The sequence below is a fragment of the Pseudoalteromonas sp. genome (assembly GCF_018402495.1).
Lineage (GTDB): Bacteria > Pseudomonadota > Gammaproteobacteria > Enterobacterales > Alteromonadaceae > Pseudoalteromonas.
On sequence record NZ_JAGYIU010000001.1, the window covers coordinates 230,687 to 288,357 of the forward strand.

At 39.0% G+C, this 57,671-nt stretch carries 41 protein-coding genes, 1 other RNA gene and 3 pseudogenes (2 of these 45 running past the window's edge); 25 read left to right on the top strand and 20 right to left on the bottom strand.

The features are described 5' to 3' along the window. A protein-coding gene (locus KG708_RS01050; RefSeq protein WP_213607728.1) for a diguanylate cyclase crosses the window boundary here: on the bottom strand, nt 1-390 show its 5' end (the start). 507 nt of this gene lie to the left of the window's left edge; 390 of the gene's 897 nt are visible here — the first part of the coding sequence; it begins with the start codon at nt 388-390; its stop codon lies beyond the left edge, outside the window. 122 nt (nt 391-512) lie between these two features. Between KG708_RS01050 and KG708_RS01055 the strand changes: the two are divergent. Beyond that, a pseudogene (locus KG708_RS01055) lies at nt 513-2,405 on the top strand (cation:proton antiporter). A gap of 10 nt (nt 2,406-2,415) precedes the next feature. Here KG708_RS01055 and KG708_RS01060 read toward each other — a convergent pair. Beyond that, entirely contained in the window at nt 2,416-3,561 is a 1,146-nt protein-coding gene (locus KG708_RS01060) for a patatin-like phospholipase family protein (RefSeq protein ID WP_213607729.1), read from the bottom strand. Between the two features lie 347 nt (nt 3,562-3,908). Between KG708_RS01060 and KG708_RS01065 the strand changes: the two genes are divergently transcribed. The 13 genes and pseudogenes from KG708_RS01065 (at nt 3,909) to KG708_RS01125 (ending at nt 19,891) form a co-directional block, all read left to right on the top strand. Further along, nucleotides 3,909-4,784, top strand: a complete 876-nt coding sequence (locus tag KG708_RS01065; RefSeq protein ID WP_213607730.1) for a DUF3014 domain-containing protein — start codon at nt 3,909-3,911, stop codon at nt 4,782-4,784. 139 nt (nt 4,785-4,923) lie between these two features. After that, an RNA gene (ffs, locus tag KG708_RS01070) (signal recognition particle sRNA small type) lies at nt 4,924-5,020 on the top strand. Between the two features lie 413 nt (nt 5,021-5,433). Further along, a complete protein-coding gene (locus KG708_RS01075) occupies nt 5,434-6,021 on the top strand; it encodes a hypothetical protein (protein ID WP_138585164.1) in 588 nt (195 codons plus the stop codon). A 218-nt stretch (nt 6,022-6,239) separates the two neighbouring features. Next, complete coding sequence (locus KG708_RS01080; RefSeq protein ID WP_213607731.1) at nt 6,240-7,118, top strand: IS30 family transposase; 879 nt, start codon at nt 6,240-6,242, stop codon at nt 7,116-7,118. 27 nt (nt 7,119-7,145) lie between these two features. Then, a pseudogene (locus tag KG708_RS01085) lies at nt 7,146-8,303 on the top strand (IS3 family transposase). 32 nt (nt 8,304-8,335) lie between these two features. Further along, nucleotides 8,336-8,680, top strand: a pseudogene (gene tnpA, locus KG708_RS01090) (IS200/IS605 family transposase); the annotation flags it as partial. Nucleotides 8,681-8,963: 283 nt separating this feature from the next. Beyond that, nucleotides 8,964-9,575 carry a hypothetical protein gene (locus tag KG708_RS01095; RefSeq protein ID WP_213607732.1) on the top strand — a complete coding sequence of 204 codons (612 nt, stop codon included), beginning with the start codon at nt 8,964-8,966 and terminating at the stop codon, nt 9,573-9,575. 27 nt (nt 9,576-9,602) lie between these two features. Further along, a protein-coding gene (locus KG708_RS01100; RefSeq protein WP_213607733.1) for an IS3 family transposase occupies nt 9,603-10,762 on the top strand; the annotation gives its coding sequence in 2 pieces (ribosomal slippage) (nt 9,603-9,876 and nt 9,876-10,762; 1,161 coding nt in all). A 17-nt stretch (nt 10,763-10,779) separates the two neighbouring features. Next, nucleotides 10,780-14,208, top strand: coding sequence for an AAA domain-containing protein (locus KG708_RS01105; protein ID WP_213607734.1), 3,429 nt, complete (start codon nt 10,780-10,782; stop codon nt 14,206-14,208). Then, nucleotides 14,205-16,328, top strand: a complete 2,124-nt coding sequence (locus tag KG708_RS01110) for a PIN domain-containing protein (RefSeq protein ID WP_213607735.1) — start codon at nt 14,205-14,207, stop codon at nt 16,326-16,328. Before KG708_RS01105 ends, KG708_RS01110 begins: the two co-directional genes overlap by 4 nt. Then, nucleotides 16,325-17,461 (top strand): hypothetical protein, encoded by a 1,137-nt coding sequence (locus KG708_RS01115; RefSeq protein WP_213607736.1) that lies wholly within the window; start codon nt 16,325-16,327, stop codon nt 17,459-17,461. Before KG708_RS01110 ends, KG708_RS01115 begins: the two co-directional genes overlap by 4 nt. A gap of 4 nt (nt 17,462-17,465) precedes the next feature. After that, complete coding sequence (locus KG708_RS01120) at nt 17,466-19,310, top strand: AAA family ATPase (RefSeq protein WP_213607737.1); 1,845 nt, start codon at nt 17,466-17,468, stop codon at nt 19,308-19,310. Further along, complete coding sequence (locus KG708_RS01125; protein ID WP_213607738.1) at nt 19,310-19,891, top strand: 4Fe-4S single cluster domain-containing protein; 582 nt, start codon at nt 19,310-19,312, stop codon at nt 19,889-19,891. The genes KG708_RS01120 and KG708_RS01125 overlap by 1 nt, the downstream gene beginning before the upstream one ends. Before the next feature lie 135 nt (nt 19,892-20,026). Here the strand turns inward: KG708_RS01125 and KG708_RS01130 are convergent, their stop codons facing one another. From KG708_RS01130 to KG708_RS01150, 5 genes are all read right to left on the bottom strand, one after another. Beyond that, nucleotides 20,027-21,106: a hypothetical protein gene (locus KG708_RS01130; protein ID WP_213607739.1), complete on the bottom strand. Its 1,080-nt coding sequence runs from the start codon at nt 21,104-21,106 to the stop codon at nt 20,027-20,029. After that, nucleotides 21,099-21,806 carry a hypothetical protein gene (locus tag KG708_RS01135; protein ID WP_213607740.1) on the bottom strand — a complete coding sequence of 236 codons (708 nt, stop codon included), beginning with the start codon at nt 21,804-21,806 and terminating at the stop codon, nt 21,099-21,101. Before KG708_RS01135 ends, KG708_RS01130 begins: the two co-directional genes overlap by 8 nt. Beyond that, nucleotides 21,799-22,638 (bottom strand): cupin domain-containing protein, encoded by an 840-nt coding sequence (locus KG708_RS01140; protein ID WP_213607741.1) that lies wholly within the window; start codon nt 22,636-22,638, stop codon nt 21,799-21,801. The genes KG708_RS01135 and KG708_RS01140 overlap by 8 nt, the downstream gene beginning before the upstream one ends. Next, a complete protein-coding gene (locus tag KG708_RS01145; RefSeq protein ID WP_213607742.1) occupies nt 22,628-23,659 on the bottom strand; it encodes a radical SAM protein in 1,032 nt (343 codons plus the stop codon). The genes KG708_RS01140 and KG708_RS01145 overlap by 11 nt, the downstream gene beginning before the upstream one ends. A 114-nt stretch (nt 23,660-23,773) precedes the next feature. Further along, nucleotides 23,774-23,944, bottom strand: a complete 171-nt coding sequence (locus tag KG708_RS01150; RefSeq protein WP_213607743.1) for a hypothetical protein — start codon at nt 23,942-23,944, stop codon at nt 23,774-23,776. A gap of 352 nt (nt 23,945-24,296) precedes the next feature. Here KG708_RS01150 and KG708_RS01155 point away from each other — a divergent pair. The 3 genes from KG708_RS01155 (at nt 24,297) to KG708_RS01165 (ending at nt 29,385) form a co-directional block, all read left to right on the top strand. Further along, a protein-coding gene (locus KG708_RS01155; RefSeq protein ID WP_213607688.1) for an IS3 family transposase occupies nt 24,297-25,477 on the top strand; the annotation gives its coding sequence in 2 pieces (ribosomal slippage) (nt 24,297-24,555 and nt 24,555-25,477; 1,182 coding nt in all). 29 nt (nt 25,478-25,506) lie between these two features. Beyond that, nucleotides 25,507-26,109 (top strand): hypothetical protein, encoded by a 603-nt coding sequence (locus KG708_RS01160; protein ID WP_213607744.1) that lies wholly within the window; start codon nt 25,507-25,509, stop codon nt 26,107-26,109. Nucleotides 26,110-26,628: 519 nt separating this feature from the next. Then, nucleotides 26,629-29,385 (top strand): hybrid sensor histidine kinase/response regulator, encoded by a 2,757-nt coding sequence (locus KG708_RS01165; protein WP_213607745.1) that lies wholly within the window; start codon nt 26,629-26,631, stop codon nt 29,383-29,385. Nucleotides 29,386-29,459: 74 nt separating this feature from the next. Here the strand turns inward: KG708_RS01165 and KG708_RS01170 are convergent, their stop codons facing one another. From KG708_RS01170 to KG708_RS01185, 4 genes are all read right to left on the bottom strand, one after another. Continuing rightward, a complete protein-coding gene (locus tag KG708_RS01170) occupies nt 29,460-29,861 on the bottom strand; it encodes a DUF6691 family protein (protein WP_013465390.1) in 402 nt (133 codons plus the stop codon). Between the two features lie 3 nt (nt 29,862-29,864). Next, a complete protein-coding gene (locus KG708_RS01175) occupies nt 29,865-30,278 on the bottom strand; it encodes a YeeE/YedE thiosulfate transporter family protein (protein ID WP_213607746.1) in 414 nt (137 codons plus the stop codon). 3 nt (nt 30,279-30,281) lie between these two features. Continuing rightward, nucleotides 30,282-31,541: an outer membrane protein transport protein gene (locus tag KG708_RS01180; RefSeq protein WP_213607747.1), complete on the bottom strand. Its 1,260-nt coding sequence runs from the start codon at nt 31,539-31,541 to the stop codon at nt 30,282-30,284. A gap of 201 nt (nt 31,542-31,742) precedes the next feature. Then, nucleotides 31,743-33,167 carry a sugar porter family MFS transporter gene (locus KG708_RS01185; RefSeq protein ID WP_213607748.1) on the bottom strand — a complete coding sequence of 475 codons (1,425 nt, stop codon included), beginning with the start codon at nt 33,165-33,167 and terminating at the stop codon, nt 31,743-31,745. Nucleotides 33,168-33,653: 486 nt separating this feature from the next. Between KG708_RS01185 and KG708_RS01190 the strand changes: the two genes are divergently transcribed. Together KG708_RS01190 and KG708_RS01195 are read left to right on the top strand one after the other, a co-directional pair. Next, on the top strand, nt 33,654-35,810 hold the full coding sequence (locus KG708_RS01190) for an exonuclease domain-containing protein (RefSeq protein WP_213607749.1): 2,157 nt from the start codon (nt 33,654-33,656) through the stop codon (nt 35,808-35,810). A 244-nt stretch (nt 35,811-36,054) separates the two neighbouring features. Beyond that, complete coding sequence (locus KG708_RS01195) at nt 36,055-36,582, top strand: sel1 repeat family protein (protein WP_213607750.1); 528 nt, start codon at nt 36,055-36,057, stop codon at nt 36,580-36,582. A gap of 2 nt (nt 36,583-36,584) precedes the next feature. Here KG708_RS01195 and KG708_RS01200 read toward each other — a convergent pair whose 3' ends face one another. Genes KG708_RS01200 through dinG form a run of 6 tightly spaced genes read right to left on the bottom strand, consistent with a single transcriptional unit; the run spans nt 36,585 to nt 41,401 of the window. Beyond that, nucleotides 36,585-36,737, bottom strand: a complete 153-nt coding sequence (locus KG708_RS01200; RefSeq protein WP_081762898.1) for a YbaM family protein — start codon at nt 36,735-36,737, stop codon at nt 36,585-36,587. Next, nucleotides 36,730-37,002, bottom strand: a complete 273-nt coding sequence (locus KG708_RS01205; RefSeq protein ID WP_213607751.1) for a late competence development ComFB family protein — start codon at nt 37,000-37,002, stop codon at nt 36,730-36,732. The genes KG708_RS01200 and KG708_RS01205 overlap by 8 nt, the downstream gene beginning before the upstream one ends. 50 nt (nt 37,003-37,052) lie before the next feature. Beyond that, the gene (locus tag KG708_RS01210) at nt 37,053-37,940 is read right to left on the bottom strand and encodes a histone deacetylase (RefSeq protein ID WP_213607752.1); all 888 of its coding nucleotides are present in this window, start codon (nt 37,938-37,940) and stop codon (nt 37,053-37,055) included. Continuing rightward, on the bottom strand, nt 37,940-38,548 hold the full coding sequence (locus KG708_RS01215) for a primosomal replication protein (RefSeq protein WP_213607753.1): 609 nt from the start codon (nt 38,546-38,548) through the stop codon (nt 37,940-37,942). Before KG708_RS01215 ends, KG708_RS01210 begins: the two co-directional genes overlap by 1 nt. A 1-nt stretch (nt 38,549) precedes the next feature. Further along, on the bottom strand, nt 38,550-39,326 hold the full coding sequence (locus KG708_RS01220; protein ID WP_213607754.1) for a TSUP family transporter: 777 nt from the start codon (nt 39,324-39,326) through the stop codon (nt 38,550-38,552). Further along, complete coding sequence (gene dinG / locus KG708_RS01225; RefSeq protein WP_213607755.1) at nt 39,326-41,401, bottom strand: ATP-dependent DNA helicase DinG; 2,076 nt, start codon at nt 41,399-41,401, stop codon at nt 39,326-39,328. The genes KG708_RS01220 and dinG overlap by 1 nt, the downstream gene beginning before the upstream one ends. Nucleotides 41,402-41,461: 60 nt before the next feature. On the opposite strand from dinG, the gene KG708_RS01230 reads away from it, so the two are divergent. The 3 genes from KG708_RS01230 (at nt 41,462) to KG708_RS01240 (ending at nt 48,307) form a co-directional block, all read left to right on the top strand. After that, complete coding sequence (locus KG708_RS01230; RefSeq protein ID WP_213607756.1) at nt 41,462-43,807, top strand: DNA polymerase II; 2,346 nt, start codon at nt 41,462-41,464, stop codon at nt 43,805-43,807. 416 nt (nt 43,808-44,223) lie between these two features. Continuing rightward, the gene (locus KG708_RS01235; protein WP_213607757.1) at nt 44,224-46,824 is read left to right on the top strand and encodes a TonB-dependent receptor; all 2,601 of its coding nucleotides are present in this window, start codon (nt 44,224-44,226) and stop codon (nt 46,822-46,824) included. A 559-nt stretch (nt 46,825-47,383) separates the two neighbouring features. Beyond that, entirely contained in the window at nt 47,384-48,307 is a 924-nt protein-coding gene (locus KG708_RS01240) for a class I SAM-dependent methyltransferase (protein WP_213607758.1), read from the top strand. Between the two features lie 614 nt (nt 48,308-48,921). Here the strand turns inward: KG708_RS01240 and KG708_RS01245 are convergent. After that, the gene (locus KG708_RS01245) at nt 48,922-50,829 is read right to left on the bottom strand and encodes an alpha/beta fold hydrolase (RefSeq protein ID WP_213607759.1); all 1,908 of its coding nucleotides are present in this window, start codon (nt 50,827-50,829) and stop codon (nt 48,922-48,924) included. Between the two features lie 360 nt (nt 50,830-51,189). Continuing rightward, nucleotides 51,190-52,740 carry an AbgT family transporter gene (locus KG708_RS01250; protein ID WP_213607760.1) on the bottom strand — a complete coding sequence of 517 codons (1,551 nt, stop codon included), beginning with the start codon at nt 52,738-52,740 and terminating at the stop codon, nt 51,190-51,192. A 257-nt stretch (nt 52,741-52,997) separates the two neighbouring features. Between KG708_RS01250 and KG708_RS01255 the strand changes: the two genes are divergently transcribed. Further along, entirely contained in the window at nt 52,998-54,749 is a 1,752-nt protein-coding gene (locus KG708_RS01255; protein WP_213607761.1) for a DEAD/DEAH box helicase, read from the top strand. A gap of 25 nt (nt 54,750-54,774) precedes the next feature. On the opposite strand, the gene KG708_RS01260 is transcribed toward KG708_RS01255, so the two are convergent. Next, nucleotides 54,775-55,101 (bottom strand): ribonuclease E inhibitor RraB, encoded by a 327-nt coding sequence (locus tag KG708_RS01260; RefSeq protein ID WP_213608460.1) that lies wholly within the window; start codon nt 55,099-55,101, stop codon nt 54,775-54,777. A gap of 192 nt (nt 55,102-55,293) precedes the next feature. Between KG708_RS01260 and KG708_RS01265 the strand changes: the two genes are divergently transcribed. Together KG708_RS01265 and KG708_RS01270 are read left to right on the top strand one after the other, a co-directional pair. Beyond that, the gene (locus KG708_RS01265; protein WP_213607762.1) at nt 55,294-57,021 is read left to right on the top strand and encodes an autotransporter assembly complex family protein; all 1,728 of its coding nucleotides are present in this window, start codon (nt 55,294-55,296) and stop codon (nt 57,019-57,021) included. After that, a protein-coding gene (locus KG708_RS01270) for a translocation/assembly module TamB domain-containing protein (RefSeq protein WP_213607763.1) crosses the window boundary here: on the top strand, nt 57,021-57,671 show its 5' portion. 3,036 nt of this gene lie beyond the right edge of the window; 651 of the gene's 3,687 nt are visible here — the first part of the coding sequence; the start codon lies at nt 57,021-57,023; its stop codon lies off the right edge, out of view. The genes KG708_RS01265 and KG708_RS01270 overlap by 1 nt, the downstream gene beginning before the upstream one ends.

Below are 57,671 nucleotides of genomic sequence, written 5' to 3' on the forward strand. Positions count from 1 at the left end.
ATTTCGCAGTGGATATATTAATACGCTGTGAAAATGCTGCAGCTTTTTTTCAATAGCCGCACTAAGCGGATATTTGGTGTAATAAGTGAGCGTGCCTAGATGCTCATTTTCAACTTTTAAGTCAAACGAATACGCTGGATTTTCAACATCACTATTGGGTGTTTTTACATCAATATGAGCTGTTTGAAAGTGCACCCCAGAAAAATTAAGCAGCTGTTTTGCAAAGCTTGCAAATGTGCCTAAAATATCTTCTAAAACTAAGCTCGTTTGTAGTTTAGCCGCCAGCTCATGCAGGGCTGTCGGTGCATTGCTATTATATTGCTCTGCTGAGAACGGCAAAAATTCGCCGCGGCCAGAGATGCGTTGTGTCAAAATATGAACGTTTTCCACTATTTATTCCCCCTATAGTATTACTTTTTATAACTAAGCAGGTTGTATGCCATATTTATATTCAGGCTGAAATTTATGCGGTTGCTATAGTTAAGTCACATTCCATTGATTGCTTATAAGGATTGCAAAATATTAATGCTCAGGTTTTTAGATTTTTAGTTGCTGCGGTTCTATTTGTATGGCTATTTAAGCGAATAGGGTTCCCCCCTGTGTTAGCTTATTTAGCGGTAGGCGTTTTAGCTGGTGGATATAGCGTTGGCTGGATGGCACAAAGCCATGAAATGGACTTTATTGCTGAGCTGGGTATTGTGTTTTTGTTATTTAGTTTAGGGCTGGAGTTTTCTGTATCGCGCTTAATGGCAATGCGCAATATTGTATTTGGTTTAGGGTCGTTACAAGTATTCGTTAGTAGCCTTTTACTAATTATTATGCTGTTTTTATTAAATTTTAATTTATTAACCAGCTTTACTCTAGGCATTATTATTATGCTTTCCTCTACAGCGGTAGTTGCTAAGTTATTGAAAGAAAATGGTGATTTAAATAAACGTAGAGGGCAGTTAGCAATCGGTGTTTTATTATTTCAAGATATTGCGGTCGTACCATTGCTCATTGTTTTACCACTATTCGCTACAAGTGATCCCAGTAATATTGGGTGGACATTATTTTTTGCCCTTACCAAAGGTGCGTTTGTATGTGTACTGCTGTGGGCTATAGGTAAGTGGATTTTACCTAAAATATTTAAAGAAGTTGCGCTAGTGCGAAGTGATGAACTGTTTGTGTTAACCACATTACTAGTGTCTTTGTTTGCAGGGTTACTTACGTATTCTTTTGGCTTATCGATGGCATTAGGGGCTTTTTTAGCAGGCATGATGCTAGGTGAGAGTCACTATCGCCATCAACTAGAGGCTGATATTCGCCCGTTTCGCGATATTCTAATGGGATTATTTTTTGTAACAGTGGGCATAGAGTTAGACATTGCTTTTGTTTTTAATCATGCGGGTATGGTTGTTGCAGCCTTAATAGCCATTTTAATTCTAAAAATTGCCGTTGTGGCTCTATCTGCTTTATGCATGGGGGAGCGAAAACAAGATGCTTTAGCGTGCGCTATTATGGTGTGGCAAATGGGCGAATTTGGTCTTGTGTTAATTGCACTTGCCGCACAACATAATTTATTAACCAGTGAGCAAGTGTCCTTTTTAATTGCCATGGCCGTAATATCTATGGCACTAACTCCCTATTTAATTGATAAAATCCCTTTTATTTTAAAGCGATTGGGGATGTTAGAACGCGCTAAATTTGCATTCGAAAATGAGTCACAAAGTAGTACGCTTTATCATAACCATGTGGTGATATGTGGCTTTTCTCGAGTGGGGCAAACTATTGCCCGCTTTTTATCTCCAGAGGCAATTGATTATGTGGCAATAGAGAGCGACCCTATTTTAGTAAAAGAGGGAAAAGCGGCAGGCGAGCCCTTAATATTTTGTCATGTTGAACAAAAAGATATTTTAAAGTGTGCTGGGTAGAGCGAGCACGGCTAGTGATTATTACTTTTACCGAATTTCAACAAACTCAACGAGTCATCAATGCCATCAAACAGGGTGTGCCTGAGGCGCTTGAAGCAAGCTTAATGTTGGTGTCGCACGTGTTGTCTATGTCTGGGGTGCCAATGAGTCGTATAATCCGCCGTGTTAGTAGTGAGCGACGAAACCGTTATAAACTATTGTACAGCTTTTTTTGCAGGCGAAAATATTGACAGCGATATTAACTTGCCAGAGCGTTTAGAGTATTTACATGTAATAGTCTTACCAAATAAAGCATTTGCAGTTAATAAAGCAATTAGCGAACTCAACCTAGCCAACAGAAAAGTGTTAATTAAGGCACTTCGCCGCGAGGGCGAAGAAATAGATATGGCACAAGGTGATACCATATTACACGCAAACGATATTTTAGTGCTGCAAGGCAAACCTAGGCGAGCAGAGTATGTTGAACACTACTTACTCGATGGCATTGAGTAAGAGTGGCTTCTTAGTCTAGCTCTAAAAATTTTCTTATCTCAGGCAGTTGAGCCATTGCGTCGTCATAACCAATTTGAATTAAATGTTGGGTGTAACGCTTTTCAAATAACAAATAGCTGGTCAAACTCGACTGAGAGCGCTTTTTTACCCCGATCATACGTAATAAAACTTTTATCGCCCAAGGCATATCATCGTAATACTGCGCGGCAATGGCATTGAAGTTTTGCGAAGGATTAATAATAAAGCTATCTATTTGTTTCAATTCTTGATGCTTATGCTTATTGGGCAATAAACCGAGTGTGCGGTTTATTCTGTCTAAGCGCTCTAGATCAGATTGCATGGTGTCGGTAAATACACTGTCGAGTAAATGCCCTGCCACTGCTGAAAGCCCCGGGAAATGTGCAGAGTATCCTGGAGGATGTGGCTCTTTGGGTTGATCAACCCCAATAATAAATATTTTATTTGCCCCTAAGTGAATAGAGGGACTCAAAGGTGAAAGCTGATGTATTGAGCCATCGCCAAAGTAATGGTTATAAATATTCACACTTGGAAACACCATAGGAATGGCACTTGAGGCCATTAGGTGTTCAACATTAATACGAGTAGCGCGCCCTTCGCGCTTTGCTCGTTGCCAAGAATGCTGCGTATTTGACTGAAAAAAAGCAACAGAATCGCCAGTAGTATAACTGGATGCAGTAATAGACAGTGCCTCTAAATAGTCACGGTGTAAATTACGCTCAATACGATGTAAATCCAGTATATCGTTTAACAATTTTCTAAGTGGTCGGTTATTTAACAAGCTTGCTGGTGGATGGTTAATATGTTCTGACTGGAAACTGGTTAAAATATTACGGGTAATATGACCAAACACACTTAAAAAGTCGCTTTTATATACCATCGAAGTTGAAAAGTTTTTCCAAACTGTTTCTAGTTTTCTTACCGCTAAATGCATACATGAGGCGTAACATGCTAAGGCCGCAGAATTAATTGCACCGGCAGAGGTGCCATTTATCACTCTAAAGGGCAGCGGGGCGGTTCTGGGCATACTTTGCGCTAACGCTTTCAAAACACCCACTTGATAAGCCGCTCGGGCACCACCACCTGTTAGTAATAGGGCAATTTTAGGTTTACTAGGATCGACTTGCTTAATTTTCATGTTAGGTATTTAAACTGTTCGCTGTCTTTACTTTATTTATTCACTGTAAGTCTTTAAGCTAGAAGAATCAAAGGATATGTTAGAGTCTATTTATCTTTCGAGGTTGAATTTTTAGTAGTGTGTTTGTTTTTTTAGGCAAGGCTGAGCCTATGTATTGTGGTTACTTCCCATAAATAGGCGATAGCGTAGCTTAAAAACTAAACATCCTCTGCCCAAGGGGTCTGAACAAATTTTAATCCTGAAAGGTCAACAGACCCTACTTATTAATGAATATTAGTGTAAGTTAGGAATTAAATCTGTTTAGAGTACTCTAGACAGTATCGCATTTTTATATTTATGGAGTTCGTATGTCAGATAAACCATCAGAATCAGATGTTCAAAAACGTCCACCGAATAACAACCTTATCTTCGCCGGGGTTATTTTATTAATCATTATCATTGCCGCCGCGTTTGTATTATTAAAACCAAGCGAAGCCCCAGAAACAGTTATGCAGGTTGAAGAACCCATAAAAGAGCAACCCGTTATGGAGCTAAAACCTGAAAATGATCCTGTAGTGGGAGCGCCATCGGTTGAGCCAGAGAGACCTGAGGTAGCAGTACCAGCAAAGCGCCAAGACGTTGAGCCAGAACCTGAGATTGTACCTTTACCAACGCTAAACGACAGTGATCCCGTGGTCATCGCCAAATTAGATGAGTACTTAGGTGATGCAGCAATGAGTCTAGTATTAAACGATGATGTGATTCGTCGTGGCGTGGTGTTTATCGATAACTTAGCAAAAGGTAAGGTAGCTAACAAACATACCCCAGTTGCAAAGTTAGAAGAAGGTTTTAGCGTAAACGAAGGCGATATTTTAACCATTGACCCTAATAGCTATGAACGCTACACCCCATATGTAAAAGTATTAACAAGTATGAGTGCCGCACAAGCCGTGCGTTTATACGAAGAATATAAACCGCTAATCAACAGTGCATACACTGAAATTGGCTATGGCGATGATGAGTTTACACAAACACTTGAAGATGCCATTGACTTGCTACTTGATACTCCAGAGCCAAAAGGCAGCTTACCTTTATTGCGTGACTCGGTTACTTATCAGTATGCATTTTCTGAGTGGGAGCAATTACCCGCTGCGCAAAAACAACTTTTACGCATGGGCCCAGAGAACATGAAAAAGATAAAAGCAGCGCTACGTAATATAAAAGCGCAGTTAGAGAGTAATTAATAACCGCTTTAATAACTAAATACCCTGCGATTGTATATGAAGTATGCAATCGCACTTTCTTTTTTGATTATCCCTTGAATAACAGAGTAAAAGTAGAGATAATCTTAATCGCGCCAACCAAGGCCCTCAATGGTAGTCTTATTGGTCCTCTCGCAACACTAGCAGGCGAACCTGGTCAGGCCCGGAAGGGAGCAGCCACAGTTTGTGACGTGTGTGCCGAGATGTGGCTGGTAAGACTGCCACCCAAATTCCTCATTTGGGTGTTTATATCCTTTCAAATATTAATTCATGTGTTTTCAGTAATTTTTACTTAAATTTTATAGCAGAATTACTCTTTTTCATTCAATTTGCTTATGAAGCAAAACTAACCGACAACGTTTTGTTTTTTATAAAATACTGAAAGTGTAAATGTCATAGAAGATCAATTTAATAATTATGGTTTTGCTACAAAGCAAACATTTCAAGGTACGGTTTCTTCTTTAAATATTCTTCAAAAATTGCATAACAGAATGGTGCCTACTAATTTAAAAACCAAAGTAAATAAGCTCGATTTCATAAATGCATTACGTGGCGTGAAAATAAAAATTAAAAATCATATGATGCCAGCCAGCGTAATGATGCGTAAAAATGCTAATTGGGATGGTAAATCATGAAGTTGTTCTCGTTAAAGCCTGTTACTAATTCTTACGACATGGTTGAGTGGGACATACTTTCATTCGCTGAAAAAATACAACCAATGTTGCCATCTAATCAAGATGCTTGCATGTTTCTACTTGATATCCATATGAATAATGACTCTTTATTAGAGTATTGGCCTGAAGGTTATGAGTTGTCTTTTTTACCTGGTTATCTAAAAGATAACTACGATATAAGTATCATGGATGGGTTTATCGCTCTTCGGATGAATGCTTATGAGGCTTTAAAAGATTTATTAGCGCCTCTAGGTGAGTTTATTGAAACAAAAGCTGATGGTGAACCTATTGTAATCTTTAACTTGCGTACATTTGGACAAGAAGATGAAGCAAAATGTGAACGCGAATATTTAGACGGTTATCCTTTAGATTGTATCAAGATTGCTTTCATAAATGATGATGTAAAAAATAAGCCTGTTTTTAAGAGTAAATTGACAGGTGGTTCTCGTTTGTATTGTACAGATAAGTTTAAATCTGCTGTAGAAGATAATGGATTAACGGGTGTTTATATTGACGAAGATCTGGATAATATTTTTTCTAATTAAGTTAATTTAGATAAAGAAAACATTATTTAGGCAGTGTTATATAAAACGAAAATCAAAACTACCTTTTAAAAACCACCTATTATATTTTAGTAATTTCAATACCCACATGGATGTGGATATTTTAATGCCTCCTAAATTCGGATAATAAGTGCAATTTCTCAGATTATATGGCCAGCTGTTATAATTCGGCCATTTTCTCGCCAAAGGAAATTGCTTTAATGAAATATAAACAGCTGACACAAGAAGAAAGATACCAGATTTACGCGTTAATAAAAGCAGGAAATAACCAAAAACAAATTGCTGATGAACTAACTCGTTCACCGTCATCTATTTCCAGAGAGTTAAAACGCAATAAAGGGCTTAAAGGCTATCGGCCTAACCAAGCCAATAATTTTGCAGAGCAAAGACGCAAATCATCTTTCAAAGCAAGTAAGTTAACAGATGAAGTTACTGAATGGATTAATAAATTGTTGCTTAACGGACTTTCTCCAGAGCAGGTGGCAGGTCGCTTAGCTTTAGAGAAAAAGGTCGTTTTACATCATGAAACGATTTATCAATATATTTACAGGGACAAGGCGCGTGGTGGTGAACTACATAAGACACTCACTCGTGCATGTAAAAAGTATAAAAAACGCTATGGAAGCTACGATAAACGTGGGCAGATAGTTAATCGAGTCAGTATTGATGAACGCCCAAGTATTGTGGATGCAAAGTCTAGGATTGGTGATTGGGAGGGTGACACAGTGATAGGCAAAGGGCGTAAAAATGCCTTTGTCACAATGGTTGAACGTAAAACGTTATATACAATCGTTCACAGAATTGAAAGCAAACATGCGCAAATAACAGCCGATGCGCTGATAAAGTGTATGACACCATATAAAGATAAGGTTATTACCGTGACTTTAGATAATGGAAAAGAGTTTGCTTACCATGAGCATATTGCACAAAAATTAGAAGCGGATGTGTATTTCGCTCACCCATATTCATCATGGGAAAGGGGCATAAATGAGAATACCAACGGCTTACTCAGGCGCTTCTTCCCCAAGGGAACTGACTTTTGTAATGGTCTAATGAAATTGGAGAGGTTTATAGCGTAAAATAAGCTAAACCGAAAAGGTATCAACATGACCAGAAAATCAAAAGTTACACTCAGTGCACAGCAAAAACTTGAATATGCCAAATTAATGGTAGAAGAAGGCTATACCAATAAGCAAATTGAAGAAATCTCTGGCGCAGGAAAGTCAGCAGTATCACGTTGGAAGCAACAATATTTATCTGAGCTAGATGGTAAAAGCCCGGAGAATGTTCAAGCACTCACACCTGAGCAGCAACGTATCCAGTCGCTAGAGAAGCAGCTACAGCGGGCTTTAAGGGATAATGAAATATTAAAAAAAGCCACCGCTTTCTTCATTCGCGACAATCAAAACTTATAGTAATAAAAGAATTGAAGAAAGCAAACGTAGATTACACTATCACTGAATTGTGTCGTATTTTAGAGGTCAGTATGAGTAGTTATTACTATGAGCCTGTCAAACCTGATGAGCAAGAGCAGGTGCTTTTAGATGTAATTGAATCGATAGTTGAGGACTCTGGTAATACGTATGGCAGGCGTAGAATGCACGCTGAACTGAATGCGCGTGACCACACAATAGGGGTATATAAAACGGCCGCACTGATGAAGAAGCTGAATATACAAGCCATTGTGCCGAAGAAAAACATTATTACCCCAATTCAGGTGATGAGCATCACTATGCACAAAACCTTTTAAAACGACAATTCAACCCCGATACACATAACACACATTGGGTCGGTGATATTACTTACATAAGGAACCAGCAAGGATGGAGTTATTTGGCTTGCGTATTAGATTTATCAACGAAGGAAATAGTAGGTTATGCTTTATCAAAAAGCCCTAATGCTGAACTGGCTAAGACAGCATTAAATAATGCAATTAAGCGCCAACAGCCGGTTCTTAGTCAACTGATGTTTCATTCAGATCAAGGCTGTCAGTATTCAGCGGCCTCGTTTAGAGAGCGGTTATCACAACTGACTATAACGCAAAGTATGAGTCGCCGAGGTAATTGTTGGGATAATGCTGTTATGGAACGTTTTTTAGAAGTTTAAAAACAGAGCGTTTAAATGGTCTTTCATTTATAAATCATAATTCAGTGATAAGTGAAGTAGATAATTACATTCAGTTTTATAATTACAAACGTAGGCATTCAGCGCTTGATTATATGACACCGCATCAGAAATATAATGAATTAAAAAATGCCGCTTAGAATCTCTCCTAAATTAGTTGACCATTACAATTTACGGAGCGATTAGGAAGCACTTAGGTGAGATGTTTCATGAATTAGCTAAAAGAAAAGGGGTAATAATCGAAGAAGGGCACTTAATGAAAGATCACGTTCATATGTGTTTGAGTATACCTCCAAAATTTGCAGTTTTTAATGTTGTCGGTTATTTGAAAGGAAAAAGCGCAATTTCGAGAGCAAAAAACTTCCGAGGGCGACAACGAAATTTCAATGGGGAAAACTTTTGGGCTCGAGGTTATTTTGTATCGACAGTTGGTTTAGATGAAAATATGGTTATAGATTATATTCGAAACCAAGAAAAGAATGATGAACACCGAGATCAATTAAAGTTTCAAGTGTAGTACGCCTTGGGCGTTTTCTTTAGCCCTTTGAGGGCGTAATCAAATAAGCCTCCGGCTTTGCCGGAGGTCAGTTAACTGTTATAAAAATTGATTAAGCTTGTTGTTTTATTTTTTAAGTCAGTATTTCGAAGAAACGAATCTTCAGGCCTTTTTAGTTAGTAGCTATTTTAAGAGAACCCCTGATTAGGTGCTTAACTCAATTATAAGTTTAAGTTATTATGTAAAGTTATAAAACTACAGATCTCAGAATATTATATTTTGGTAAAAGGAAATAAGGATTGTTATGGAAAGCCACTTTGATGATGCATTATCTGAAGGTGAACACTATAAGGCTCAAGGTTCGTCTAACTCATTTGCTAAAAAAGTAGTGCCAGAGACAAATAAAAAGTTGGAAGGGGTGCTTTATTGGAGCAACGAATCTAACCGGAGTGAAAAACGTTTAAAAGATTCATTAAAGCGCTTATTTTTTAAGTATCCAGCATTAAAAGAAAAATATCAAAAGCAAAGTGAAGGTTTAGAAGAGCAACTAGATAAGTTCTTAAATGATTTTTTTATAGAAAATATCCCGCTGCCGTACTTTGTAGCAAACTTATCGATTAAAGATGCCGCCAATGAACGCATTAACCTCGCAATTCGTATACCTAATCATGGCGAGTTTTTAGGGTACCTGCCGCCTACCAGTACTATTTGTATTCGAGGGTTTTGGGGTGTTAACCAAAGAAATCCAGTGTTTATCCCGGAAGATATTTTTACGAGTTTTAATGATGAGAATGCGACCAATTATGAGGTGGAAACGCTTACATCTGCTAGCTCTATTCGCCCTGAACATCGCTGCACTAATAATATATTAACGAGGTGTAATGGTCTAATGAAATTGGAGAGGTTTATAGCGTAAAATAAGCTAAACCGAAAAGGTATCAACATGACCAGAAAATCAAAAGTTACACTCAGTGCACAGCAAAAACTTGAATATGCCAAATTAATGGTAGAAGAAGGCTATACCAATAAGCAAATTGAAGAAATCTCTGGCGCAGGAAAGTCAGCAGTATCACGTTGGAAGCAACAATATTTATCTGAGCTAGATGGTAAAAGCCCGGAGAATGTTCAAGCACTCACACCTGAGCAGCAACGTATCCAGTCGCTAGAGAAGCAGCTACAGCGGGCTTTAAGGGATAATGAAATATTAAAAAAAGCCACCGCTTTCTTCATTCGCGACAATCAAAACTTAAAGTAATAAAAGAATTGAAGAAAGCAAACGTAGATTACACTATCACTGAATTGTGTCGTATTTTAGAGGTCAGTATGAGTAGTTATTACTATGAGCCTGTCAAACCTGATGAGCAAGAGCAGGTGCTTTTAGATGTAATTGAATCGATAGTTGAGGACTCTGGTAATACGTATGGCAGGCGTAGAATGCACGCTGAACTGAATGCGCGTGACCACACAATAGGGGTATATAAAACGGCCGCACTGATGAAGAAGCTGAATATACAAGCCATTGTGCCGAAGAAAAAACATTATTACCCCAATTCAGGTGATGAGCATCACTATGCACAAAACCTTTTAAAACGACAATTCAACCCCGATACACATAACACACATTGGGTCGGTGATATTACTTACATAAGGAACCAGCAAGGATGGAGTTATTTGGCTTGCGTATTAGATTTATCAACGAAGGAAATAGTAGGTTATGCTTTATCAAAAAGCCCTAATGCTGAACTGGCTAAAACAGCATTAAATAATGCAATTAAGCGCCAACAGCCGGTTCTTAGTCAACTGATGTTTCATTCAGATCAAGGCTGTCAGTATTCAGCGGCCTCGTTTAGAGAGCGGTTATCACAACTGACTATAACGCAAAGTATGAGTCGCCGAGGTAATTGTTGGGATAATGCTGTTATGGAACGTTTTTTTAGAAGTTTAAAAACAGAGCGTTTAAATGGTCTTTCATTTATAAATCATAATTCAGTGATAAGTGAAGTAGATAATTACATTCAGTTTTATAATTACAAACGTAGGCATTCAGCGCTTGATTATATGACACCGCATCAGAAATATAATGAATTAAAAAATGCCGCTTAGAATCTCTCCTAAATTAGTTGACCATTACAAGGGAGCTTGCAGCAGCTCTCCCTGCTATTTCAGTAAAGGCCGCAGAGAGGTTAGAAGCTTGGCAGGAGTTCTTAACCTTTAAAAAGCAATTAGTTGATCGAAAAACAATTGGCTTAAGGTATCTGGAGTGTACAGTTACGCCTGAGAATAACTTAGCATTCCTTGTTGTTAGTGAGGATGCTCAGTTAATTAACCAAGCAGGGCATTTATTTAAAAGAAAAAGCCTAGAGGCGTTCGAGTTAGGGATCTCCCAAAACAAATGGGACTTTACACTCGATGCTAATAAAAAGTCTACTCGTATCCCCCGAGGTGAGGAGCTTGGTCAACTTAAAGGTAAGATAAATAAATTAGATTCCAAGACACTCAAAGAAAATACTAGCCATATTAACTATTTGAATGAGAGTGGTATTAAAGATCCTACTTTAGCATATTTAGTGGTTGAACCATCTGAAGATTGGAAGAATAAACTTGATAATGCGCAAAGGCACTTTGAATTAATTGAACATGACGGTGAAGCTGAAGAGACACTGAAAAGTTCTGATAACGAGACTGAATTTGACCGCGTTATAAACGCACTACTTAATGCTATCCCTAAACAAGGTTTTATCTCTTTCCCCTCTGTAGGTGATCTGGCTCTCATCAAACGCCATGAACAAACTGTAAAAAACCTACGTCAAAATGAAAGTTGTTATTCTCCCTATTTATCGAGTTACCTATTTGATATCACGCAAGCTAATCAGTCAACAAATGATGCTCATATTGCGTCGTGGTTTAACGAGCAGTTAAACGATTCTCAGAAACTTGCCGTTAATAAGATGATGTCTGCACCAGATTTGTGTTTAGTGCAAGGCCCACCAGGGACAGGGAAAACAACTGTAATCGCAGAAGCTATTCTTCAATTAGCACGCAGGGGGGAAACCATTCTACTCGCGAGCCAGTCACACGATGCCATCGATAATGCTTTAAGTTGTATTAAAAACCGCCCTGAATTAAGGGCCATTCGACTTGCGCGCGGACAGGGGAAAATCACCGAAGAGGGAAAAGGATTTGCTGAAGATAAAGCCTTAGAGCGCTATTATTCCAGTTTGAGCACATATGTATCGCAGCAGTGGCTTGAGCCTAAAAAGCAACGCGATAAAGAGTTTACACAATTGCGGCTATGGATTGATGAAGCTGATTATGTAAGCGCTGATTTAGAGTATGTTCAAACCGAGTGCAACGACCTGCGACAGCAAAAAAGTATAGCTAAAGCGCGCTTGAGCACAGAGCAGCAAGCTTATAGAGCAGCGGTAACACATTATGAAGCATTGGCTAAACAAAAAACAGCAACAAAGAGCTCTTTACTAAGCATTGAAAGTCAAAAGTGGGAATTGGCACATGATTCATTTCTGCCAAAAGTTAGTCAAAACCTGCTTCAAGCATTGCAAAGTATGTCAATACACAATATTAGTGTAGATCCGACTTTTTTAGAGTTTAATCAATTTGATAATCAAAACTCCTGCTTATTGGTATTTAACGCGTTACTCGATACGTGGGCTAATGTTAAACGTATACTCCCAACTATCGGCACTGACTTATTACGCCTTCGTGATGCTGGGGGTGGTGCATTACAAGACAATGCTATTAGAGAAGAGTTAGCGTTACTTAAAATACGAGAAACTGAACTCGCTAATCGTATGGATGAAGATGATACCGAGGAGCTGGCTCAGCAGTGGCGTGAAGTCAGAAGGCACATCAAAAAGCTAAAAAAACAAGCCACAGGATTAGATGCTTCAACGTATAATTGTTTTGTTGATTGTACAAATATCATTAAGGTCAACGACGCTTCGAAAACGTATGCATTGTTGGCAACTCGCCTCCATGATTTAGAAGAGCTCGATAAAGAAATTAACAACGCACTAAATATAGTCGCCGATCAATTAAAGCAATGGTTAATTGAATATGATGCGATTAAAGCACCTACTAATGAACAAATAAAAGAGATAGAAGCATCGCTTTCACAGATAGAGAAAAAGTTAATTTCACAAACCCGCCGTCTTGAGTCACTTCAAGCCAGTGCTTCTAAATTAGTATCACAGCGTAATGATGATACAACACTTATCTTAAGTGATTGTTTAATAAAAGCTAAAAAAGATTATGAGGAACAAATGTATGTGGCGATGGAGGAAGATAAGCGCCAGGCACCGATGCAAAACTTTTTAAGTGATTGGAAAGAAAACTTATCGAGGGAGAATTCAGCGCAATACGACTGGGAGCATGTTAGTGAAACGTTCGTTGAAAATTGTAACCTCGTTGCTATTTCGTGTAATGAGAGTGATAGAACGCTTAGAGATGCGGGCATGGAAAGCTTTGATATGGTCATTATTGATGAGGTATCTAAAGCAACCCCCGTTGAGTTATTACTCCCTTTGATGCGAGCTCGACGAGCGGTATTGGTTGGTGATCATCGTCAATTACCACCTGTTTTTCAAGAGAGCCAAGATGCGCAGGCGTTTACGGACAAAGTTGAAGAGTCTGAAGATGATGACGCCGAGACACTACTAACAAAAGCAAATTTGCAGCGCTTCGAAAAAATGGTGACAGCATCACTTTTTAAAGAGCACTTTGAGAATGCGGATGAGTCAATTAAAGAAAGACTAACCACACAATATCGTATGCACCCGCAAATTATGAGTTTTGTAAATCATTTTTATGACGGTCAACTTATATGTGGCAATAAAGATAAAGATCGTTCACACAATATTGTTTTGAAAAGCCGCGATAATAGACTTTTATCCGCAAATGATCATGTATTGTGGATTGATACATCTCTTGATTTAAAGCGAAAGCCATTTAAAGAAAGTGAGGATAGAACCAACCGTTTAGAAGCTGAGCTTATCGCTAAAACACTTGTGGAGATCAATCAACAATGTTCACAACAAGGATTTGGTAAACAAGGAAATAAAAAACAAGAGGTTGGTGTGGTGTCTTTCTATGCTGCACAGTGTCGCGTTATTCGAGAGGCAATTAAAAGGCATAACCATGGTAAGGTTCAGTTTAATGCTATCCATCTTGAGATCAATACGGTTATAAGGTATCAAGGCAAGGAAAAGCCCATTATTTTAATGAGTCTAGTACGTAATGATGGTGGGCCAAAAGAAAGGCGTAGATCGGCTAAGGCAAATATCGCACGATATGAATTTATTAATGTGGCGATGTCACGGGCACAAAATTTACTGATCGTCTTTGGTGCACGAAATATGCTGGAAACCAGGGACATATGGCTTCCTAATATGGACAAACCTGGGAAACAGAAGAAGCAGGTTTACCGGCAAATATTTGCTCAATTAGATCGGGAGGCAGGCATTTTTGATGCTGCTGAGTTTGCGGAACAATTTGCTCATACAACACCGTTAGGTAAAGGAGTACAACGATGATTTACGAGCATAATATACGAATAGATGTGCCTGTTTTTATTATAGAATCTAAGGTTGCCTACCAAACGGTACGCCGCCCTACGGTATTTGAAAAAAGTGTATTGCAGTTGTTTGCTAAACACGCTGAGCAACTGGGACACTATCGTCTTGAAGATATAGCAAATCAGTTAAAGGTTAACTCGGTCTTTTTTGTAGAAGCACTTAAATATTTGAGTGGATTTAGGGCTGTGGAATTTTTATATGGCTACACAATATCAGATGGTGCGGCATTAACATGCAATAGTATTGTAATTACCGCTGAGGGACGAGAATTTCTCGAAAAAAACGCATTGCCGAGTAAAAGCAAAAATACAACGGAAACGGCGTACTATCATCCTTTTTCCGGTAAGCTAATTGGAAAAAACCAAATAAAAACGGATTCCTACTCAGATGTGAAGTGTCTTCCTAGTGAAGAGATGGACGTTACGCTTTCTGCGGTAAAGCCGCTGGTGGATGAGAAGCTGCATCAACAATGGGAAAAAAAGCCGAATGAACGAATTAAAAGCATAGAATCTGCATTTCGTGGTGCGCTTCGTGATAGAAAAACTTTTAAAATAGATATTACTCATAATGGCAACATAGAAATCATCGCTAATGATAATGATTTTTCAATGTGGCTTGACGCGGCTGATGCGGAATATCTGTGGCAGTTTTTGGTCTCTCCTACTTTTACCACAGAGTCTAGTAACCCACCTTTTAGGGTGGACTGGAGCCAAGTACGCGATTTAGCACCTATTAAGAAAACAAGCGATTTAATTGTAAAGCAAAAGCCTTATTATCTTTTTTCTTTAGTAAACACGATTAAAACTGATGACGTACTTATTGTTTTAGATCCAAGTGAAGAAACGTCATTGGTCGATAAGGTCTTAACGCTCAAAGAGTCTCCAGTTGAATTGGATAGTGGTGTTGATGCACTAATAAAAACTAAATCTAAAGAAGGGAGTGTTTTAAAGCGTGGGCTCTGCGAGGTTTCTTATCGTGGTCAGCCGCGGCTTGTTGACCTGGCCTTACTGGTTGAGTCGAATGAAAAAATAAATGAGTTAGAACACTTTTTGCTAACAAGCAATGATATTAACATTATTATTTTTTCTGCCGTTATCGGTGTTCAGCAAGCCATTGAGCGCTTACCTAGTGTATATATGCCACAGGTAGTCGAGTACTACGAAAAAATGAAAAAACTTAATACTGAAGTATCTCCTCATCACTTTAGAAAGAAAGTTAAGCTATTGATAAATAAAGAAGAAGTAGTGAGTTATGCCCAGTTATTTAATGAGCAAAATATACAGTTAGATGCATTGACACCTGAGTGTGCGGTTACGCTTATCAACAACGCTATTATAAAACGTGAACCTACATCTAGTTTATCTATTTCTAAGACTCTTGCAGAGTTGGCTGATGTGTACGCGTCACTTAGAAATAAAACAGGGCAGGATTTATTAAGCTTAAATAACTTTGACTTGTTAAAGCTTAATGTTGCACGCTATAAGCTCTTACATAGTCTTCACGATCACGTTAATGTGTTTCGCGAAAGTCTTAACCCTTCTATTTTTAGCTGCTCAGATTTAGCGGTATTAGAAGATAAGCTAACAAAAGCCCTTGCCCACTTTAGTATCCAATATGAAGACCCTCAGAAAATTAATAAGCGTATTATTATTATTGATACGAACTGCCTCATGCATAGCCTTCATCTCCTCGATAAAATTAAACCCTCAGACGAGCTCAAAATCCCTGTCACAGTAACACACGAGCTTGATAGGTTAAAAAATGACAAAAATGAAGAGGGTGAGTGGACTGATACAGCTAAGCGCGCCAGAGCAGCAATTAATCGATTAAATGAACTGAATAGTTATGAGCCTTCTCATATCGAGCTGGTGGAGAAAATGGATAGATCTTCATTAGACTCACCAGATATTCATATTCTCTCGGTGGCTGTTTATTTTAGATTGTGCAATTCATTACTGCTCACCGATGATAAAAATTTAAGAAATATGGCTAATGCAGAAGGCATAGTAAATAAGTCGACACAGGAATACCTAACGAGCTCGGCAGGTAAAAAATCGAAGAAAAGGAAGAGAAAATGAGCCAAATACATTATGCACGTTATAGGTTAGAGCGTGAGCAGCGCCAAAGAGTAGCCAAGGAACGGGTCCGTAATACCACACATTCATTTATCGAGCGTTACCATAGTGAGTTAGCAAGTATACATCAGCAAGGTTTAGCTGAGTATGTACAGGAACGTTATAACAGTTGTTTATCCTTGCTTAGGCAAATAGAAGCAGAGCTTGCTCATGATCCATTTAGTGCTAGAGAAAGATCTAAATCGTTGGGTAATGACATTTTTGCTCTGCGTAATGTAGCGCGACGTATTAAAGTACAAGTTGAAGAGGCACAGTATCAGCAACACCGAGATGAGCTTGAGGCAAAAGCCAACGCAGTAAAAGAAAGAAAAGCACATATAAGTAATGCGTGGTCAGAAGAGCTACGTAATTGGACTGATAAATTATCACTGAATTTAATGCTAAAAGAAGTTAAAGAACTTGATCAGCAAGTGTTCGCGGAGCAATCATCAGTAACACTTCAGAATTTATTAGATAAATTTAAGCAGCTTAAAACCAGAGGGTTAGCAAAAGCGGCGGAGCATCGAGCTATCATCGAAAAGCAAACACAGCACACGACTAATTGTGATGTCGTCCAAGCTGTAGTCGACATTGTTTCACCAAGCTTGCCAGCTGATGAGTCTAAAAAATTGACTGAACAAGCAAACACAATTATTTCTGCGAATTCTAAAGATGCAAGTGAGCAGCTTAAAGAAATAGATCATTTATCAGATAGAGCAGATAAAATAATCGAAAATGAAGCGGTGAGAAAAGAAACGGTAAAAGCCATTTTTACCACGCTAAAGAGCACTGGTTTCACAGTACAAAAACCGAAAGTGGTGGAAACGAAAGCTGGCGTTAGCGAGGTCGTTATTGCTGCAAGTAGGCCTGCTGGAAACAGAGCAAGATTCAAAATACGTTTGGATGGCAGTTGCACCTATGAGTTTGATAATTATAAAGGCCAAACTTGTAAAAAGGATATTGATCAAGTTCTACCAAAGCTGAGTGAAGTATATGGAGTCGACTTATCCGATTCGCGGGTAGTGTGGAGTAACCCTGATGATGAAGATGCACAGATGAAACCCATACCATCGCAGACGATGAATAAAAAAGGGTAAGGACATGAACAAACATAAGTTGTCAGAATGGATTGAAGATCTTTCGCGCCAGGCAAAGTTACGCCGCGGAATTGTTATAAGTGGTAATATTAATAATAGTGTTTTTACTCAAGAGGGAACACAGCAACCTTTTAAGCAGGTGTTAAACACAACGTTTGAAAGGCTGGGTTTTAAGCACGTTATTCATTACTCTAGGGTAGGAGGGGTTTGCGGTATATCGCCAGAAGATTGGAACGAATTACAGCTATCATCAGCTCCACCCTCTGAACTAGTAGAGGGCGATGATTATGACTTTGATGATGAATCAGTGGTTGATCAGCAACAAGTGCAAACAGGTCAAACAGAGCTGACACCACAGGATTTTTTTACAGTTGCTCAACGTGTAATGTTAAATCCTCATTTTCCGAAAATCGCATTTATTATCGACTGGTCCAATTTACTTTTTGGGCAGGTAAATGCACTTTCGGAGCAAGAGCGGGGATGGTTAACGCAATTACTACATAACCTACGAGACTCAGCAGATGAAATGTCGCGTGCAGAAATCGATAAAGTACAAAGTTTAATGGTTTTTGTTTGTGAGGGCGCGAACCAACTGCCACCACAGTTGACCGTAGGTAACCCTCAGTTTGCTGAGATCGTTGTTCCGCTACCAAACCGTGCTGAACGCCAACAAGCGATACTAGGTCTTTCTCCTATCTTTAACCTTGAAGGATCCTTAACAGTAGGATCTCGTTTATTAGAAGATTTTGTTGATTTGACGGATTCGTTAACACTGCGTGAGATAAACCAACTCGCTCGGCTTTCACGCCATCAACAAGAAGCTTTATCCTTAGAGGCGCTAGTCTCGTTATATCGTTACGGTAAAAAGGAATCGCCGTGGGAGCAATTAAACTACGACAAGTTAAAAGATGTTGAGAGTACCTTAAATCAGCGAGTAAAAGGACAAGAAGAAGCCATAAAATTAGTTAGAAAAGTGCTTGTTAGAGCGTTTACAGGTTTATCAGGTCTACAGCACTCGGCAAAATCTAGAATGCCAAAAGGGGCGCTTTTTTTTGTTGGCCCAACAGGTGTGGGCAAAACGGAACTAGCAAAATCATTAGCCAGTTTTTTATTTGGTGATGAAGATGCCTGTATGCGTTTTGATATGTCTGAATTTAACCATGAACATGCAGATCAGCGTTTGGTAGGTGCTCCGCCTGGATATGTTGGTTATGAAGAAGGTGGCCAGCTAACTAACGCTGTCAAAAAAAGGCCGTTTTCATTGTTATTATTTGATGAAATTGAAAAAGCCCACCCGCGTATTTTAGATAAATTTTTACAAATTCTAGAAGATGGCCGTCTTACTGATGGCAAAGGCGAGACCGTTAACTTTTCTGACACCTTCATTGTCTTTACTTCGAATATTGGTGCGAGTGAAATTGAACCCGGTGAGCAAGCGCTCGAGCAGTTCAAAAGTCACGTTACAAAGCACTTTGTGCAAGAACTTAAGCGCCCAGAGCTGCTGGGCAGAATAGGAGAAGCAAATATAGTGCCTTTCAATTTTATGACGGATTTAGATGTTCTGGTTGCAATCGCGAAGGCAAAGTTAGAGCCTCTAAAAATACGTTTAAAAGAAAAGTGGGGCATATCGGATCTTATTTTTGATAATGAAAGCAAAGCCCTCACCACAATTGTCGCGCAAGTTGATAAAACGGCAGGTGGGCGAGGCGTGCTTAACGCGATGGTGTCGGCTCTGTTTGACCCTTTAGCTGAGTTTCTATTTGAAAATATTTCGGATTTTTCGGGCTTTAATGGCCGGCCAATCAGAGTAGTACAAGCAGGTAAAACCTTTGGTTTTGAGGTGGACTAATGGCGTGGTTAAACGTAGCTGCAATCGTAGATGATACTGATGCAGAAGGGCCTGGTACCCGCACCGCTATTTGGGTGCAAGGGTGTTTAAAGCGGTGCCCATCGTGTTGTAATCCTGATTTTTTAAAGCTTGAACCGGCTAGTGTAATTGCAGTCGAACAATTGAAAAAGCAAATTGAGTCAAACAAAGAGCACTTTGGCATCGAGGGGATAACTTTGCTAGGCGGTGAGCCTGTGCTCCAAGCGCCAGGGTTATCGGAGCTTGCAGAGTTTGCACAGTGTATAGGCTTATCAGTGATGTTGTTTACAGGGTATAAACTTGAGGAATTAAAAGAGCAGCAATTTAGTGGTATAGATAAGTTATTACAATACGTGGATATTGTGGTTGATGGAGAGTTTGAGCTTGATGATATTGAGCAAAACCGAAACTGGGTTGGCTCTGAGAATCAACAGTTTCATTATTTAAGCCAGAGGTATAATAGTGCTATTGAACCTATTAAAGAGGGGGTAATTATTGAGTGGCGTATAGATCCCGATGGGCTCGTTTCAGCAAATGGGATACCGTTTGTTGTTAAAGTTTGAACTAAGAACGTCAGTTTTTTAATGAGTTCGAGCCAGCCTAAGATGCGCAGCACTGGCTAATAATAGGGCCTATATCTATTATTAAGCTAGTATTATTTCACTACGTGTAGGTTCGAATAAACTGATAGTTATTATCTAATATTCGCAGATAAAAAAGGCAGTATTTGCACTGCCTGAAATGGTAATAGCACTTTTTATGTACCTTGCTCTAAGTTGCAAAGTAGGTAAAGCTGGGGAGGTTTTCAATGTCATAGTTGCAATAGGGTTAGCGCCTAAATTTATTTCTTGCAGCTTGTCGCAATGATTTAGCTCTAAAGTTTTACTGCTGATTTTATTTCTATAAAAAGAAATACGCTCAATCGATTTTGGGAACTTAATATTGGATAGATCAGTGATATGGTTTTTATATGCCAATAAAGATTTCAAATTATGTAACGAATTAATTGAGTTTGGCAGCCCCGTTAAAGAACATGCTGATATATTGAGGCTCAACAGTGCTTTTGCTGTAGCTAATTCGTTGAAATCTAGGTGCGGGTTTCCTCGAAGATCAAGCTTTTCTAGATGGATGAGCGATGAAAAGTCTGGCAAAAATGATAACCCGTTAAAGCGTGCGTTTATTTTTTTTAAGTACCTTAGCTGAGAAATATTATGCCATAGTTCTAGCATCTGTTTTGTAGGTAAGTTGTTAGTGAGCCCTCTTGGGTATGACTGATTATCAGTTAGATCAATTGTCACAATTTGATTATTTTTAACACCCACATAAACAGGGAAGCTAAGCAGCTTACATATGTGCTGATAAACTTTCTTCTCGTTGCTACTCACAAGGTTAATATTGTTTACCAATGACATATCTTTTTTATCATCAGTCCCATTATTTGGTAAATAAAACGCATGCCATTTTATAGTTTGGTGTAGATCAGGTGCTATGTCTGCACCGCTCACCCAGCCTACGTTGACTTCTTTCAGATTAGATTGCGTTAGTATTAGTTTTATGGCTTCATAAGAAGCGGGGCTTTCCTCTTTTGATGGAGGAAGTATCATAAAATCACCAACGATAAGTAAATAGTCAGGCCCATTTTGATTTCGTAAGTGCTCCTCTAGCCCGTCTGGCAAACGTTCATCAGAGCATATCGAAAACACCAGAAAACCCTGTATGTGTTTCTCAAACTGCAGCGCCACTTTTTCGCATGTGTGCCCACCAAATATGTTATTCACGTTCTACATCCCGTTTAATTTTATTAAGTACAATAAAATAAGACATTAATAATTCATCAGATAAAAAGGGGTCCCTGAAACTTTGAAGGATCATGGCTACATGCTCTAATATCGTAGGATACTTTTCATATAGAATGTCGGCGCATTTCTTTGGTGAGCGCGTATACACCCCTTCTTTTAGTTTTAACAGGCCTGCGATACGCAAAATTGCCTTAGACAAATGAGGGATGCGTTTATTTTGAATTTCTTTATTAGAGGTTTGAATTACTGAGCTCAACTTTGACTCAGCTTCATGTAGAATAAAACGTATAATTTTATGCTGCTGCTCCATATAGAGCGCGGTAGAGGCAGATAAATCTTTTCCATGCAATAACCTACCTGTTTTTGTCACTAATAAAGTATTAAATAATAACTCAGGACTTTCTTCACAACAGTGGATGACTTTAATATCAAGGTAGGGAGTTAAAGGAGTAACCTTATTTGCATGGTTTGTTATATCGGTTGCTATTGATCTTATTCTATTTATTTCGCCATTCACGAACAATAAAAAATCGATATCAATAGGCTGAGCTAAATTCGGCTCTATGGGCAATAGTGATGAACCTCTAACATAGAGAGAAACATTGTTTGAACTAGCGCGCCAAAGCTTATCAATAAATGGGGTTAACGCTGCTTTCGATGAATCAAAAAAACTAATCATCGTTTACCGACGCAAGCAAAAGATCACAAATTATTTTAATATCGCTTTTTCTTAGCTCGCTGAAAGTTAAGCCGACCTCTGTGATAGAGAATGGCTGGTCGGCTCTCAGTTCTGGGTGTCGGGTAACCGTTCTATCGACTAAGTCTGAGATAGAATGGAAGCATCTCGGCGTATGTACGCCAATAGCTATATGTATAGAGTGTTTCTCCGTCTTTACAGAATGTGTTCGCCCTGGTGGCAGATACAATATTTCGTTTTCATTGAGTATTAACCTACGTGACGATACCTCTGCGGTATCATTGAGAATTGTGACTGCCTTATGCGGGTAAAGCTGAGACTGCTCCTTGCCTAGAAACCACTCTTTTTGACCGTACAGTTGAACTGCAAATATATGATGAGGATCGAAATGAATAGGGATCCCGTTGCTAGGACCAAATGAGAAATAGCCGTTTAGCGTTATCCTAGATGAAAAAAGCGTTGCTAGTAAGCTATCCCAAAGCGCGAACTCTGGTAAAAGTGAAGCAAGGTTTTCCACTTTAATTGTATTTGGCTTACAAGCAAGGCGAGCCACTTTTTTAGGATCGATCGTTTCATCTAAACCATGTTCGCTCGACTTTGTGTATAAGAGTGGACTTAATGCGCCTCCTTCACTTAATACTCTAACTTGTGGGTATTTTAATCGGGGTAACTCTAATATTTTAGCCAATAAATTAGAGGGGGCGTTTATCGTTAAAGCTGATGGAATATTTGCTATATGCAAATATTCTTTACCCCAGTAACCTTGAAAGAACTCGCGTGTATCTTCTTGAAAAAGAAATTCTTTAAATTTCATGACATATAATACTTTTCAGTGCATGTGAGCACCTAGGATCGCCCAAGTTAGGAAACTTTGCTCTACTTGATGCGCCAGGGCAGCCACCATGGCATAACTCCCAAGCTGGGCATGTATGGCAGATCGCTTCTAGTCTGGGTTGGATGGTCAGAGTACTCAATCTATTTAAAATTTCACCTGCCGTATCCACTTTAAAATCGCCAGTGATGCTCTCCTCCATACAAGCGCATGGGTATACTGTACCATTGGGGTTTATATAAAGTTTAGACCTCCCTGTGCCACAGTTTTGTGCCGACAAGTTCGCGTACTTAGCCGGTGTAGTGATGCTGGTTGCGTTGCAGATAGCTGATTCAGAAAACATCGATGCTATTCTTAAGCGCTGAGAACTTAAAGCGGCTGACTTCATTTTAGAAACAAACTCGTTCCATACTTGTGTAGTTACGTCATCTGCATCATCAGCCCTTCCAGAGCCGACGACGCGCTTAACGTTCCAGTAAAGAAAGTTCACATTGTATAAGGCTTCATCAAGCTTATGCATAGCGCTTAAGTTGTGTTTTGTAGCAGTAGAAGCAACAGTTACATTGATACCTAGCTGAGATAGTTTGTTGATATTAATAAGTGTTTTTTTAAAGGTGCCTTCGCCTCTAATACGATTGTGGGTTTCTTCGTCACCATCTAAAGAAATTTGTATAGAGACATTTTTAAAATCAATGACTCTCTTTAGTTGACTAAGTCTTAAACCATTTGTATTGACGACCACCTTTTTAAAGTTTTTAGCACTTTTTTCAACAATTTCATAAAATGAAGAGTGTAGAGTAGGCTCACCCCCACTAATTAACATGACAGATTCTTTTTTTATAAGGGCGAGTTCGTCAATAATCTCAAATGCTAAATTTCTGTCTATCATCTCGGTAAAATGAGGTGTGGAAGAGCGTATGCAATGGCTGCAAGAGAGGTTACATTTTCGGGTGAGGAGAAGGTATGTTTGCTCAAGCTGAAACCTTCCATGTTGTGTATTCAATACATGTCCTTATGAATTATAAATTTTGATGTAGCTTTTAACTGCAATGGTGGCGATAACTATACGTATTTCGCTAATTATCGCTTTGGAGTAGTTAATAATTACCGTGTTAAATCAATCCCACTCATACCAACTACCGAAACTATCAGCCAAGTCTGCTTTTACAGGTTCATTTGAAGCTGAAGCTTCTTTATTTATTTCTCTTTCTAAAGCTGAAGCAAAATCTGGTTTAAATTCATAGTTTGAATGTTGAATAATAGTTTTTTGCGTAGAGTTATTTTCCATATTACCACCCACCTGTATTTTTATTTAGGAATTGAGAATACTGTTGAAGGATGAAAATTTCAAGCCTTGCTTGCATTTATTACGTGGTCTGGGCAGAAAAACTATTGATTGTCTCCCTTAGTTTGAAGTCTTTTTCTGGCTCGAGCTTTGCTGTACTTCATCAATGCGAACGTACTCGTCTTCCCATTGCCGGTTTAAAAGCCAGTTATGTGGCATAGGGGTCTTAGTCCGCTCTTGATACTGCAATCGGTTGTCTCGTTGCTCTTTCCAGCGTGTGTAGTGGTACAGTGATTTTGGCCACCCATTAAGAAAGAAATGTTATGCTAATAAGCATACAAATTTGGGTGAAAAAATGACGAAATTAAAACGCGCAACGTATTCTGCGGCAATCAAATTAGAAACAGCTCAGCTTGTAGTCGACCAAGGTTATACGCAAGAAGATGCAGCCAAGGCTATGGGTGTTGGTAAATCAACCGTAAGTAAGTGGGTTACTCAATTAAAACAAGAGCGTAATGGTCAGTCACCATCGGCTTCACCAATGACGCCCGAACAAATTGAAATTCGTGAACTTAAAAAGCAAATCCAACGCATTGAATTAGAAAAGGACATATTAAAAAAGGCTACCGCTCTCTTGATGTCCGACTCCCTGAACAATTCTCGTTAATCGAGAAGTTAAATCAACGAGAGCATTATCCAATTAGCGTGCTGTGTAGCGTATTCGATGTGCATCGCAGCAGCTATAAATATTGGGCTATACGCGATACAACGCCGACACCTGAGCAAGTAAGGTTAGAGGCTGAAGTTAAAGCAATACATAGAATGAGTGGAGGCTCAGCAGGTGCAAGGACAATTGCTACAATAGCGACAAACAATGATTTTGAATTGAGCCGTTATCGCGCCGCTAAGCTAATGGTTAAGTTAAAGCTTGAAAGTTGCCAAGTTCCTCAACATTCATATAAGCGCGGTGGTAATGAACACCTTGAAATTCCAAACCTGCTTGATAGGCAGTTTGATGTTATTGAACCGAATACTGTGTGGTGCGGTGATGTAACGTATATTTGGACAGGCAATCGCTGGGCTTATTTAGCGGTCGTTATTGATTTATTTGCGCGTAAAGTGGTTGGTTGGGCAATGTCGTTGTCGCCAGATACTAATTTAACACTAAAGGCGCTTGAACTCGCGTATGAAAGTAGAGGTAAGCCAAGTGGATTGATGTTTCATTCAGACCAAGGAAGCCATTATACAAGCTTGAAGTACCGCCAACGTTTATGGCGCTATAAAATTACACAAAGTATGAGTCGACGTGGAAATTGTTGGGATAATGCGCCTATGGAGCGATTTTTTAGAAGCTTTAAAACGGAATGGATGCCAAAGGTTGGATATGAAAACTTTAAAGAAGCTAAATATAGTGTAAGCGATTACATAAATGGATATTACAATAATGTTAGGCCGCATCATTATAATGCTGGTTTAGCGCCAAATGAATCTGAGGTTAGATACCAAGATTCTAAAATTGTGGCCAAAATTAGTTGACCACTACACTGTTTAGTGTTGACCATTTGATGTCTGAGCTTTTATCTAGTTCAAGTTTCCCTGTAGCGAATGTGAACACATTGGTATTTAAACTACTAAACTCTTTGTCAATAGAGGAGAGAAAAAGAAGCATTAAGTTAAACTTGTTTACAGGCATACCTATTTCAATTTTATATAATGATATAATAGAGCTAAGTCGCTCGCCAGACCCAAATGACACATTTTTAGTGTTTAAATTCATGGATAAGTACGGTGAAACGATCGATGCAGCAGGGTCTCCATTGAGTTTCTTAACAGCTATAGTGAGAAATGTGACTGCCGTAGCGTATATTGATGGATCTTTTCTGGCGGGAGGTAGGGCTTGCAACCCACGTTATGATGGTTATGCTGAACACGTTTTTAATTATTGTTGTCGTTCAGCTATGAGGGTAGTTTCAGGTGTTACAGCGGAGCAAAAATTCGCGAAGTTGATTTACAGCGTTATTGATACGCCAAGCCAAGTAAGCAAATACGTTCAGTTGATATCGGTGCTTGCTTCAAACTTTGCTTCGGGACACTTTCTGGATTTTGATGCATGTAATGAAGCTTTGGCCTCTTGCCAGAAAAACGCTACGATGCAGGAAGATAACTAAACTCGCTGGCTAAAGGTTAATCTATATCATAGAGTCAAAATAATTTTCTGATCGCATTAGTACCATTGCACTGATGCGATTTTATCCAAAACGAATTAGTTGAACGTCCGCTATTTTAGTTCTATTAGTTGTGTAAATGTGTAGCTGAATGACTCTTTATGGCACATTGCAGCTAATGAAACTAGTCAGTATTCTTGTGGGGTTGGTTTTAAAGAGCTCGTATATGGTAACTTTATGCCATAATAAACTTCAATTTTATGCCAACTTATACTTCACTTGCAGTGCTGTAGGTCAATAAAGTCGAATGTGGTTATGTCAGCTTATACTTCAAACAACATTGGGTGTATTAAAATTCCATTTTTCAATATTTCTTATTTCTGTTATTTGTAAACTAATTCTAGATCATACCCACTTAGCTAAATTTTTACCTTTATAGACAATAGCTAATGAGTGAGCAATAATTAAAACTCGTGATTATACTTTACGCCGCAGGTGTTTAATAAGCTATTAAGGGTCAATATGACGTCTCAGAGGAATAAGTGGGCGCTTGCTATATTATTAGGGCTTTTAGGGGGATGCGCTAACCTTTTACCTCTGTATTTTTTTGATAGCTCTGAATTTTTATTTGGTCAGACGTTTGTAATACTCAGTTTAGTGTTTGCTGGGCTTCGTTATTCCCTCCTTAGTTTAACTATTGTCACTGGTTTTTTATTTTATCGCTGGGGGCATAGCTGGACCAGTATTGTTTATGTGCTTGAGCTGTTTTGGCTTTATACCTTTTGCTTAAAGCGTTCTAAGCCAATACTTCCTTTAGGCGCAGTGTTTTGGTTTTTAGTCGGCTTACCACTAGTGTGGGCTTTGGGTCACTTTGTTATAGGCCTGCCTTGGCTCACGCTTGTTGTGGCTGCCTCAAAATACTTTATTAATGCTATGATAGCGTTGGCTTTGGTCGACTTAGTGAGTGTGTTTGTTCCCCACGCAAGCCGGGCTTATCAAGGGCAGCCTCTGGCCCGTATATTAAGTTATGTTGTCAGTATCATTATTGTTTTGGTGGTTTTGATCACCAGTGTCTTTTTGGTTAATCAGCATTACTCGCGCTTAGAATACGGAGTAAATACGCAACTTAAAGAAAAATCACGCTCGATTAGTGCCCAGCTTAGTGACTATTTGTTGTTTCATAAAAATGCAATGGTAATAACCAGTGATGCAATGAGCGCCGGAGCACCAATACAGCAGCAGCTTGAGCGGCTAATGGTTTTATACCCTGGTTTTGCAACTAGTCTGTATGCGAGCTCCGAAGGTTATGTTGAGAAAAGTATACCCAGTGAATTGCTCAGTGGTTTAAGTCAGAGTCAGCGTTATGTTAATGATCGTCCTTATTTCGCTGAGGCTCAGCAGTTCCCGTTAGGCTACAGCAGTGGCGTTTTTCAAGGCAGAGGATTAGGCGATCAACCTATTGTTGCGCTTTCGGCTCCCATTTATAAAAATGATGAGTTTTATGGTGTAGTTGAGGGGTCGCTCAAGCTAGACCAGTTAGAGCGGTTTATTCCCAATTTATTTGAGTATAAAGGGGATTTACTTGTTCTTGATGCCGATAAAAAAGTAGTATTTAGCTCGTTAAGTCAGTTTACGGTGCTGACTGATTTTAAGCAGCTGGATCTTAGTATCCAACGTTTTAGTGGTAATCAGCTTTTTCGCTCAAACGATAACGAGGTGTACCATACAAATCAGTATGTTGACGACACTACAGGGTGGCAGGTTATATCGCTCTACAATCGTAAATATTTAAGCTTGGTGGTAGTGGCTGCTTGGTTGCCCACTATGTTGCTGGGGCTATTTTCTATTGCACTGGTGGTATTATTTATTTATAAATTCACCCATTTGCTGGTTAAACCCATCATAGAGTTAACTCATTTAATCAACAGCTTTAGTAAAACTAAAAAACACGTATTTAATACCGATTCTAGTTGGTACGAAATACTGCAATTACAGCAACAATTTGAAATGTTGGGCAATGCACTTCAGCATTCAATCAAAAGTTTGCAAGCCTCTAATGTAAAAAATGAAGACCTTAATAAACAACTTAGTCAATTTAATCAGCAACTAGCAGATAAAGTAGCAGAACAAACAACTGAGCTAACACAAGCCGTTAAACTCGCTAATAATGCAAATATCGCTAAGTCACAATTTTTAGCTAATATGAGTCACGAACTTCGTACACCTATGAATGGCATATTAGGTATGGGAGAGGTTTTGCTTCGAGATCAGTCTTTAAGTAATGAACAAAAAGAGTTGTTGCTCACGCAGCAAAAAAGCGCAAAAAATTTGCTTGATATTCTTAACGATATTTTAGATTTTTCTAAAATTGAAGCAAATGCCATGGAGCTAAATAGTAGACCCACGCAGCTAGCTCCATTTATCGAAAATATACGCTCTTTATTTACGCCGATTGTTAGTACTAAAGAGGTGGAATTTAGCATAATTCAAACCACAAATTTACCACTGTATATTAGTGTTGATGAATTACGCTTAAATCAGGTGATTATTAATTTACTCTCTAATGCGTATAAATTTACAGAGCAAGGCTTTGTGCGATTATCGTTCGATTATAACGATAATAAACTTCAGGTTAGCGTTGAAGATAGCGGTATTGGTATTGCAAAGGCACAGCAATCATTATTATTTAGTGAGTTTACTCAAGCTGATGTGGGCGTTGCTCGTAAGTATGGCGGAACAGGGCTGGGGCTGGCTATTTCTCAAAAGCTAATAAAAATGATGGACGGTGAAATTCATTTACACAGTGAAGAGGGTAAAGGTAGTACGTTCACCTTTAGTATTAGTGCGCCAGAATCAGCAGACGTTCCCTCAAAGTTACCTAAAAAAACAGCCTCGCAGCCCAGTCTTTTGGATAAACGCATACTGTTGGTAGAGGATAATGCGATTAACCGACAGGTGATTGCAAAAATGCTTGAGCCTACTAAAGTGAGTTTAACAATGGCTGAAGATGGCTTAAAGGCGCTTGAAGTCTTGAAGGGTCAGTCGTTTGATTTGATTTTAATGGATTGCCAAATGCCGAACATGGATGGCTATGAATGTACACGTGTCATTAGAACCACTGAAATTAAAACCGGCTTACGAGTACCTATAGTGGCGATCACTGCAAATGCTTATGAAGAAGATAAGCAGCGCTGTTTAATTGTTGGTATGGATGACTTTATAGCCAAACCCATTAATAGCGATGATTTATATACAGTGATTGGTAATATACTCAGTTGAGCAGCAGTTGAAGAGCATAAAGCATAGTTCAGGGTTAGTATGCTAAGTGGCCGAGGCGTGCTCGGCGACTCATATTATACTTTTTTAGTCAGCCACATACCGCCAAGTACGGAAGCAAAAAATAACCAAAACTCTGTTTTAAGTGATACCAGTTGTACAAGCCCGGGGCCCGGGCACACGCCGCTTAAGCCCCAACCTAAACCAAATAAAATAGAGCCAGTAATTAAACGCGTATCGACCTTTTTTAAATCGCTAAGGCTTAGTTTGTCGTTAAACACCGGCGTGCCTTTTTTAGTGAGCCAAAACCATGCGCCCATCATAATGGTCATTGCAACAGCCATAACAATAATTAAGCTACCGTCCCATTGCTGATTAAAAGTGAGAAAGTTAAGCACTTTATCTGGGTTGGTCATGCCACTAATAATTAGTCCCAAACCAAATACAAACCCTAAAATAAGCGTAATAATTGCGTGCATGATTTACCCTACTATATTAGCCGTGATAATGGCGATTGTCATAAACGTACAGGTTGATACCCATGAACGGGCCGAAAAGCGCGACATACCACATACGCCGTGACCACTGGTGCAGCCATTCGCTAACGTGGTCCCTGCACCGACCAAAAACCCGGCAATAATAATCATCCAAGGCGATAGGCTTAATTCACCTACTAACAGCTCAGGGGCAAATAATTGTATAAATATACCTGCTAGTAATAACCCCATCACAAAACACAGTTTCCAACGAGAAGCTGCTGCCAGTGGATTAAAAATTGATTTTATAAGCCCTGAAATTCCCGCTACTTTACCAAATAAAACCAGTAATAACGCGCAGGCTAGACCAATTAAACCACCGCCAATAGCCCCAGATAGTGGTGTGAATTCGGTTGTCATCGTTTAAATTCTCCAAGCAAGGGATACACCCAATCCTGATTGTTCCATTGAGATTGATAGTTGTTGATTAGGTGCTAAGTAGTTTGCACCTGTTACATTTTTAGAGGGTGAATAAAAAGCCATTGCGTTAAATTGCACCGCGTCACTGAGTGCATGACTAATACCTGCTGTAAAATGCCATTCTTGCACACCGGGCGCTAAAATATTAAATAAAATGTCAGATGATGGAATGGGTTGCTCGGTATAAGAAGCACCAAACCTAATTTTTTGTTGCTCAGTGCGTTGCCATTGATAACCCAGTTTATAAATACTCATATCGTGCCAACCAAAGCCTGCTCCGGCTTCAGCCCCTAGTGGCGCTGACATTAAATTAGTAATAGGGTTGGCGATACTTTTTACTTCACTGTAATTTATTTTTTGCCAATCAAACACCACTTGGTGCGATGGTAAAAACTGCCAAGCGGTACCGAGCTGAATAGAGCTTGGTAAATCAAACCCGCCTTGCTCTGCAAACAGGCCGCTGTAACGGTCAAATTCATCCATAGACACTGATGAACGGTAACTGGCGCCCCAGCTAAATGACGAATTAATAATGTGGCTGATCCCAAGTTGCATTCCAATGCCTGTGCTGGTATCAACGCCATTATTAGACAGCGCTTCTGGCGCTTGCGAAAAGGCGGCAAAATTTGCCAAACCTTGCGCTTCAAATTGTTGCACTACATAAATAGCAGATACACCCAGGCGTATTTGCTCATTTAATTGATAGCTCATGGTTGGGCTAATAAATAACTGTTTTAAGTCAACGCCAGTGGTGCCGCCATAAAATGTGCCTTGAGGGGCAGAATCAGCCACATATTCTGTGTTCATTCCGCCGTTACCGTAAACTAATAGGCCAATATTAATGCGTTCATTTAGTTGATGGCCAATAGTAAATTCGGGAATTGCAAATAAGCTGTTATCACTTTTTTTGGTGGTTGCGTCCAAATACAGTGCATTGGGAAAGTATTCATCGACCTTTGCAGCAGTGTAGTTACGCTCAGGAGCAAATAATTCTATGCCTACCGACATTTGCGTGCCATTAGCTGAAAAAGTAGCCGGGTTATTTGCACCCGACATTAATTCTTCTGATAACGCTACACCAGCACCTGCCATGCCTTTGTGAGTCATACCGTAGCCATGAGTAAAATAGCCATTCGTTGCAAATACATTAAATGTGCTTAACGCAGAGGTGAAAACAAGGCCTGAGAGTAACAGTTTTTTCATTTAAATAGGTATTATGTAGAGAAAGTTGGCGAACAATAGCTAACTTTTTATATTCCAAAAAAGAACTTTAAAAGATTATATATACTAAAAAAGCATATTGTTTGTGGATGAGGAACAAGCAAATGAAAGGGCTTACAAAGGAGGGTTAAATACGCTGGAGTAAAATAGCATTATTAGGCGCTATTTACTCCAGCCAAGTAATTACATTGACTCTAATTTCATACCGCGTGTTTCTTTAATGTATTTAACCACAAAGAACACACTAATAAACGCCGAGAGAGTGTAAAAACCATAGGCGCCTGCTAAACCAATACTACCTAGCATGATAGGGAAGGTCATAGTAATAGCAAAGTTAGCTATCCACTGCGCACTAGCAGCAACTGCAAGCGCGGCGCCGCGAATTCGGTTATTAAACATTTCACCAAGCAGTACCCACACAATTGGGCCCCAGCTTAAACCAAAAAATACCACAAACAGGTTAGCCATTATTAAAGCAAAGGTACCCATATTTTCGCTAAGTGCTAACTTGCCCGCTTCATCAAGGCCTGCACTGCCAAAGGTGTAGGTAAGTGCACTTAAACTAATAAACATACCTATGCTGCCTACTAGCAATAATGGTTTACGGCCTACTTTATCAACTAAGGCAATGGCAATAAAAGTAGACAAAATATTAGTGGTACCCGCAAGCACATTTATAAACAGTGATTGTGATTCATCAAAACCAGCGGCTTGCCAAAGTTCTGAACCGTAATAAAATACCACGTTAATACCAACAAATTGTTGAAAAACTGACAAAGCAACACCGACCCAAACAATAGGGTGTACTTTTTTACTGCCATCGATAAATAAATCGCGAATACTTGGCTTTTTATCGCTTTTCAGAGACTGCTTTACGTCATTGACTTGCGCATCAGAATCATCATTTGAAATTTTATTAAATACAGTTTTAGCGTGTTTAAGTTTACCCTGTGCAACTAAGTAGCGCGGTGATTCAGGGATAAACAAGACCCCAATTAAAAACAAGCCTGCAGGAACCAGTTCAGCCCAAAACATCCAGCGCCATGCAGCTAAGTCTAACAGTAAAATACCCTCGGCACCGCCTGCGGCATTAGCAATCAGGTAGTTACTTAAAAAGGCAGCAAACAGACCCAGCACAATAGCAAGCTGCTGCAGTGTCGCTAAACGGCCGCGTAAGCTGGCAGGAGCAACCTCTGCAATATAAGCCGGTGCTAAAACAGAGGCTGCACCTATGCCTAATCCGCCAAATAAGCGGTAAAAAATAAACTCAGCTGAGCTATCAGCAATACCAGAGCCAAAAGCGCTGACTGCAAATATAATGGCAGTAACAATCATGATAGCGCGACGACCAAATTTGTCAGCTAATGGGCCAGCCGCTAAAGCACCTAATGCACAACCCAATAAAACAGACGCAACATTAAAACCAGTTGCGACACTGCTTGAGTTAAATGTATTACCCAATGCCGATACAGTGCCATTTATAACGCCTGAATCAAAACCAAATAAAAAGCCACCAATGGCGGCAACAGCCGATATAAAAATAACGTATAAAAGTGAGCACTTTGTCTGTGCGCTTTGCTCACCTTTAGTTGCATGCTGTGTTGTCATGTTGTTCAATCCTAATTTTTATTATGTGTAATGAAGTTAAAGTACCACTAATAATTTGCGGGCAACCTTAGCACAGAGTAATCACGCTAAAAAAGATATTTCAATAGTAATACGTATGCATAAATAAATTAATTGAGTTGCGCGAGGGTCTGTTTATCTTTTGAGATTGAAGTTTCAGCAGTGTGTTTGACTTTTGAGCAAAATAGATCTTTTGCCATGTGAATGCCCGTAAATAGGTACTAACGCTTCGTTAATGTTAAACACGCACTGCTTGAAGGGTTCTGCTATCTACACAGGTGAAGATAAGGGCCTGGGTATAAAAAGGGTGCTCGGTTTTTACTTAGTTTATTAAGTAACAAACCTCGCTGAAATTAAAGCGCCCCAGATTGAATCAATTTAAATTCTAAAAGACTATTAACTCTTAATTGGGTTGCTAAAAGCGCTCAAATAATTATACTGTTTTTATATACAGTATTGGCGGTTTTTATGAGAAAAGAGTTACCAGCAAAATATTATTTGGCACATTTTAAAGAGTTAATAGACTTTGTGAGCGATAAATGTATGCATTTACTTGAACAAAAGCACATTACATTTATTAATAAAATAAACACGCTCGACGAGCAAAGCCAATGCATGCTAGCGCGTATTTATTCTCGTAAGCCTTATTTAGTGCAAATTCAGTCATTAAACTATGAAGAGATTATTTCGCCTTATCAGGCACTTTTTAATTTAAAAACAGCCGGGTTAGTATGTGAACCCTCACCAGCAGACGCTAAGCAACTGCTTAGTCACCTAACAAAGCCGGCCTTAATTGAGTTGCTAGCTCAACAAGAGCTGCCACCATTATTTAAAAAAAGTGCGGCTAAAAGTTGTTTAGTTGAAGTCGCTATTTCATTTTTTGAATCTAAGCCTGAGCGTCTTTCGCATTTATATAATCAGTACGTGATCAATAATAGAGACGAGTGTTATCAGTATTTTGAGTTTTTGTATATTGGCAGGCTCAGTGCCGGTGATGTTAATCATCAAAATCGGTTTGTACTAAGAGATTTAGGGGTAACTCCTGTTAGGCAAGGGCATAATGAAAGTTTGTCTCGCTTTGACTCAATTGAGGAAGCGCAATCTAACTATGTGTTAAACCGTTTTCGGTTAGCCGTTAAAAACGCGAAAGATGACAATGAAAATGAGACGTTAGCAAAACAGTTAATAAATGAATTAGCAGTAGGGGTTGTAGCTCGAAAGCTAAAGAATAAGTTATTGGTCATACTTTATAAGCAACTAAAAACAACTAACCCTGTATTAGCGTTTGATGTACTTAATGCCTGCGAAGACGATGCGCACGCACTAGAAATTCAAATAAGAGAGCAATACCGTTTAGGCAATAAAGAATGGGTAAAGGTGCAACTTGAGAAAATTATAGAAAATCCACTCACCGATGAGTTACTGTACTTTGCGGATGACTTTTTAATGCGCAAATTTAACAAGCAAACACGCTCACGGCTTAGTGAAATGTTAGCCAGTACACGCTGTATTATAGAAGTTGATGAACTTTACCGTGGCGATGTTGAGTTAGGTGTAAGTGATCACTACACTCGTCAAGGTAAACACGTTTTTTATACTGAGAATACTTTGTGGCAAAGCTTATTTGCGCTGGTTTTTTGGCAGGAACTTTTTATTGAAACCCCAACCCCACCCTGCAATGAGTTTGATATTTACCCGCAAGCCTTAAAAACAGATACATTTTATTTAAATCAATCCTCGCAAGTAGAGGCGCGGCTGGCTGCGTGTAATAGTACCCAAAAATTGCTGCGTTTAGTGTATAACCATGCAGCGAAGTATTATGAGCAACCAAATGGCTTATTTAGATGGCACAAAGATGTATTAAAGCCATTAGAGATGCTTATTTTAAACAGCCCGATAAATGCGCTATTAAGCCATTTAAAAAACATGGCAAAAAACTACCGACAATTAAAAGATGGTTACCCCGATTTAATGATTGTTGATAACAGCACAGTTCATTTTGAAGAGGTAAAAGCGCCCGGAGACAAGCTTAAAAGAAACCAGCTAGTGAGCATCGATAATTTAAAAAACAGTGGTTTTAAAGTCAATATTGCAGCGGTGAAGTGGTATGTAGACCCTAACCGTATTTATAGTGTGGTAGATATTGAAACTACAGGAGGCCTCAAAGGCGGTAACCGCATTACCGAAATTGGTATTGTTAAAGTAAAGCAGGGCGAAATAATTGATACATGGACCACATTGATAAATCCAGAGCGACCCATCCCGCGCTTTATTACCTCGCTTACAGGCATTAACGATGCCATGGTAAGCAATGCGCCCATATTTAGCGATATTGCAGAGCCGTTACTGAATCAGCTCTCAGGCAGTATTTTTGTGGCGCATAATGTTAATTTTGATTATGGCTTTATTAAAAAAGAGCTTGAGAGGGTGGGAATTAATTTTAAAATGCCAAAACTGTGTACAGTCGTTGAATCACGCAAAGCATTTAAGGGATTAAAGTCATACTCACTCGGTAATTTATCGGCACACTTTAATTTAAATTTAACTAATCATCACCGTGCATTAGACGATGCTAAAGCGGCCGCGCAGTTATTGTTACTGGTTCAGCAAACGGACAGCCAGTGATAGATTTACGTCAGTTAAAATGTATTTTGCTTAAAGTGGTAAAGTGCCTTGTGTATAAATAGAGGGTATTAAAAAATTAGGTTTATTTATTTTTAATGGGCGATTAAAACTGCGCTAATAAAATAATCGCTGTAAGCTTCGCAATCCCATGATAATATTAAATTTATGTTAACATCTTTTAGGGCGGGTGTTTTAAAAGTGGTGTATGTTTCTGGGCAAAAACAATAATAAATTAAGGATAATAATGAATCATCGACAATTGAGTGCCACTTTGCTGGTATTGATGGCTTTAATAACTGGCTGTAATTCGTCACCAATAAGTCTTTACAGCGATAATAACATGAAGAAAAAAGAATATAATGGTGTTAAGGCATACAGAAAAGGGGAGTTTGAAGAGGCTTTTAACTATTTAAAAGAGCCCGCTGCATTAGGTTATAAAAGTGCACAATACACCCTAGCGTTTATGTTTTTAAAAGGACAATATTTAGAGCAATCAACTAAGCTTGGTATGGGGTGGTTGGGTGTTGCTGCAGAAGCAGGCGTTGAAAATTGGTCACAACAATATGATACTTTTTATGCAGCTGCGACAACACACGAGAAGCAACAAATAGATGCAATTGTTGCCGTTTATATTGAGCAGTTTGGTGTTAAAGCTCAAAACATGACCTGCCGTAGGTCAACATCACCTAGGCGCACATTCGGCGAAATTAAAATTGATTGTAATAAACACGATGGTGTTGTCACCGTTCATGAAATACAAACAATAGAGTAAAGCTAGTTACTAACTAGCTTTTTCTCAAAGTCGCTTTTTACAATGTCGAGTGCTTTTAAAACCTCTTCGGGCTCTACGTCGTGTTGTTCTAATATCATAATTAAATCAACAGCCAGTTTTATGTGCGTAGGGGCGTCTTCTAGCGGGTTACTCATTAATATCTTTCTTTTTAGCAATCTGATCAATGGCATAGTCAATGGCCGCTTCAACGCGTTGTTCCATATCTAAACGATCTGTTTGAGTTAAATAAAACGCCATGTCTACATCGTATCGAATATAACGTGGGGGTAATTGATTGAGCACGGTACAGCAAAAGTCAGCCATTACATCGTCGTTGTAACGCTCATTAAGTTTACGTTTTTCTATTTCTTCTAGAACGAGTTTTTCGTAAAAATTGTGTATGTCGTCATCTAATCGCATATTCCTGTCACTCTTTGTTATTGTCTTTGATGAGTCTATACCAAGGATTGTTATAAATCGAGAGCCGCTTTAAATAGTTGCTTATGGACACTGACTAAATTATTGATGTTACGCTGATAACCACCACCTAAAGCGCACATAAGCGGTATGTTTCGCTGCTTACAAAAGTTAAGAACCTTAAAGTCGCGCTCATATACACCAGCTAAGGAAACATCAAATAAGCCGAGTTCGTCTTTGATGTAAATATCGGCGCCCGCATTATATAAAATAATATCGGGCTGGTGGAGACGAACACATAACTCAAGAGCTTGCTCTAGTGTTGTTAAATACTCTGCATCTGTGGTGTTTGCAGGTAAGCCAAAGTCGTAGTTTGAGTGCTGTTTTTGCCGAGGAAAGTTTTGTTCACAGTGAATTGAGCAGCTAATTATATGCTCGTGATGTTGGGTTATTTGCGCGGTACCGTCACCTTGGTGTACGTCACAATCAAATATTAATACGGTGTCGGCTTGCTCCGTTGCAATAAGGTGCGCTGCCGCAATGGCTAAATCATTAAAAATACAAAAGCCACTGCCGTAATTGCTATAAGCATGATGATAACCGCCACTTAAATTAGCCGCTAAACCACTTTTAAGTGCTGTTTCAGCGGCTTGAATACTGGCACCAACAGAGTAAAGTGTTCGCTTAACAAGTTCAGGAGAGTGAGGGAACCCCATTTTCTTAACCGCTTTGTCAGTTAACGACCCGTTTAAAAAGTCAGTAATATAATCTGAGTTATGGCATAAGTTTAATTGCGCTGTAGTTGCTGGCGAAGGTGATATAAATTGGGTGTAGCCTAAACATTCAACTTCATGCTTGAGCTGCTGATACTTTTTAATTGGAAAGCGATGGCGTTCAGGTAACGCTAATTGCGAGTACAGATCGTGATAAAAAAGCTGCATTAGCGTAGCTGTTGTTTTTCTACTTGTTGAATTTTGTCTTCGGTGGCAGAAATTGCTTTTCTACAACGGCCGAGTCGCGCATGAGTGGTTAAAATTTCCTGGTTAAGCTTTTGTGCCTGCGCTGGTGATGCTTTTTCCATTTGCAATTTACGCTCTTCAATCATCAGTATTAGTCGGCGTTCAAATTCATGGTTTTGTTTAAGCTCATCATATAATTCATGGGACGACTGCATGATTTTTTGCACTGCTTGCTTGTAAACGGGCTGTTTGGCACGAGGCTTGTAATGGCTTTTATTTTCTTTTACCCAAATAGGGGTCGATTTAATTACATTAAACACCGCTTGTACCTGACTAGCAATGCGCTCAAGTGCGTAAGTGTAGGCATGGCGGTGATCGCTCGGTGGTAGGCTGGCTATTTCATCTTCTATTTCTACTACGTAATCAACCAAGTTCATGCTTTTGGTGCTAAATACGGCTCTGTCAAATAAGCTTGGCTGTGCCTGCATATAACGGTTTTTAGAAAAGAGCTTTGCTTTGTCAAATTGCTCTGCCTGTTGCTTAAGCGTGGCAACTTGTTGGCGTAGTTTGTCTAAAGCAGCAGATTGCATATTAAAAGTATGCCTCGTAAATTAGTTTTAACGCTAAAAGTATAACCACAGTATTAAATACTGGACGAATAAATTTACTACCAAAACGAATCGCTGAATGTGCGCCAAACCACGCACCAAGCATGATAAAGAAGCCCATTGTAATTCCCAGTAAAAAGTTAACATGGCCAAGTGCAACAAAGGTAATGAGCGAAATAAAATTAGAAACAAAATTCATTGAACGGGCTAAGCCACAGTTTAGTAGTAAGCTCATTTTATAAAGCATACCATTTGAGGCTGTCCAAAAGGTGCCCGTACCGGGGCCGGCTAAGCCATCAAAAAAGCCTAAGCTTAATCCTTGTAGCCACTGCTTTACTTTTATTGCTGGGGTTAATTTAGGTAATTCGTCACTTTGTGTGGTGCTTAAATTGCCAAATAAGCTGTAGCAAGCCACCAAAATGATAATAATGGGTAAGAGCTTATTTAAAAATTCAATACTTAAATGATCAACAATAAGTGTGCCAATTAAAGCACCTATAGCGGTGGCTATAATAGATGCAAACCAAAATCGTGGGTTAAATAGTTGTTTTTTATAATAGGTAATACTAGCCGTTAAAGAGCCAAAGGTTGCTGCCAGTTTATTTGTACCCAGTGTTAAGTGCGGCGGTAAACCCGCTGTTAATAGTGCAGGTACGGTAAGTAAGCCACCACCGCCGGCAATGGCATCAATAAAGCCTGCCAAAAGTGCAACGCCACATAAAATAGCCCATGTTGTTGGGTCTAGTGCAAGTTCAAACATTAATAATCTATTTGTCTTTTAAAGGGTGGTAAGGTATCAAGCATGGCTTTGCCATATCGTTTGGTGATTAAGCGTCTATCTAAAATAGTAATTGTGCCACTATCACTTTCTTTACGCAGCAGTCTACCACAGCTTTGTACCAATTTCTTTGCTGCGTCTGGCACAGTAATCGATAAAAACGGATTACCGCCTTTACTTTGAACAAACTCCGCTTGTGCTTCTTCTATTGGTGATGTGGGCACCGCAAAGGGAATTTTTGTAATAATCAGATTCTCTAAATATTTACCAGGCAAATCAAGCCCTTCAGAGAGGCTTTGGGTGCCAAATAAAATACTGCCCTTGCCTTCATCAATATTTTTAGTGTGTAACTTTAGCAAAGCTTCTCGTGACATTTCACCTTGTACTAATAAGTTAAATCCTTTTGTTCTAAGAAACTTACTTACATGGTCCATTTGCCAGTACGAGGCAAATAACACTAAATTGGCCTTTTTAGTGTTGAGATACTCGGGTAACGTTTTAGCAATATGATCGCTAAACTCTTTATCGGTTGGCTCTATACTTGATGCCGGAATGCGCAAAGTAGCTTGCTTAGGGTAATCAAAAGGAGAGGGCACTTTAATAAATTTCACCCCTTCTTCTTTGGCAAGGCCGCTTTCATAGGCAAAGTGATCAAATGAACCGAGTGCGCTCAGGGTTGCTGAGCATAAAACAGCACCAGCACATTCGTTCCACAGCTTATCTTTTAAATAGTAACCGACCTCAATCGGGCAGTCGCTAAGCAAGTGATCATGATGGCTTTTATATTCAAGTCGTTTTATCCAACGCGCATGCGGTGTGCCTTCGCCTTTAGTGGCGTAACTAAACCATAATTTATTAAGTTGCTCTAATCGGTTTATGTATTGCCCGCTTTCAGCCAGAATGGGGTCGGCAACATAAGGTTTAATATCACCGTCGCTTACATCTTGGGTGAGGGTGTCGTGCATTTTATTTAAACACCGTAATGCATCAAGCGTGGCTTCGCTAATATCTTTTGCCTTAGCGTGTAACGATTTAGGGATTTCACCATGTTCAAAGCGATAGGTATCGTCTTTAGAATATTCAAAATCGGCGTTGTCGAGTATATCGCGCACCACTTTTAAATCTTTGTTAGCATCGTTAACGCTATCGCATAACTTAAAGTTTTGCCCAATACCTTTTTGACCCACTAACACTTTAGCCATTTTGCCACTGAATTTAGTGAGTTTGTCGAGCCAATCAATCGTGCCTTTTATTGTGGCGGCGGCAGATGAAAAATCACGTGTTATATGGGCAAGATGATGCGCTTCATCGATTACATATATGGTGTTGTCGGGCTCAGGTAAAATTTTTCCGCCCCCTAAGTCTAAATCGGCTAACAGTAACGAATGGTTTATAACCAATACGTCCATTTGCATTAACTGCTGGCGAGCCAGTTGAAACGGGCATGTTTGATGTGCTTTCATCTGGCGTTGGCAGGCATGTTTATCGCAGGCAATAAGCCCCCATACTCTATCAGGAATGGTATCTGCCCAGCTGTCTCTATCACCTTGCCATTTTTTATTTACGTAAGCATCATAAAGTTGCTTTAAGCATTTTGTTTCCATATCGCTTAATGGCGATGTAAGGGTAGGCATAAACTCCATTTGCGTTTGGCTATCGCCGTTAACCGCATTATGAAGTTTGTGTGCACAAATATAACGCTGGCGCCCTTTAACTAAATCAAATTTAAAATCGAGCCCTGAATGTTTTTTAAAAAACGGCAGTTCTTTTGCTATTAACTGCTCTTGTAAAGCCACAGTAGCCGTCGAAATAACGAGCTTCTTTTTTTGTGCTAATGCCAGTGGTAATGCGCCTAGGCAGTAAGCTAATGACTTACCTGTACCTGTGCCAGCTTCAATAACACAAATACGTTGCTTTTTATGGTACTCGCCAGCTAAGGTTTTGGCGATTTCGGCTACCAGGTAGTTTTGACTACTGCGAGGGCGGTAATCGCTTAGGTTATTTGCAACATGCTGGTGTACTTGTCTAATTGTTTGTTTTAGTGAGCTCGATAGCATGAGATGATTAACCTAAAATATGTATATAATTACAGTGCATATATTAAGTGGGATCGAACATTGACACAAGCAATCTATCAGGGCTTTATTTTATCAAGGCAACAATATGCGGCTAAAAATGCGCAAGGTATTACTTTATGCTATTGGTTAAGCTCTGATCAGGGGCCGATAAAAGTGGTTATTGAAAACCAGCAAGCGGTGTTTTTCATCCCATTGGCAGAACAACATACTGCAAATACATTATTACAACAGGCAAGTATAAAAGTGCAGTTTAATAACGTTGAGCTGTACCATTTCAGTGGCAGTGAATGTGTGGCATGTTACTTTGAGGATATAAAAAGTTTATATACTGCACGAGCTCTTTTAGAGCAAGCAATGCCTATTTACGAAGCCGATATACGTCACAGTGACCGCTTTTTAATGGAGCGCTTTATTAAAGGCGGAGTATGGGTAACCGGTAACGCCATCACTAAAAACGGCTTTATTGAAATTAATGACGCAAAATTAAAAGCAAACCCAGATTACACACCAACGCTTACGTCTGTTTCTTTGGATATAGAATGTAATGGCGATGGGGTGCTTTTTAGTGTTGCGCTTGTAGGAAATGGTCTAGATTGTGTGTTGATGATAGGTGAGCCGCAGCAAAGTGATTCAACATTTGAAATAGACTGGTGTTATGACGAAATTAACCTGCTCGACAAGCTGCAGCAATACATTATCAATAACGACCCCGATGTTATTATTGGTTGGAATGTTATTGATTTTGACTTTAGTTTATTGCAAGAGCGAGCAGAGGCCTTAGGACTTACCCTTAACTTTGGCCGAGATAATCAACCTTTATATATTAATAAAGGCCATTACACCCGGTTAACGCTTCCTGGGCGCTGCGTAATAGATGGCATTGATACACTAAAAAATGCCACTTACCGATTTGACAGCTTTTCGTTAGCTAATGTTGCAGAGCGGGTGCTTAACGAATCTAAATTAATAAAAACCGATAACCGATTAACAGAAATTGTACGCCAATTCAACGAAGATAAGCTCGCGTTAGCGGCTTATAACCGCCAAGATTGTATTTTAGTTAATCAAATTTTCGAAAAATTAAAGTTATTTGAATTTGCCATAGTCAGAACCCAAATAACAGGGCTTGAACTGGAACGCATGGGTGGCTCGGTTGCCGCATTTACAAACTTATACTTACCGTTATTACACCGCAGTGGTTATGTTGCCCCCAATTTAGGCGATCATGGCCTCTCATTTGAGAGCCCCGGTGGCTATGTGATGGAGTCGACTCCAGGGCTGTATAAAAACGTTTTGGTATTGGATTTCAAAAGCTTATACCCTTCAATTATGCGTACGTTTTGTATTGACCCGCTAGGTTTAATCGCAGGGTTAAATGCACCAGAGCATGCGGTTGAAGGATTTAATCAGGCGTTATTCTCAAGAACGCAGCACCATCTCCCCAAATTAATTGCACACCTCACCCAAACACGCCAAGAGGCAAAAGACACTAATCAACCTATGCTCTCGCAAGCGATTAAAATTATTATGAATAGTTTATATGGCGTACTCGGCTCTAAGGGTTGTCGGTTTTACGATCCGCGTTTATCGAGTTCTATTACTTTGCGTGGCCATGAGATAATGCAAACAACCCGTAAATGGATAGAAGCGCAAGGCTTTGAGGTGATTTACGGTGATACCGACTCAACGTTTGTAAAACTTTGTGAAGATAAAAGCCCAGCGCAGTGTAACGAAATTGGCTGCCAACTTGTTCGACATATTAACGAAAAGTGGCAGGTAGACTTAAAGCAGCGTTATGACTTACAAAGCTATTTAGAAATTGAATTTGAAACCCATTACAGCCCGTTTTTTATGCCAACTATACGAGGTAAAAAAACAGGTTCTAAAAAACGTTATGTTGGTCAAGTAAGCAAAAATAATGAAAAAAAACTGGTATTTAAAGGTATGGAAACCGTTCGCAGTGATTGGACTGAGTTTGCGCAGGAGTTTCAAACCGAATTATTTGAGACGTTATTTACTGACAACTTCGAAATACAACAACTGCACGATATTATAAATAGCTACACTCAAAAACTTTATAATGGTGAGTTCGACAGTAAATTAGTATATAGAAAGCGGTTAGGGCAGCACCTTAACGATTACATCAAAAATATTCCTCCTCATGTTCAAGCTGTTAAAAAATATAAAGCGAATCATCCTGAGTTTGAAATAAAACGCGGGCAGGTGATTGAATATGTTTACGCAGTAACCGGCGCTGAGCTTAATACCGGTAAAAACACCCTCAATTACCCCCTATATATTCAAAGACAGCTCGACCCTGTTGCGCAAATGATATTAAGCGCATTAAACACAACATCTGAATCTACACAAGCCTCATTGTTTTAAATTAACTATGAGCTTAATGCATGTTATGTAGTTAATTATTCGGGCAAAAATAAATAATACGAATAAAATATTTAAAATTTAATTAACAAGAGCGGCACTTGTTACATTTTCATTCAAGAACGACAAAAAATAAAATTGCGATAATAATTAAAAATAAATATTAATAATCAATTGCTTGATTTTTATTTTACGGTTTAGTTACAAAGTGATTGATAAAACTTACTTAAAAAATAAGATTAAAAAAATAATAAAACATCGTCAAAAATGATAACAAAAACAACTTAAAGTACTTTTAAAGTTAATTTAATGTTGACCACCCTGCATTCATAGTATTATCATCGAATACGTGATCACCAATCCATTAACAACTAAGTGGTCAAAAACAAAATAACAAAGAGTATTCTAGGGAGAATCAAATGTTAAATAATAAAGTTTCAAAAGCGGTTCGTTTAGCGATTGCTTTTGGTGCAGTTTCTACCGCTGCTTTTTCAGCAAGTTCATTTGCTGCAGAAGAAGGCGTAGATGAAGTTGAAAAAATTGAAGTGACAGGTTCACGTATCAAGCGTGTTGATATGGCTGGCGATTTACCAATTACAGTTATTGACCGTGCAGCAATTGAGTTAAGTGGCGAGTCTTCGGTTTCTGATTTATTGCGTAACACAACGTTTAACAGTCTGGGTTCGTTCCGTCCGCAATCTGGTAGTTCAGCGCAAGGCGCTTCATCTGTTAGTTTACGTGGTTTAGGTGCAGACCGTACTTTAGTACTCGTTGATGGACGTCGTTTACCAAAATCAACGCTTACAGGTTCTAGCCAAGATTTAAACTTTATTCCTATGGCAGCAGTTGAGCGTGTTGAAATATTATCTGACGGTGCATCTGCCCTTTATGGTTCAGATGCAATCGGTGGTGTAATTAACGTTATAACACGTAAAGATTACAATGGTGCTGAAATAAACATCGGTTCAGGTCGAATTGAGCATGAAGGCGGCGACCGTGAAAACGGATCAGTAGTGTTTGGTTCGTCTTCAGACAACGCATCAGTACTTGCAGGTGCTTCATGGAATGGCCGTGATATCGTATATCAACGTGACTTCCCATGGGTAGAGCCAGGCGGTTCTGTATATTCAAACAACTTTACTACCATGGCCCAAGATGAAGACGGTAATTACATTCCAGGTGCCAGTAACTTTGATTTCTTCTCGCCAAACGCAACTTGTGAAGGCATTGGTGATGAGAACTTTTACCGCATAGGTGACCGTTGTGGTTTTAACTTTGCTGCTGTAGCAGCAGATGAAGCGTCAATTAAAAACCGCTCGGCGTTTGTAAAAGCTCGTTATGACATTAATAGCGATTGGAGTGTATTTACAAATATTAACGTTGCTCAAACTAAGTCATTTGGCCGTTATGCACCGGGCTTGGATGAGTCTGCATATGGTCCTGATCAAATTGATGCAGATAGCCCAAATAACCCTACCAACCCTGACAGCCCTTTATATGATGAATCATTAGGCATGGAGCAACAGCCGTTAGATTTTTGGCACCGCTTTGCTGCTTTAGGCAACCGCGATAATAATCTTTCTACTGAACTCAAAGATATCACTTTTGGTACAAACGGTATGTTTGGTGATGTTGCCGTTGAATTTGGTGGCCGTAAAACGATTAACGAAAGCCATAACGTTGGTGAAGGTTACATTTTACGTAGCATAGCGCGTCAGTACATTAACGATGGTACATACATGCTAAATGACCCGTATGGTGCACCTGATGAAGTTAAAAATGCAATGCGTGTAACCACTTCACGTACTGGTAAATTTAACCAAGAAGAATTTTTTGCCAATGCATCGTTTGATGTTATGGAAACAGATGCAGGTGCAATCCAAGCATTTGTTGGTTTTGAATACAGAACTGAAGATTATGCCGACAAGTACGACTCGTTATCAGAAGCTGGTCAAGTAGGTGGCTCTTCAGGTAGTAGTGCTGGCGGTGACCGCTCTGTACGTAGTGCGTTTTTCGAAGCATTAGTACCAGTTACTGAGGGATTTGAACTTAACTTTGCAGGTCGTTTTGATGATTACTCTGACTACGGTAGTGACTTTTCTCCAAAAGTATCTGCACGTTACGAGTTTAACGATGACTTAGTACTTCGTGCATCATGGGGTAAGGGTTTCCGTGCTCCATCGTTACCTGATTTAACGCAGCAGCCTGCTGAATCTGCTGACTCAGTAACAGATGATAGAACTTGTGAGGCTATTGGCCAAGACGCTGGTTGTTCGTCTCAAATCAACGCAATTGTTATTTCTAACCCTGATTTACAGTCTGAGCAGTCTAAGCAAATTGCTTTAGGTCTTGTTTACCAGCTAACTGATAACATTGATTTTGAAATTGATTACTATGACACAGAAATCACTAACCGTATTCGTGCTTTTGGCGCGCAATACATCATAGATGCGACAGACCGTGGTGATTCACTACCGCCAGCATTTACTGTAAGCCGTGCGCCAAATGGTGCAATTACAGAGCTTGTGCGTGGTTTTGGTAACGATGGTAGTTTAGAAACATCGGGTATTGATTTTAAAGCGCGTTCAAGTTTCGATTTTGGTGATACAGGGCGTTTAACAACTAACTTCATGTTATCGCATATTATTGATTACAGTACCGATGGCGGACGTAACTTTGTGAGAGACCCAGAAGTTCCACAACGTCGTATGAATTTAAGTAATGTATATTCGGTTGCTGATTTTGACTTTACGTGGAACCTTAACCTAATTGGTCACCAGTATGAAGACGTAGAAATCACAAATGGTAACCGTGTCGGCGAAGGGCACATACCTACTTGGATAACGCATGACTTGCAAATTGCATACAACACTGAGTGGAATGGTAAGTTTAGCTTTGGTGCGCAAAATGCATTTGGTAAAGAGCCACCACTAGTTGCGTCAGGTGGTCGTCCGTACAACTTTGACCTATACTCTGGTTTTGGTCGCATTATGTACTTTAACTATAAACAATCTTTCTAAACAATTAGTTAGCTTGTATAAAAGAGCGACAATGCGTCGCTCTTTTTTTTTGCAATAGCAACTCGCTAATTTATCGAGTTATTTTAAGGCAAGAAGAGACTTACTATCGACACGATTTCCCCTCTCTCAAAATAGCTCACTTAATTAAGCAAATAGGGATTATTTAATTCGCTACAGTGTGTTGCCTGCCAGTAAAATTGCATTGCAATCAAATAACTAAATAAAGCTACATATCAGGTTTTAGATACGTTTTTACTACTATTAAAAAGTTTAAATAAGGTATTTGTTGAATATAAATAACGTGGGTGATGTTATAAATACCAATCTTCCTAGATAGGGGCTCTGATTTAACAATAAGAAAGTTGCTCTATAATGACGCAGAGCTTTTGATATATGTTTTTTGGTAGGCATAAAACTTAATACTTTGAGGTAGCTCAAGTATTTTTATTTAACGAGTTTAAAGCTGTAAGTAAATATTTGCTACTTTTGTTGTAAACATGGCAAGGAACTACTCTGGCTAATTTTTAATACTACATTCTTAACAGGTGGAACAAAAAATATGCATTGGGATCAGTACTGGGATGCAACAACTAGCTTATCTAGTTTTGCAGAATTAAATAATCAATTTGGTTACCCTGATGAAGTATTGCTTTTTTGGGAAAAGATAATCTTAAAACAAAATAAAACCACAATAAAAATACTCGATTTAGCAACAGGAAGAGGGGCTCTGGCAATTTGGCTTCAAGTTGTTTGCGATAAACACGGTATTGACGCTGAAATTTATGCTTGTGATTTTGCAAAAATCGATATAAGCAGCATTAAATCAGATGATAAACAGGTTTTAGCCGCCATTAGCAAAATAAACTTCGCGTTTTCAACTGGGCTGGAGTCACTTCACTATGATGATGATTTTTTTGATTTAGTAGTAAGTCAGTTTGGTTTTGAATATTCAAACTGGGCTGAGTCGTTGGCGCAAGTTCATCGCGTATTAAAGCCGCATGCAGCATTAGTTTTTATGATGCATCATCATCAATCTGCAATTGCTATTAACTCTGCTGCGGGTTTGTCAGTGTTTGAAAGCGTTATTAAGACGGGGGTATTTACTACCCTCCAAGACGCAATTACTGAAAAGCTAGCGGGTAATGAAGCACAATTTACACACCTTAATCAACAGGCCATTACTAAGCTTAATGCTTTAAAAATTGATCAAGATGATGAATTAGAGTGGTTTTTAGATTTAGTAAATCACATAGCGAGTATAATGAAAACGATTAATACTCACTCAGAAGATAAGCTGTTAAGGCTTAAAACTAATGTTGATCATCAAGTTATGCGCTTGTCAGAGCAAACAAGTGTTTCATATACCAAGAAGCAAATAAATGAGCGTATCGCGTGCAGTCATAGTCAAATTGAAGTCGTTGATTTAACACAATGTATTGTAGAAAATCACCCATTTGCATGGGTGTTAAGTGCTAAAATTTAATCTTTACAGGTGAATATGAAAGTGATCACTGTTATAGGGTGTTGGGTATTTTATACCGGCTAATACTAACTCACTATAGTACATATTTATTCTTTCAAGGTATATCAGGCGCTAGTTGTGCTAAAAAATTCGTTGTTTAGAACAAGTACATAACAAACTTTCTGCCTTGCTATAACACGATTTCCCTCTTTCAAAATAGCTTATTTTATTAAGCTATTTTGAACAATTTAACGAATTAAATCCCTCTATCATGTTGTTATTTTTTATCTGTAACAATTGCTTAGCTATAGATCAATGTTCTTATCGTTAAAATAGACTGAAGATCCAAGCGGATTACTATAAATTATAACGATAAAGAAATGCTTCAGTAATGAGGAGGAATTAGGATATAAATGTTTTACATAGATAATTTAAAAAACAATTGGGGGTTGTTTAATTTGTTAGCATGGTGGTGCTTTTAATAAAGTTGCTGTTAATGTGTATAGAGCGAGTTTTTTGCTGCAACGTGGTTGCCAATAACAGTATATAACCCCAAACAGCTTTAATATAGGTTTTTAAAGTTGCTTGGGGCTAAGTACACATGCTGTATTTATACAGCGCAGATTATAAAAAGACTATTGCAGACTTTCGTGTAAAAAAGTCTTCATTTTTGAATAAAAGTCGTGACGGTTTTTAGGTTTGTGGTAACCGTGACCTTCATCTCTTACCATTGATTCGTAAGGGTAGTTTATTTTATCAAGTGCATTAGTTAGCGCGTGATATTGCTCCATAGGTACACGTACATCGTCAGAACCATGTGCTATGAATAACCTTGCTTTTATTTTATCAACATTATATGCCGGAGAGCGGTTCTGTTTATCCGCTAAATCTTCTCCAAGTACCGTGTTTAAAAATTTTCTACCTGATTCGCTCTTTGGCGAATCGCCACTTTTAAGCATTTCGGGTAATGAATATACGCCAACATAACCAATGGCACATTTATAAAGGTCTGGCTCTCTAACAACTCCCATTAAGGCAGCGTATCCACCGTAGCTGCCGCCGTAAACACAAATTTTATCGCGGTCTATGATGTTTTGTTCAATTGCCCAAAGTGTTGCATCAGTTACATCGTCTTGCATTTCACGACCCCATTTTTTAAAGCCACTCTCAAGAAATGCTTTTCCGTAGCCACCAGAGCCTCTAAAGTTAACTTGTACTACGGCATAGCCTAAGCTTGCTAAGTACTGAGCCTCAGCGTTAAATCCCCAAAAATCTCTTACACCATGTGGGCCACCATGAAGCATAACAACAGCAGCTAACGGCTCTTTAGCGTTATTTGGTAATGTAAGGTAGCCATTTAGGCTTACTCCATCACGGGCTAAAATTTTAAAGGGTTCAACAGTGGCAAGTTGTTTTTTATCTATGTTTGCATTTCTAGAAGCGATAAAGGTTGCTTGTTTTGATTTTAAGTCATAGAGGTAAAATTCAGTAGGTGATTTATCTGCTGATACCTGAAAAACGGATAAACTATTTTTCTTAGAATGGCTGGTGTAAGTAAGACGATATGATTTAAACGTGTCACTTAGATTTTTAAAGACGGCGTTAGAAGACTTATCGTCGAAATAATAGAAATCAGGGTAGTGAGGATCATAGGTAACACCTATTACTTCACCATGCTGCCCGTAGATTGGATTATTGATATCAACATGTTCATTTGCGAGGATCTCTTTTAGCTCATCGGTTAATAAATTAAACGAATATATAGCTGAATTGTGCCTGTTTGAGTCACTGGATAAATAGGCTAAGTTGCCTTCTTTATTCATACCTATAATATTAAGTGAGTCTCCTTTTTTATACCCTAAAGCATCTAAATTAAGTTTATCCCAATTTGACTTAGCTGTTTTTTTATAAAAAATACTGAGTTCACCTTCTCCGAGCTTGTGGTGTTTTTCTTCTTTGTAACTAAATGCAATCCTTGGATTTCCTTCGATGTCTGCTACCATGCCAAATACATCATCTTTAGGTTGATCTGCTTGGTAGCTTTCTCTGCCATTATAAATATTTAGCTTATGTACTTTTGCTGCAAAGTCATCAGCGAAGTGTTGTTTTGTTACCAATATATGTTTTTTGTCATTTGGTAACAAACTAAGCAAGCGATAGATAGAACGTTGTGATGCCATTATCTCGCGGCGATTAGAGCCATCAACATTTGATGCAACATAATAAGGTTGGCCGCTTTTTGTATCTAAATATCCCACTGTTTTTTGCACTGTCATTATAAAACGTTCGTCATTAGCCCAATCTACATTGACTATTTTTTGATATTCACCAAAAGCATAACTACTCATTACTTTATTAGATTTTCTTTCAAGAATAACAAGCTTTACTTCAGAACCCTCTTCAATTGTTATTGAATAGTATTTACCAGAGGGAGAAATTTTTACTTGCTGGTATCCACCACTGTTAAAAAAATCTTCTATGCTATTTTTTGCATAAGTAAGAGGAGTAAAGAGTAATAATAAAATGATTAACCTGATTAACATTGGCTGCTTTCCTTAGGGTGTTGATTAACATGCCATTAAATTGTGTATTCTAATAATAACATGATTAACTAAATTGGAAACCAATGCAGAAGACGTTTGATAGTATTTAAACTTAAAATCGCATATTTTATTTTAAAAAATAAAGGGCTAAAAAATAAAGGAAATGAAAATAAAGGACAGGCATATAAATCTATGTAGTTTTTTATGAAGTATGGCGAGTTCGGTGGAGGGCGCTGATAGTTTTATTAAAGTGGGTACAATTATTTGCTAAAGGGTACTTTTATCTTTATCAATGCCCTTTACCTTTTAAAATCCCTCAGAGTATGCACTGAGGGAGTAAAATTAGGCCGTATTACTGTGTTAAAACCCTAAAGGGATCCCAAAGCTAAAGAAGCCTACGAGCATAACGAGCCAAACACCTAAGAAGGCGAGAGAGTAAGGTAGCATCATTGCAATCATTTCGCCAAAACCAAGATCAGGATTATATTTACGCATAAAGGCCAATATAATTCCGGCATAGCTCATCATGGGGGTAATTATATTCGTCGCAGAATCTGCCACACGAAAAGCCGCCGCGACTAAGTCTGGGGTCATAGCAGGGTTTACAATATACAGCATAGGGATAAAAATTGGCCCTAATAACATCCATTTAGAAGTTAAACCACCCACAAATAAATTAATTAGTGCAGTTATTAGCACAAAGCCAATGAGAAGTAATACCGGGTATTCCTGCAGCCCTAATAAAATAAGCGCATTTGCACCTAGGTATGTAATGTAAGCACCTAATCCACTATAACTTAATATACCTAAAAAGTTATAACAAAAGAAGGTTAAAACTAAGATGTAGCCCATGGTATCCATTTGTTTTACCATGGCTTTTACTATGTCTAACATGCTCTTAAATTTGCCACTGGCGACGCCAAATGCAATACCAACTGCCGCAAAAACAAAGGTAATGACTAAAATAATATTGTTTAAAAAGGGCGTAACGTGTTGGCCAGCTTCATTGGTAAAGCTGGCTAGTGGGCCTAATGCTAATCCAGTGATGGCTCCCAGCGCCAGGATTAAAGCAATACCTGAAGCCCTAAGACCTCGTTTTTCTTCTGGGGTTACGTCAAAGTCAGATAATTGTATATCGCTCGGAATAGTATAGGGTTTGTGTTCTAACCTAGGTGCTACAAATTTAGCTGTTACCCACGCACCAACGCCGGCTAGTACAAAGGTCGAAACAAAGATAAAGTAGTAGTGCATGGTAGCCGGTGTGAGTGCCTCGCCAGCAGCATTAACAAAGGGGATATTTTGCGCTTGCGCAAAGACTTGTGCATTAACACCGATAATAACATCTATAGGTGTTGCGGGGATCAGGTTGGCACTAAAGCCAGCAGATACGCCAGCAAAGGCTGCGGCCATGCCTATAAGCGGGTTTTTACCTAACCCTGCATACAACAGCCCCGCCAGTGGTATTAAAATTAAGTAGCCGGCATCGGTTGCAATAGAGCTCATTATGCCTATAAATACCAACAACAACGGTAGCCATTTAATTGGTAAGCCGCGGCTAACTTTTTTCAAAATGGCATTAAATAATCCTGAACTCTCAGCAATACCGACCCCAAGCATAACAATGAGGATCACGCCAAGCACCCCCCCGCCAAAGCCTAACCAGTTAGCTAATAGAGCATTATCAAATAGCCAAATTACATTTTCAGATGCCAACATATTTTTGATTTCGTGAACGACTGGCTCACCCGCAGCGCCGTATGTTTCAAAGCTCAACCCGCCCATTACGGTTGTAAGCGCAAGTGCACCAACTAAAAAATATATAAATATAATTACAGGATCGGGGATCCGTTTGCCCATACGCTCAATAAAGGCAATAAAGCCTACGTTTTGATCTATTTCTTTTTGTGTCATTTTTACCTCTTTATAATACTTACAAGCACTTGTGGCTTGTTGCTCAATGCAAATAGTAAACGTTTTTACTGCTTAAAAGGAAAGTTTTTAAGTGTAAATGCTCTAGAGTATTTAAAACGGTGATGTGATTTTATAAGGGGGGAACACAGGTTTTCTAGTTGTTTGCGTTTTACGGTAATACTTTGATATAAAAATTTAATCGACCGTATTAAAATAGCTAAATAACTCATTCATCATCTTTAATAAGTATTGATAGCATGACCTACACCCTAAGACCCTACCAGAGCGAGGCGGTTGAACGCACCGTTTTACACTTTAGAAAAACCAATGATCCTGCTGTCATTGTGCTGCCTACAGGTGCGGGTAAAAGTTTAGTGATTGCTGAACTTGCGCGTATTGCTAAACAAAAAATATTGGTGTTGGCGCACGTAAAAGAATTAGTTGAGCAAAATGCTCAAAAGTATAAAAGCTTTGGTCTTGAGGCGAGTATATTTTCCGCAGGATTAAAAGAAAAGTCGTTAACCCATCAGGTCACTTTTGCGAGTGTGCAGTCGTTATCGCGTAATTTAGACAAACTTAATGAGCACTATTCATTACTCATTATTGATGAGTGCCACAGAGTGAATGGCGAAAAGAAAAGCCAATATGGTAAGGTTATTAATGCACTTAAATCTCACAACCCTGAATTAAAAGTATTAGGCTTAACAGCAACGCCTTACCGCCTTGGGTTAGGCTGGATTTATCATCATCATTACCATGGGTTTGTAAGAGGCAATAAAGAGAGTCCATTCAAACACTGTATTTTTGAATTACCTTTGCGCTATATGATTAAGCATAACTACTTAACTCCCCCTAAAGAGGTTGATGCTGCGATTAGCCATTATGACTTTTCATCATTAAGTAGCAATGCATTTGGGCAATATACTAATGACGACATGAATGCTTTACTTAAAAAGTGTACCCGCGCAACTCAAACAATCCTGCAGCAGGTTATTCAATACAGTGAGAACCGCCACGGCGTGATGATTTTTGCAGCTACGGTTATGCATGCACAAGAGATAATGACTTATCTACCAGAGGATCACAGTGCGCTGATCACCGGAGATACGCCAAATAGCGAACGCGATAAAATAATTAAACAATTTAAAGCTAAAAAATTAAAGTATTTAGTGAATATATCGGTTCTTACTACCGGCTTTGATGCCCCCCATGTTGATTTTATTGCTATTTTACGCCCCACAGAGTCGGTAAGTTTATACCAGCAAATTGTCGGTCGAGGCTTGAGGTTGGCAGAAGGTAAAAACGATTGTTTAGTGATTGACTATGCGGGTAATGGCTTTGACTTATTCTACCCAGAAGTGGGAGATAAAAAAGGCGATAGCGATAATGAACCCGTGCAAGTGCTGTGTCCTGGGTGTGGCTTTGCCAATATATTTTGGGGAAAAACAGATGCTGATGGCAAAGTAATCGAGCACTTCGGCAGGCGTTGTAAAGGTTTGCTAGAAGATGATAACGGTTTAAGCGATCAATGCGATTACCGCTTTCGTTTTAAAGAGTGTGAGCAGTGCGGCGCACAAAATGATATTGCTGCTCGAAAATGCCATGATTGTGACGCTGTGATGGCCGACCCTGATGATAAGCTGCGCAATGCGTTAAACCTTAAAGATGCATTAGTCCTACGTTGTAGCGGCTTGAGTGTGGTAAAACTTAAAGAGCAATTGTTAAAAATTACTTATTTTGATGAAGACGGAGCAAGTTGTGATGAAATTTTTGATTTAACACACAAAGGGGCTCGGTATTATTTTAATCAGCAGTTTGGTAAGCGTGTAGGTCAGGGCCAATCCCCCATTGAATTTGTCAGTGCAGAGCAAGTTATAAAAGCGCAACTTAATTTAACGCCACCGGATTTTGTGATTGCGCGAAAAAGTAAAAAATATGGCTGGAAGGTGGCCGACAAACTTTTTGATTATAAAGGCAGCTTTAGAAAAGCAAACCAGCTAAGCCGATAGACTTAACTGGTGTTGAGGTTATTGCTTATTCTGCGTCTAATCCCCAGCCGTCGCCGTAGCCATTAAAACTATTAGCAATACTTTCAATGTATTGTTCTGCTTGGCCTAGTAATGCGTGTTCTGGCACCATTTGTACATGGGCAATTACTTCCCAAACACCGGTGTCTTTACATTTTTCCATGTCAGTAGTTTGTACTAACGCATCGTTTACAATCTCAGTTGCAAATTTTTCGGCATCAACCTGTTGTTCAAATAAAATGTAAAAATCAATTTGTTGCATTTTACTTAAATCTACACCAGCGGCGGAAATTTCAGCAAGTAGCTGGCCATTGTCATCATCAGGGAATTGCATTAAAAAACTCATTAATTTTATTTTGTACTCGTTATAGCTATTGTAACCAAAATAAACCGTTAACGCGTACTAAATTTTGACTGCATCTTTGAGTGTTAATTGCGATTAAGTTAATGTTAGGCTCATTGTGGCTATGGTAGTATATCTCTGTTTAGCGGTTTATTTTATGGATACCACAGTAAGGATATTTACTTGTTCAATCAGCTTTTAAAGTTTTTTTGTTTTTTTTGCTTATTAGTAAGCCTGTCTTCTATTGCCTCTGAAAATATAATTGAAGATTATGAAATTAAAGGGATCAGTGGCGACTTAGAAAATAACGTTGCACTTTATTTAAAACAACTTGTTGGTGAAAAACCAACCCGTACACTTCGTCGGTATGCAAAAACGCAAGTTGAGAACAGTATCAAAGCCTTAGGTTATTACAGTCCAGTAGTAAATATTGATTTTGATAAAGACGAGCGTGAACTCATTGTAAACATTGAGCGAGGCCCAGCCACACGTATTGCATCATTCACTATAACCGTTAACGATGAGGCAAAGCAGGATCCATTTATTCTAAAAGCCATTGAAGGCCTTAATTTAAAACAAGGCGATATTCTCAATCATGGGGTTTATAACAGCGCACATAAAAAAATTGAATCCGTGTTGTTAGAGCATGGTTATTTTGATGCAAAATGGCCTGTTAGACAATTTGAGGTATCGTTAAAAAAGCACAGCGCAGCAATTACGTTTGTTATAAATAGCGGGGTGCGCTACCAATTTGGCGATATTTTAATCGCAAGTGATACGCCTGCACAAAAATACATCCGCTCTTTGGCACCATTTAAAATGGGTCAGCCTTATATCGCTTCGCGTATTTCTGAATATAATCTTGATTTATCAAGTACCCCTTATTTTACCAGTGTGCGTGTATATGCTGACATTACAGCAAGAGCAAAGGGTCAAGTACCCATAAACGTAGACGTGTTGCATAAGCCAGACAATAGTTACGAAATTGGTGGGGGATTTAGCACAGATTTAGGGCCAAAAGTACGCTTTAAATGGAGTAAACCGTGGATCACCGATAATGGGCACTATCTTGAGAGTAATGTAAATGTTTCTCAGAAGCAGCAAGATATTTCTATGGCTTATACTGTGCCAGTGAACGATCCGAACGATGATTTATGGCGTTTTTCAGTGGGTTATAAATTAGAAGATGAATTGAGTAATAATACATATAGCGAAATTCTAACGGGTCAGTTTCAGCGGCAATGGTTAACTGAGCACAAATGGGTGCGAACCGCTTTTTTGAAACGTGAGCAAGAGACCTACCGCATAGGTGACGCTGAAGAAAAAACAACCGAAATGTTAATGCCTGGGATCAGTTATGCCCGTAAACATGCCAAAGGGGGCACCACACCTTATTGGGGAGAACAATGGTCAATTTCAGCTGAATTTGGGCTTGAGAGTGCTCTATCAAGTACAAATTTGGTCAGATTACAGCTGCAACATGCTTGGTTACGCACTTATCTTGACCGCCATCTGCTGTTTTTAAAAGCAAATGTAGGGGCAATGATTGTTGATGATATTAATAATGTGCCTTTTTCTTTGCGATTTTATGCCGGTGGCGATCAGAGTGTGAGAGGGTTTGCTTATCAGTCTATTTCTCCGCAAAACGAGCAAGGAGAACGCATAGGTGGTAAATATTTATTAGCGAGCACCGTTGAATACAATTACCAGTTTGCAAAAAATTGGCGAGCTGCACTATTTGTTGATGGCGGTACAGCTACTAATGATTTTTCAGAGCAATTTGAAGTGGGCGCGGGGTTTGGTTTTCGTTATTTAACACCGGTTGGGCCAATAAGAGTTGATCACGCGTGGGGGCTCACAAAAGAAAGTAAAAGTACCCGTTTAAGTATTACCATAGGGCCTGAAATTTAATGACTGTATTTAAAAAAGTGACGGCGATAATTAGCGCTGTTTTAGTTTCGCTTTTAGTTACCCTTTTTTGCATTTTGTTTACCGCTCCAGGGAATCAATTGCTTGCTTACACAGCGAATAAATGGGTTGATGGCTTAACAATTGAAATAAAAAATGGCCGATTTTTATACAATGACGCGTTTAACTTACAGTTCGACCAAAATGGCGTAAGCGTTAATGCACAGCAACTAAAGATAGATTTATTTTGGTGGCAATGTGATGGTATCTGTATTGATAATTTAAGTGCTAAGTCGATTAAATTAACCTTGCCACCAAGCACTGAAAATAAAAGCGATACACCAACCGCAGCATTAGAAAAAATAACCTTACCCTTTAATATTGCATTAAAAAACCTCACTATTGATGAATTTATTTTAGATCATTCAAGTGCAAATGTAGCACTAAATACCCTGCAATTGTCGGCAAAGGCAGAAGGGTCTGATATTACAATTAAACGTTTAACCATTCCTCGCATTAATGTGGTATTAAAAGAGCAAACCGCAGCTCAAAAAGCAGCGGCTAATCAACAAACAACAATGGCTATTAATGAATTGCCAGCGTTACCCAATATCGATTTTATCTCACCACTTAACATCAATGTTGAGCAGTTC

Coding starts and splice junctions, on each gene's coding strand:
- KG708_RS01060 (WP_213607729.1), bottom strand. CDS start 3,561: ATGAAAATTAAGCAAGTCGATCCTAGTAAACCTAAAATTGCCCTATTA.
- KG708_RS01065 (WP_213607730.1), top strand. CDS start 3,909: ATGTCAGATAAACCATCAGAATCAGATGTTCAAAAACGTCCACCGAAT.
- KG708_RS01075 (WP_138585164.1), top strand. CDS start 5,434: ATGAAGTTGTTCTCGTTAAAGCCTGTTACTAATTCTTACGACATGGTT.
- KG708_RS01080 (WP_213607731.1), top strand. CDS start 6,240: ATGAAATATAAACAGCTGACACAAGAAGAAAGATACCAGATTTACGCG.
- KG708_RS01095 (WP_213607732.1), top strand. CDS start 8,964: ATGGAAAGCCACTTTGATGATGCATTATCTGAAGGTGAACACTATAAG.
- KG708_RS01110 (WP_213607735.1), top strand. CDS start 14,205: ATGATTTACGAGCATAATATACGAATAGATGTGCCTGTTTTTATTATA.
- KG708_RS01115 (WP_213607736.1), top strand. CDS start 16,325: ATGAGCCAAATACATTATGCACGTTATAGGTTAGAGCGTGAGCAGCGC.
- KG708_RS01120 (WP_213607737.1), top strand. CDS start 17,466: ATGAACAAACATAAGTTGTCAGAATGGATTGAAGATCTTTCGCGCCAG.
- KG708_RS01125 (WP_213607738.1), top strand. CDS start 19,310: ATGGCGTGGTTAAACGTAGCTGCAATCGTAGATGATACTGATGCAGAA.
- KG708_RS01135 (WP_213607740.1), bottom strand. CDS start 21,806: ATGATTAGTTTTTTTGATTCATCGAAAGCAGCGTTAACCCCATTTATT.
- KG708_RS01140 (WP_213607741.1), bottom strand. CDS start 22,638: ATGAAATTTAAAGAATTTCTTTTTCAAGAAGATACACGCGAGTTCTTT.
- KG708_RS01150 (WP_213607743.1), bottom strand. CDS start 23,944: ATGGAAAATAACTCTACGCAAAAAACTATTATTCAACATTCAAACTAT.
- KG708_RS01160 (WP_213607744.1), top strand. CDS start 25,507: ATGTCTGAGCTTTTATCTAGTTCAAGTTTCCCTGTAGCGAATGTGAAC.
- KG708_RS01165 (WP_213607745.1), top strand. CDS start 26,629: ATGACGTCTCAGAGGAATAAGTGGGCGCTTGCTATATTATTAGGGCTT.
- KG708_RS01170 (WP_013465390.1), bottom strand. CDS start 29,861: ATGCACGCAATTATTACGCTTATTTTAGGGTTTGTATTTGGTTTGGGA.
- KG708_RS01175 (WP_213607746.1), bottom strand. CDS start 30,278: ATGACAACCGAATTCACACCACTATCTGGGGCTATTGGCGGTGGTTTA.
- KG708_RS01180 (WP_213607747.1), bottom strand. CDS start 31,541: ATGAAAAAACTGTTACTCTCAGGCCTTGTTTTCACCTCTGCGTTAAGC.
- KG708_RS01185 (WP_213607748.1), bottom strand. CDS start 33,167: ATGACAACACAGCATGCAACTAAAGGTGAGCAAAGCGCACAGACAAAG.
- KG708_RS01190 (WP_213607749.1), top strand. CDS start 33,654: ATGAGAAAAGAGTTACCAGCAAAATATTATTTGGCACATTTTAAAGAG.
- KG708_RS01195 (WP_213607750.1), top strand. CDS start 36,055: ATGAATCATCGACAATTGAGTGCCACTTTGCTGGTATTGATGGCTTTA.
- KG708_RS01200 (WP_081762898.1), bottom strand. CDS start 36,737: ATGAGTAACCCGCTAGAAGACGCCCCTACGCACATAAAACTGGCTGTT.
- KG708_RS01205 (WP_213607751.1), bottom strand. CDS start 37,002: ATGCGATTAGATGACGACATACACAATTTTTACGAAAAACTCGTTCTA.
- KG708_RS01210 (WP_213607752.1), bottom strand. CDS start 37,940: ATGCAGCTTTTTTATCACGATCTGTACTCGCAATTAGCGTTACCTGAA.
- KG708_RS01215 (WP_213607753.1), bottom strand. CDS start 38,548: ATGCAATCTGCTGCTTTAGACAAACTACGCCAACAAGTTGCCACGCTT.
- KG708_RS01220 (WP_213607754.1), bottom strand. CDS start 39,326: ATGTTTGAACTTGCACTAGACCCAACAACATGGGCTATTTTATGTGGC.
- dinG (WP_213607755.1), bottom strand. CDS start 41,401: ATGCTATCGAGCTCACTAAAACAAACAATTAGACAAGTACACCAGCAT.
- KG708_RS01235 (WP_213607757.1), top strand. CDS start 44,224: ATGTTAAATAATAAAGTTTCAAAAGCGGTTCGTTTAGCGATTGCTTTT.
- KG708_RS01240 (WP_213607758.1), top strand. CDS start 47,384: ATGCATTGGGATCAGTACTGGGATGCAACAACTAGCTTATCTAGTTTT.
- KG708_RS01245 (WP_213607759.1), bottom strand. CDS start 50,829: ATGTTAATCAGGTTAATCATTTTATTATTACTCTTTACTCCTCTTACT.
- KG708_RS01250 (WP_213607760.1), bottom strand. CDS start 52,740: ATGACACAAAAAGAAATAGATCAAAACGTAGGCTTTATTGCCTTTATT.
- KG708_RS01255 (WP_213607761.1), top strand. CDS start 52,998: ATGACCTACACCCTAAGACCCTACCAGAGCGAGGCGGTTGAACGCACC.
- KG708_RS01260 (WP_213608460.1), bottom strand. CDS start 55,101: ATGCAATTCCCTGATGATGACAATGGCCAGCTACTTGCTGAAATTTCC.